At 66.5% G+C, this 57,671-nt stretch carries 50 protein-coding genes and 2 pseudogenes (1 of these 52 running past the window's edge); 33 read left to right on the top strand and 19 right to left on the bottom strand.

The features are described from left to right. Positions 1-2,036: the 5' portion of an excinuclease ABC subunit UvrB gene (gene uvrB, locus ACP5M5_RS06530; protein ID WP_427936290.1), read on the bottom strand. Its footprint begins 154 nt before the window's first position; only the first 2,036 of its 2,190 coding nucleotides appear in the window; the start codon lies at positions 2,034-2,036; its stop codon lies beyond the left edge, outside the window. Positions 2,037-2,147: 111 nt separating this feature from the next. Between uvrB and ACP5M5_RS06525 the strand changes: the two genes are divergently transcribed. Genes ACP5M5_RS06525 through ACP5M5_RS06515 form a run of 3 tightly spaced genes read left to right on the top strand, consistent with a single transcriptional unit; the run spans position 2,148 to position 5,182 of the window. Then, positions 2,148-2,858 (top strand): CoA transferase subunit A, encoded by a 711-nt coding sequence (locus ACP5M5_RS06525; RefSeq protein ID WP_427936288.1) that lies wholly within the window; start codon positions 2,148-2,150, stop codon positions 2,856-2,858. Between the two features lie 21 nt (positions 2,859-2,879). Further along, entirely contained in the window at positions 2,880-3,536 is a 657-nt protein-coding gene (locus tag ACP5M5_RS06520; RefSeq protein ID WP_427936287.1) for a CoA transferase subunit B, read from the top strand. Positions 3,537-3,580: 44 nt separating this feature from the next. After that, complete coding sequence (locus tag ACP5M5_RS06515; protein ID WP_427936285.1) at positions 3,581-5,182, top strand: fatty acid--CoA ligase; 1,602 nt, start codon at positions 3,581-3,583, stop codon at positions 5,180-5,182. Between the two features lie 20 nt (positions 5,183-5,202). Here ACP5M5_RS06515 and ACP5M5_RS06510 read toward each other — a convergent pair whose 3' ends face one another. Next, complete coding sequence (locus ACP5M5_RS06510) at positions 5,203-6,444, bottom strand: class I SAM-dependent methyltransferase (RefSeq protein WP_427936283.1); 1,242 nt, start codon at positions 6,442-6,444, stop codon at positions 5,203-5,205. A gap of 168 nt (positions 6,445-6,612) precedes the next feature. Here ACP5M5_RS06510 and ACP5M5_RS06505 point away from each other — a divergent pair, with 168 nt between their 5' ends. Genes ACP5M5_RS06505 through ACP5M5_RS06495 form a run of 3 tightly spaced genes read left to right on the top strand, consistent with a single transcriptional unit; the run spans position 6,613 to position 9,136 of the window. Then, entirely contained in the window at positions 6,613-7,629 is a 1,017-nt protein-coding gene (locus ACP5M5_RS06505; RefSeq protein WP_427936282.1) for an ABC transporter substrate-binding protein, read from the top strand. Further along, positions 7,626-8,396 (top strand): ABC transporter ATP-binding protein, encoded by a 771-nt coding sequence (locus tag ACP5M5_RS06500; RefSeq protein ID WP_427936281.1) that lies wholly within the window; start codon positions 7,626-7,628, stop codon positions 8,394-8,396. The genes ACP5M5_RS06505 and ACP5M5_RS06500 overlap by 4 nt, the downstream gene beginning before the upstream one ends. Then, on the top strand, positions 8,393-9,136 hold the full coding sequence (locus ACP5M5_RS06495; protein ID WP_427936280.1) for an ABC transporter permease: 744 nt from the start codon (positions 8,393-8,395) through the stop codon (positions 9,134-9,136). The genes ACP5M5_RS06500 and ACP5M5_RS06495 overlap by 4 nt, the downstream gene beginning before the upstream one ends. 289 nt (positions 9,137-9,425) lie before the next feature. Here ACP5M5_RS06495 and ACP5M5_RS06490 read toward each other — a convergent pair whose 3' ends face one another. From ACP5M5_RS06490 to ACP5M5_RS06475, 4 genes are all read right to left on the bottom strand, one after another. Next, the gene (locus ACP5M5_RS06490) at positions 9,426-9,674 is read right to left on the bottom strand and encodes a hypothetical protein (RefSeq protein ID WP_427935118.1); all 249 of its coding nucleotides are present in this window, start codon (positions 9,672-9,674) and stop codon (positions 9,426-9,428) included. Between the two features lie 155 nt (positions 9,675-9,829). Further along, positions 9,830-10,033 carry a Trm112 family protein gene (locus tag ACP5M5_RS06485; RefSeq protein ID WP_114911926.1) on the bottom strand — a complete coding sequence of 68 codons (204 nt, stop codon included), beginning with the start codon at positions 10,031-10,033 and terminating at the stop codon, positions 9,830-9,832. Positions 10,034-10,107: 74 nt separating this feature from the next. Next, a complete protein-coding gene (locus tag ACP5M5_RS06480) occupies positions 10,108-11,058 on the bottom strand; it encodes a tetratricopeptide repeat protein (protein WP_427936279.1) in 951 nt (316 codons plus the stop codon). Positions 11,059-11,142: 84 nt separating this feature from the next. Then, positions 11,143-11,751, bottom strand: a complete 609-nt coding sequence (locus ACP5M5_RS06475) for a YjbE family putative metal transport protein (RefSeq protein WP_427936277.1) — start codon at positions 11,749-11,751, stop codon at positions 11,143-11,145. A gap of 117 nt (positions 11,752-11,868) precedes the next feature. Here ACP5M5_RS06475 and purB point away from each other — a divergent pair, with 117 nt between their 5' ends. The 15 genes and pseudogenes from purB (at position 11,869) to ACP5M5_RS06400 (ending at position 24,491) form a co-directional block, all read left to right on the top strand. Next, on the top strand, positions 11,869-13,221 hold the full coding sequence (purB, locus tag ACP5M5_RS06470; protein ID WP_427936276.1) for an adenylosuccinate lyase: 1,353 nt from the start codon (positions 11,869-11,871) through the stop codon (positions 13,219-13,221). Positions 13,222-13,225: 4 nt separating this feature from the next. Next, complete coding sequence (locus ACP5M5_RS06465) at positions 13,226-13,957, top strand: NRDE family protein (protein ID WP_427936275.1); 732 nt, start codon at positions 13,226-13,228, stop codon at positions 13,955-13,957. Positions 13,958-14,029: 72 nt separating this feature from the next. After that, positions 14,030-14,794, top strand: coding sequence for a phosphoribosylaminoimidazolesuccinocarboxamide synthase (gene purC / locus ACP5M5_RS06460; protein ID WP_114911931.1), 765 nt, complete (start codon positions 14,030-14,032; stop codon positions 14,792-14,794). Positions 14,795-14,822: 28 nt separating this feature from the next. Beyond that, on the top strand, positions 14,823-15,068 hold the full coding sequence (gene purS / locus ACP5M5_RS06455) for a phosphoribosylformylglycinamidine synthase subunit PurS (protein WP_427936274.1): 246 nt from the start codon (positions 14,823-14,825) through the stop codon (positions 15,066-15,068). Continuing rightward, positions 15,065-15,409, top strand: a complete 345-nt coding sequence (locus tag ACP5M5_RS06450) for a Rap1a/Tai family immunity protein (RefSeq protein WP_427936273.1) — start codon at positions 15,065-15,067, stop codon at positions 15,407-15,409. The genes purS and ACP5M5_RS06450 overlap by 4 nt, the downstream gene beginning before the upstream one ends. Then, positions 15,406-16,098, top strand: a complete 693-nt coding sequence (gene purQ / locus ACP5M5_RS06445) for a phosphoribosylformylglycinamidine synthase subunit PurQ (RefSeq protein WP_427936272.1) — start codon at positions 15,406-15,408, stop codon at positions 16,096-16,098. Before ACP5M5_RS06450 ends, purQ begins: the two co-directional genes overlap by 4 nt. Next, positions 16,095-17,348, top strand: coding sequence for an AAA family ATPase (locus tag ACP5M5_RS06440; RefSeq protein WP_427936270.1), 1,254 nt, complete (start codon positions 16,095-16,097; stop codon positions 17,346-17,348). The genes purQ and ACP5M5_RS06440 overlap by 4 nt, the downstream gene beginning before the upstream one ends. Then, positions 17,348-17,944, top strand: a complete 597-nt coding sequence (locus ACP5M5_RS06435; protein WP_427936268.1) for a DUF4276 family protein — start codon at positions 17,348-17,350, stop codon at positions 17,942-17,944. Before ACP5M5_RS06440 ends, ACP5M5_RS06435 begins: the two co-directional genes overlap by 1 nt. A 175-nt stretch (positions 17,945-18,119) precedes the next feature. Then, positions 18,120-20,315 (top strand): annotated as a pseudogene (gene purL, locus ACP5M5_RS06430) (phosphoribosylformylglycinamidine synthase subunit PurL); the annotation flags it as partial. Between the two features lie 40 nt (positions 20,316-20,355). Next, positions 20,356-20,589, top strand: a complete 234-nt coding sequence (locus tag ACP5M5_RS06425) for a BolA family protein (protein ID WP_114913750.1) — start codon at positions 20,356-20,358, stop codon at positions 20,587-20,589. A gap of 26 nt (positions 20,590-20,615) precedes the next feature. Then, positions 20,616-20,969, top strand: a complete 354-nt coding sequence (gene grxD, locus ACP5M5_RS06420; RefSeq protein ID WP_427936267.1) for a Grx4 family monothiol glutaredoxin — start codon at positions 20,616-20,618, stop codon at positions 20,967-20,969. Further along, the gene (locus ACP5M5_RS06415) at positions 20,870-21,889 is read left to right on the top strand and encodes an ADP-ribosylglycohydrolase family protein (protein WP_427936302.1); all 1,020 of its coding nucleotides are present in this window, start codon (positions 20,870-20,872) and stop codon (positions 21,887-21,889) included. Before grxD ends, ACP5M5_RS06415 begins: the two co-directional genes overlap by 100 nt. A gap of 16 nt (positions 21,890-21,905) precedes the next feature. Then, on the top strand, positions 21,906-22,805 hold the full coding sequence (locus ACP5M5_RS06410; protein WP_427936266.1) for an ADP-ribosylglycohydrolase family protein: 900 nt from the start codon (positions 21,906-21,908) through the stop codon (positions 22,803-22,805). Between the two features lie 193 nt (positions 22,806-22,998). Beyond that, positions 22,999-24,306 carry an O-acetylhomoserine aminocarboxypropyltransferase/cysteine synthase family protein gene (locus tag ACP5M5_RS06405; RefSeq protein WP_427936265.1) on the top strand — a complete coding sequence of 436 codons (1,308 nt, stop codon included), beginning with the start codon at positions 22,999-23,001 and terminating at the stop codon, positions 24,304-24,306. Between the two features lie 2 nt (positions 24,307-24,308). Beyond that, entirely contained in the window at positions 24,309-24,491 is a 183-nt protein-coding gene (locus ACP5M5_RS06400) for a hypothetical protein (RefSeq protein ID WP_427936264.1), read from the top strand. 15 nt (positions 24,492-24,506) lie between these two features. Here the strand turns inward: ACP5M5_RS06400 and ispF are convergent. Next, a pseudogene (ispF, locus tag ACP5M5_RS06395) lies at positions 24,507-25,001 on the bottom strand (2-C-methyl-D-erythritol 2,4-cyclodiphosphate synthase); the annotation flags it as partial. Between the two features lie 118 nt (positions 25,002-25,119). Between ispF and dusB the strand changes: the two are divergent. From dusB to ACP5M5_RS06350, 9 genes are all read left to right on the top strand, one after another. After that, positions 25,120-26,181: a tRNA dihydrouridine synthase DusB gene (dusB, locus tag ACP5M5_RS06390; RefSeq protein WP_427936263.1), complete on the top strand. Its 1,062-nt coding sequence runs from the start codon at positions 25,120-25,122 to the stop codon at positions 26,179-26,181. After that, positions 26,181-27,317 (top strand): two-component system sensor histidine kinase NtrB, encoded by a 1,137-nt coding sequence (locus tag ACP5M5_RS06385; protein WP_427936262.1) that lies wholly within the window; start codon positions 26,181-26,183, stop codon positions 27,315-27,317. The genes dusB and ACP5M5_RS06385 overlap by 1 nt, the downstream gene beginning before the upstream one ends. Continuing rightward, a complete protein-coding gene (gene ntrC / locus ACP5M5_RS06380) occupies positions 27,314-28,786 on the top strand; it encodes a nitrogen regulation protein NR(I) (RefSeq protein ID WP_427936260.1) in 1,473 nt (490 codons plus the stop codon). The genes ACP5M5_RS06385 and ntrC overlap by 4 nt, the downstream gene beginning before the upstream one ends. Before the next feature lie 124 nt (positions 28,787-28,910). Then, entirely contained in the window at positions 28,911-31,064 is a 2,154-nt protein-coding gene (locus ACP5M5_RS06375; RefSeq protein ID WP_114913753.1) for a sensor histidine kinase NtrY-like, read from the top strand. A gap of 9 nt (positions 31,065-31,073) precedes the next feature. Then, entirely contained in the window at positions 31,074-32,465 is a 1,392-nt protein-coding gene (locus tag ACP5M5_RS06370; protein WP_427936259.1) for a sigma-54-dependent transcriptional regulator, read from the top strand. Between the two features lie 79 nt (positions 32,466-32,544). After that, on the top strand, positions 32,545-34,119 hold the full coding sequence (locus ACP5M5_RS06365; RefSeq protein ID WP_427936258.1) for a TolC family outer membrane protein: 1,575 nt from the start codon (positions 32,545-32,547) through the stop codon (positions 34,117-34,119). A 113-nt stretch (positions 34,120-34,232) separates the two neighbouring features. Beyond that, a complete protein-coding gene (locus ACP5M5_RS06360; RefSeq protein ID WP_427936257.1) occupies positions 34,233-34,799 on the top strand; it encodes a DUF2497 domain-containing protein in 567 nt (188 codons plus the stop codon). A 162-nt stretch (positions 34,800-34,961) separates the two neighbouring features. Further along, complete coding sequence (locus ACP5M5_RS06355) at positions 34,962-37,637, top strand: valine--tRNA ligase (RefSeq protein ID WP_427936256.1); 2,676 nt, start codon at positions 34,962-34,964, stop codon at positions 37,635-37,637. Between the two features lie 125 nt (positions 37,638-37,762). Beyond that, positions 37,763-38,755: an alpha/beta fold hydrolase gene (locus tag ACP5M5_RS06350; protein WP_427936254.1), complete on the top strand. Its 993-nt coding sequence runs from the start codon at positions 37,763-37,765 to the stop codon at positions 38,753-38,755. 3 nt (positions 38,756-38,758) lie between these two features. Here ACP5M5_RS06350 and ubiA read toward each other — a convergent pair whose 3' ends face one another. Next, positions 38,759-39,664 carry a 4-hydroxybenzoate octaprenyltransferase gene (ubiA, locus tag ACP5M5_RS06345; RefSeq protein WP_427936252.1) on the bottom strand — a complete coding sequence of 302 codons (906 nt, stop codon included), beginning with the start codon at positions 39,662-39,664 and terminating at the stop codon, positions 38,759-38,761. On the opposite strand from ubiA, the gene ACP5M5_RS06340 reads away from it, so the two are divergent. The 3 genes from ACP5M5_RS06340 (at position 39,627) to ACP5M5_RS06330 (ending at position 44,214) form a co-directional block, all read left to right on the top strand. After that, positions 39,627-40,403: a 16S rRNA (uracil(1498)-N(3))-methyltransferase gene (locus tag ACP5M5_RS06340; RefSeq protein WP_427936251.1), complete on the top strand. Its 777-nt coding sequence runs from the start codon at positions 39,627-39,629 to the stop codon at positions 40,401-40,403. The genes ubiA and ACP5M5_RS06340 overlap by 38 nt on opposite strands. Positions 40,404-40,465: 62 nt before the next feature. Beyond that, positions 40,466-41,854, top strand: a complete 1,389-nt coding sequence (locus tag ACP5M5_RS06335; protein WP_427936250.1) for a glutamate--cysteine ligase — start codon at positions 40,466-40,468, stop codon at positions 41,852-41,854. A 296-nt stretch (positions 41,855-42,150) separates the two neighbouring features. Next, complete coding sequence (locus ACP5M5_RS06330; protein ID WP_427936249.1) at positions 42,151-44,214, top strand: BTAD domain-containing putative transcriptional regulator; 2,064 nt, start codon at positions 42,151-42,153, stop codon at positions 44,212-44,214. A gap of 75 nt (positions 44,215-44,289) precedes the next feature. On the opposite strand, the gene ACP5M5_RS06325 is transcribed toward ACP5M5_RS06330, so the two are convergent. The 11 genes from ACP5M5_RS06325 to ACP5M5_RS06275 form a co-directional block, all read right to left on the bottom strand. Continuing rightward, complete coding sequence (locus tag ACP5M5_RS06325) at positions 44,290-44,916, bottom strand: FMN-binding negative transcriptional regulator (protein WP_427936248.1); 627 nt, start codon at positions 44,914-44,916, stop codon at positions 44,290-44,292. A gap of 11 nt (positions 44,917-44,927) precedes the next feature. Next, positions 44,928-46,457, bottom strand: a complete 1,530-nt coding sequence (locus ACP5M5_RS06320) for a S41 family peptidase (RefSeq protein ID WP_427936247.1) — start codon at positions 46,455-46,457, stop codon at positions 44,928-44,930. Continuing rightward, on the bottom strand, positions 46,454-48,667 hold the full coding sequence (locus ACP5M5_RS06315) for a ribonuclease R family protein (RefSeq protein ID WP_427936246.1): 2,214 nt from the start codon (positions 48,665-48,667) through the stop codon (positions 46,454-46,456). Before ACP5M5_RS06315 ends, ACP5M5_RS06320 begins: the two co-directional genes overlap by 4 nt. Positions 48,668-48,669: 2 nt before the next feature. Continuing rightward, a complete protein-coding gene (topA, locus tag ACP5M5_RS06310; RefSeq protein WP_427936245.1) occupies positions 48,670-51,375 on the bottom strand; it encodes a type I DNA topoisomerase in 2,706 nt (901 codons plus the stop codon). Between the two features lie 31 nt (positions 51,376-51,406). Continuing rightward, on the bottom strand, positions 51,407-52,549 hold the full coding sequence (gene dprA, locus ACP5M5_RS06305; RefSeq protein WP_427936243.1) for a DNA-processing protein DprA: 1,143 nt from the start codon (positions 52,547-52,549) through the stop codon (positions 51,407-51,409). A 13-nt stretch (positions 52,550-52,562) separates the two neighbouring features. Beyond that, a complete protein-coding gene (gene plsY / locus ACP5M5_RS06300; protein WP_427936242.1) occupies positions 52,563-53,165 on the bottom strand; it encodes a glycerol-3-phosphate 1-O-acyltransferase PlsY in 603 nt (200 codons plus the stop codon). Continuing rightward, positions 53,162-54,448, bottom strand: a complete 1,287-nt coding sequence (locus tag ACP5M5_RS06295; protein WP_427936241.1) for a dihydroorotase — start codon at positions 54,446-54,448, stop codon at positions 53,162-53,164. Before ACP5M5_RS06295 ends, plsY begins: the two co-directional genes overlap by 4 nt. Continuing rightward, positions 54,441-55,382, bottom strand: a complete 942-nt coding sequence (locus ACP5M5_RS06290; RefSeq protein ID WP_427936240.1) for an aspartate carbamoyltransferase catalytic subunit — start codon at positions 55,380-55,382, stop codon at positions 54,441-54,443. Before ACP5M5_RS06290 ends, ACP5M5_RS06295 begins: the two co-directional genes overlap by 8 nt. A gap of 8 nt (positions 55,383-55,390) precedes the next feature. Next, the gene (locus ACP5M5_RS06285) at positions 55,391-55,927 is read right to left on the bottom strand and encodes a hypothetical protein (protein WP_427936238.1); all 537 of its coding nucleotides are present in this window, start codon (positions 55,925-55,927) and stop codon (positions 55,391-55,393) included. Positions 55,928-56,018: 91 nt separating this feature from the next. After that, positions 56,019-57,419 carry a glutamate--tRNA ligase gene (gltX, locus tag ACP5M5_RS06280; protein WP_427936236.1) on the bottom strand — a complete coding sequence of 467 codons (1,401 nt, stop codon included), beginning with the start codon at positions 57,417-57,419 and terminating at the stop codon, positions 56,019-56,021. A gap of 91 nt (positions 57,420-57,510) precedes the next feature. Further along, positions 57,511-57,671: JAB domain-containing protein (locus tag ACP5M5_RS06275; RefSeq protein ID WP_427936300.1), on the bottom strand; the 161-nt coding region annotated here is incomplete at its 5' end.

Raw genomic sequence — 57,671 nt, 5'->3', positions numbered from 1 at the left:
AAGCGGCGGATTTCATCGCGGAGCCTTGCCGCCACCTCGAATTCGAGGTCGGCGGCGGCGGCGCGCATCTGCTTTTCGAGGCTCGCGATCGCCGCCTCGAGATCCTTCCCGACGAAGTCGCCGACGCTCTCGCCGGCGAGCGGGGCGACCGTCACGTAATCCTGCTCGAACACGCTTTCCAAGGCCTTGCCGATCTCGCGGCGCACGGTTTGCGGCGTGATCCCGTGCGCTTGGTTCCAGGCTTCTTGCTTGGCGCGGCGGCGGGCGGTCTCGTCGAGGGCAGCGCGGAGACTTTCGGTGATAGTGTCGGCGTACAAAATCACTCGGCCGTCGATATTGCGGGCAGCCCGCCCGATGGTCTGGATCAGCGCCGTCCGCGAGCGCAAAAATCCCTCCTTGTCGGCGTCCAGAATGGCAACCAGCGCGCATTCGGGAATGTCCAAACCCTCGCGCAGCAGATTGATGCCGATCAGCACATCGCAGACGCCAAGCCGAAGATCGCGGATGATCTCGACCCGCTCCAGCGTATCGATATCGGAGTGGAGATAGCGCACCTTGACGCCGTGCTCGCCGAGATAGTCGGTCAGATCCTCGGCCATGCGCTTGGTCAACGTCGTCACCAGAACCCGCCCGCCGCGGGCCGCAACCGCCTTGCATTCGCCGAGCAGGTCATCGACCTGGTGCTCGACCGGGCGGATTTCGGTGATGGGATCGATGAGCCCGGTCGGGCGGATCACCTGTTCGGCGAAGACGCCGCCGGTCCGCGCCATTTCCCACGGGCCAGGCGTTGCCGAGACGAAAATCGTTTGCGGACGATAGGCTTCCCACTCCTCGAATGTCAGCGGCCGGTTATCGACGCACGAGGGCAGGCGAAACCCGTATTCGGCGAGCACCGATTTGCGGTTGAAATCGCCGCGCGCCATGCCGCCGATCTGCGGCACCGTGACATGGCTTTCATCGACGATGAGCAGCGCGTTCTCGGGCAGATATTCGAACAAAGTCGGCGGCGGCTCGCCACGATTGCGGCCGGTGAGATAGCGGGAATAATTCTCGATCCCTTTGCAGGCGCCGGTCGTTTCCATCATTTCGATATCGAAGGTCGTGCGTTGCTGCAGCCGCTCGGCCTCCAAGGGTTTGCCTGCGGCGATGAAATGGTCGAGCCTGTCCTGCAATTCGCGCTTGATGTCGCGGATCGCCTGGGTCAGCGTCGGGCGTGGCGTTACGTAATGGCTGTTGGCATAGACGGTGACGGCGGCGAGATCGGCGGTTTTTTCCCCCGTGAGCGGGTCGAACTCGGCGATCGCCTCGATCTCGTCGCCGAACAGCGTGACGCGCCAGGCGCGATCTTCGTAATGGGAGGGGAAGATGTCGACGGTATCGCCGCGCAGGCGAAAGCTGCCGCGCTGAAACGCGACATCGTTGCGGCGATATTGCAGCTCGACCAAAGCGCGCGCCAGCGCGTCGCGCGCGATCGCGCCGCCGACCTCGAGCCGCACCACCATGCGCGCATAGGTCTCGACCGAGCCGATACCATAAATGCAGGAGACCGAAGCGACGATGACGACGTCGTTGCGTTCGAGCAAAGCCTGGGTCGCGGCATGGCGGAGGCGGTCGATGGTCTCATTGATCTGCGCGTCTTTCTCGATATAGGTGTCGGTGCGCGGGACATAGGCTTCGGGTTGATAATAATCATAGTAGCTGACGAAATATTCGACCGCGTTGTCGGGGAAAAACGCCTTCATCTCGCTATAGAGCTGCGCCGCCAGCGTCTTGTTGGGGGCGAGGATCAGGGTCGGGCGCTGCACCGCCTCGATGATCTTGGCCATGGTGAAGGTCTTGCCCGAGCCGGTGACGCCGAGCAGCACCTGATCGCGCGCCTCGGCCGCCAGCCCCTCGACCAATGTTGCGATCGCCGCCGGCTGATCGCCGGCCGGCTCGTAGGGCGAAACCACCCGGAGCTTCTTGCCGGCTGGACGCCGCGGCTGTTTTTCCGGGATAAAGAGCAGCGGCGCGGGCGGGGCGAGGGTCACGGACATCGATCATCGGCCTTCAGTTCAGGGCACGGGCACCGGCGGCGCGGCGGGGCTTTGTCGAGCGGCGCGGCTTTCGCTATGTAGGGCGCCAAGGCAATCGAGGGGAGAGGCACGATGGCGGTCAATAAGGTCTATCCGGATGCGAAGGCGGCGCTCGCCGGGCTTTTGCATGACGACATGACGATCATGGCCGGCGGTTTCGGCCTTTGCGGCATTCCCGCCGCCCTGATCGAGGCGATCCGGGATTCCGGCGTCAAAGGCCTCACGGTGATTTCCAACAATGCCGGCATCGATGGCGCAGGCCTCGGCATTCTTCTCGAAACCCGCCAGATCCGCAAGATGATCAGCTCCTATGTTGGCGAGAACGCGACCTTCGCCCGCCAGTATCTCGCCGGCGAATTGGAGATCGAGTTCAACCCGCAAGGCACGCTCGCCGAGCGCATCCGCGCCGGCGGCGCCGGCATTCCCGCCTTCTTCACCCCGACCGGCGTCGGCACCGAGATCGCCAAGGGCAAGGAAGTGCGCGAATTCGACGGCAAGACCTATCTCATGGAGCGCGGTCTCTTCGCCGATCTCGCCATCATTCATGCCTGGAAGGGCGATAGCGAAGGCAATCTCGTTTATCGCCTGACTGCGCGCAATTTCAACCCGGTGATGGCGACGGCGGCGCGTGTTACGGTCGCCGAGGTCGAGCATCTGGTGGCGCCGGGCGAAATCGCGGCGGACGCTATCGTGACGCCAGGGATTTTCGTCAAACGCATGATCAAGCTCGACAAAGTGCACAAACACATCGAGCAACGCACCACCCGCAAGCGCGCCGCCTGACCCCATTCGAGGAGACGACCCATGCCCTGGACCCGTGACGACATGGCGGCCCGCGCCGCCCGCGAACTCGAGGACGGATTTTACGTCAATCTCGGCATCGGCATCCCGACCCTGGTTGCCAACCACATTCCGGAAGGGCTTTCGATCCATCTCCACAGCGAAAACGGGCTTTTCGGCATCGGGCCGTTCCCTTACGAGGGCGAGGAGGACGCCGATCTCATCAACGCCGGCAAGCAGACCGTGACCCTGCTCCCGACCTCGAGCATTTTCGATAGCGCGACCTCGTTCGCCATGGTGCGCGGTGGCCATATCGACATCTCCATCCTCGGCGCGTTGCAGGTCGCAGAAAATGGCGATCTCGCCAACTGGATGATCCCGGGCAAGATGGTCAAGGGCATGGGCGGCGCGATGGATCTCGTCGCCGGGGTGCCGCGCGTCGTCATCCTGATGGAGCATACCGCCCGCGGCGAGCCGAAAATCTTGAAGGAATGCACGCTGCCGCTCACCGGCAAGGGCGTCGTCGATACCATCATCACCGAACTCGGCGCGTTCAAGGTCGATCGCGAAGCCGGCGGCGGCCTGATCCTCACCGATCTCGCCCCCGGCGTCAGCATGGACGAAATTCGCGCCCAGACTGCCGCCGCTTTCCGGCCAGCGCCCAGCGTGAAAACCTGGTAGCGGCGTGCCTAGACGCGCGGCGTGGTAAAAAACGGGGAGGAAAAATGTCGGCCTATGCCTATCCGCTGCTGATCAAGCAGCTTCTCACCACACCGATCCAGCAGGCGAGCGGCGCCGAGATCGTCTATCGCGATCTCCGTCGGCATTCCTATCCGGAGTTCATCGCCCGTATCGCCCGGCTCGCCAATGTGCTCACGCGCCTCGGCGCCCGGCCGGGGATGCGGGTCGCGGTGCTCGATTGGGACAGCCACCGCTATCTCGAGTGCTATTTCGCGGTGCCGATGCTGGGCGCCGTCTTGATGACCGCCAATCCCCGGCTTGCGCCCGAGCAGCTTGCCTATACGCTCGATCATAGCGGCGCTGAGATTCTGCTCGTCCATCCCGATTTCGTCCCGCTGGTCGCGCAAATCCGTGACCGGTTGACGAAACTGCGCACGCTGATCGCGCTCCCCGACGACGGGGGGATGCCGGCCGGGCTTTCGTTCGCCGGCGAATACGAGGCGCTGCTCGCCGACGCTGATCCTCGCTTTGATTTTCCCGAGTTCGACGAAAACACCATCGCGACCCAGTTTTACACCACCGGCACCACCGGGCTTCCCAAAGGGGTCTCCTTCACGCATCGCCAGATCGTGCTGCACACGCTTTCGCTGATGGCGACCATCATGCTCGCGAGCCAGCAGGGGCGGCTTTCGCGCGAGACCGTCTATCTGCCGCTCACACCGATGTTTCATGTCCATGCCTGGGGCATTCCCTATCTCGCGACGCTCGCCGGGATGAAGCAGGTCTATCCCGGCCGCTATGCGCCGGCGAGCATCGCCGCCCTTTATCAACGGGAAGGCGTGACATTTTCCCATTGCGTGCCGACCATTCTCAACATGCTGCTGGCGGCGCCGGAATTTCGCGACCTCGATCTTGCGCGCTGGCAGGTCATCATCGGTGGCTCGGCGCTGCCGCGTGGTCTCGCCGAGCAGGCGCTCGCGCGCGGCATCGACGTCTATGCCGGCTATGGGATGTCTGAGACCTGCCCGGTGCTCTCTATTGCCCAGGTCAAGTCCGGCCTTGCCGGCGAGGAGGCGGTGCGGGCCCGCACCAGCGCCGGCATGCCGAGCGTGCTGGTCGAATTGCGTATCGTCGACGAAGAAATGAACGATCTCCCGCATGACGGCGCCCATCAAGGCGAGGTGGTGGCGCGGGCGCCGCATCTGACCGCGGGCTATGTTGGCAACACGGCGGCGAGCGAGACGCTCTGGGCCGGCGGTTGGCTTCATACCGGCGATATCGGGGTGATCGACGCGCATGGCTATCTCCGCATCACCGATCGCGCCAAGGACGTGATCAAGACCGGCGGCGAATGGGTCTCCTCGCTCGATCTCGAGGATCTGATTTCGCGCCATCCGGATGTCGGCGAGGTCGCGGTGATCGGTGTCGTCGATGCGAAATGGGGCGAGCGGCCGGTTGCGCTCATCGTCCCCAAGGCCGGGCGGACGCTCGACCCCGAGAGTGTGCGCGCGCATCTGTTCAATGCCGCCGGGCGCGGTGAAATTTCGCGCTTTGCGGTGCCCGAGCGTATCGAAATCGTCGAGGCGCTCGATAAAACCAGTGTCGGCAAGCTCGACAAAAAGCGTCTTCGCGCGCGCTTCGGGTGAATGCCCGGCGCGCCGCCGGTTTACGCCTGCTGCTTGGTTTCGCTCGCCACTCTGCGCTCGTTGTCGACCATGTAATCGCGCGCGATCGGCAAGGCGTAGGGCGAACGGGTCATTTGGATCTGAAAATTCATGTGATCCTGGCGGCGGAAAGCGAGCTCTGAGCCGGCGAGGTAGAATTCGAACATGCGGCAGAAACGCTCGTCATAGAGCGAGGCGATGGCATCGCGATTGGCGGCGAAACGGCGGCGCCAATGGCGCAGCGTCTCGGCGTAATGCAGGCGCAGGATTTCGATATCGGTGATCCAGAGCCCGGCGCGTTCGATATGCGGCACGACTTCGCTCAAAGCCGGCGAATAACCGCCCGGGAAAATATATTTGGCGAGCCAGGGATTGGTGCTGCCCGGGCCCGCCGCGCGGCCGATCGCGTGCAGGAGTGCAACCCCATCCGGCGCCAGACAACGTTTCACCGTCGCAAAAAACTGCCGATAATGATCGACGCCGACATGTTCGAACATGCCGACCGAGACGATGCGGTCGAACGGTTCAGAGAGCGCGCGATAATCCTGCAATTCGAACCGCACCCGATCCGAAAGCCCCTCGGCTTCGGCGCGGGCGCGCGATTCGTGCAATTGTTCGGAAGAGAGCGTGATGCCGGTGACGCGGGCGCCATAGTCGCGCGCCAGCGTGAGGGCGAGCCCGCCCCAGCCGCTGCCGATATCGAGCACCGCAAGCCCCTCGCGATCGAGCTTGAGCTTCGCCGCGATATGGCGCTTCTTCAGGGTCTGCGCCTCTTCCAGGGTTTCGCCGCCGGTGGGAAAATAGGCACAGGAATATTGCCGGTCGCGATCGAGAAAGAGGCTGTAGAGCCGGCCATTGAGGTCGTAATGATGGGCGACGTTGCGCCGGGCGCGCGACGCCGGATTGAACTGGCGCCAACGCCGCAGCAGCCAGCCGCCCACGGTATGAAGATGCATCATGGGATGGGCGGAAAGATTGGTCTCGGAATTGCGCACCAGCACGTCGAGCATGGTGAAAAGCGAGCAATCGAGTGGTTCGACCTGTCGCTCCATATAGGCTTCGCCGAGCGCGAGCGAGGGATTGAGAACCAGGCGCCGGACCGCCGCCGGATAGTTGATCGCAAGACCCGCGGCCGGGCCGTCATGCTTGCCTTGATAGCGGCTCTGGGAGCCATCGGGCCAGCGCACCGTAAGCTGCCCCGCCGTGATCATTCGCCGTAAAAAACCATCCATAACAGCGCGCATGCCATTACCCGTGCTTCTTCCGTCGGTCGATCTTGCCCACGCAAGCCAGCATGGCGCAGAAATGGGGGGCACGTCAAAATTTTTCACCAACGCGCGAGGTGCCTCGCCTTGATTTCTTCCCGCCGGGCAGGAACAGTGGCGGCGGGCACTTCAGGGAGAGACATCGCGATGGCTAGCATCAGACGCTTCGCGCTGGCGGGGTTGGCAATTGCCGTGGCGCTGCTCGCGCCAGGGCTTGCGCGGGCCGAGGATCACGTCACCTTCGGCCTCGATTGGAAGGCGGAAGCCGAATATGGCGGCTATTACCAGGCGCTGGCGAGCGGGATCTATCGCCGCCACGGGCTCGACGTCACCATCCGCCAAGGCGGGCCGCAGGTGAACCAGACCCAGCTTCTGCTCGCCGGGCGGCTCGATTTCACCATCTCCTCGAACAGCTTCCTCGCCCTCAATTTCGTCCAGCAGAAGCTGCCTTTCGTCGCCATCGCCGCGATGTTCCAGAAAGACCCCTCGGTGCTCATCGCCCATCGCGGCCAGGGCCATGACAGTTTCGCAGCACTCCGCGGCCAGCCGATCATGATCGGCGCCGATACCCGCGCCGGCTGGTGGAATTTCCTGCGCGCCAAATTCGGCTATAGCGACAGCCAGATCCGCCCCTACACCTTCAATCTCGCGCCCTTCCTGCATGATAAAGCGGCCGTCCAGGAGGGCTATCTCGGCTCCGAGCCGTTCTCGATCGAGGAAGCGACGGGGGAAAAACCGGTGGTGCTTTTGGTCGCCGATGCCGGGTTCGCAGGCTACGCCAGCCTGATCACGACCAGCCGCAAGCTTACCGAGGATAAGCCCGAGCTCGTCCAGCGCTTTCTCGATGCCTCGATCGAGGGCTGGTATGCCTATCTCTACAATGACCCGACGCCGGGCAATGCCTTGATGAAGAAGGAAAACCCGGAAATGACCCAGCCCCTGCTCGACTATGGACGGAGGGTGCTGAAACAACATGGCATCGTCGATTCAGGCGATACCGAAAAGCTCGGGATCGGCGCCATGACCGCCGCACGCTGGCTCGAATTCTTCCAAAGCATGCAGCAGGCTGGGCTCTATCCGAAGGACATGGACTGGCGCAGCGCCTATACGCTGCGCTTCGTCGACAAGGGGGTTGGCCTGCAGATGCGACCGAAAACGCCTTGAGCTTCTCGCCGGCCTTGCTCTCCCTTGACGCGGTCGGCCGCCGATTTGAGAGCGGCACCGAAGCTTTGCGCGGGGTTTCGCTCACTATCGCGGCGGGTGATTTCGTTACCCTGCTCGGCCCTTCGGGCTGCGGCAAATCGACGCTGCTGCGGCTGTTGGCCGGGCTCGATCGGCCGGATCACGGCCAGCTTTCCTGGCAGGGGGCTGCCCCGGCGCCGGGGGAGATCGGGTTCGTCTTTCAGGATCCGACTCTGCTTCCGTGGGCGAGTGCGGCGGAGAATGTCTATCTGCCGCTCCGCCTGCGCGGGGTCGCGCGGGCGGCGGCGATGCCGCGCGTTGCTGCGGCACTAGCTTCGGTCGGGCTCGCGGGGTTCGCGCAGGCGCGCCCGGCGCAGCTTTCCGGCGGTATGCGGATGCGGGTCTCGATCGCCCGCGCGCTCCTCACCCGGCCGAAATTGCTGCTGATGGACGAGCCTTTCGCCGCCCTCGACGAATTCACCCGCCACAAGCTGCAAGCGGATCTCCTCGCCTGGTGGCAGGAGGCCGGCTGCACCATCGTCTTCGTCACCCACTCGATCTATGAGGCGGCGTTTCTCGCCCGCCGCATCGTCCTGATGAGCCCGCGCCCGGGGCGGATCGCGGACGACATCGCGGTCGATCTCCCGGCAGGGCCTGCGCGCCGGCTCGATCCCGCTTATGCAACCCTGGTCGCTGCCATCACGCGGCGGCTCGAAGAAACGCTCGACCCCGCCGCGGCGCCGGCATGACGCGTCTCGCCCCGCTGCTGTTCGGCCTCGCCGCCCTCGCGCTTTGGGAAGGCTTGGTGCGCGCGCTCGCCGTTCCCGCCTATCTCGTGCCCGGCCCGCTTGCGATCGCTGCCGCCTTTCTCGGGGATCCCGCCGGGCTGATGGCGGCGCTGGCGGCGACGCTGACCGTCACCCTCGCCGCGCTGATCGCGGCGACGGCGCTCGGCGTTGCCCTCGCGCTCCTGGTCGCGGCGAGCCCGCTGCTCCGCGCCGCGATCCAGCCCTGGGCGGTCGCCTTGCAAGTGACGCCGATTGTCGCCATCGCGCCGCTGATCATCGTCTGGGTCGGCGATCCCTTCGCCGCCCTCGTCGTCTGCGCCACCATCATCGCGTTTTTTCCGGTTTTCTCGGCGACCGCCGCCGGGCTCGCCGCCGTCGCGCCGGACTATCTCGATCTCTTCCGCCTCAACGGCGCGAGCGGCTGGCAGACGCTCTGGCTTTTGCGACTCCCCTCGGCGCTGCCCTATTTCCTCGCCGGGCTTCGGATTTCCGGTGGCCTCGCGCTGGTCGGCGCGGTGGTCGCGGAATTCGTCGCCGGCTCCGGCGGCTTCGCGACCGGCCTCGCGTACCGCCTGATCGAAGCCGGCTACCGCCTGCAAATCCCGCGCATGTTCGCCTGCCTCGTCTTGCTCGGCATCACCGGGCTTGCGATCAACGCCACCCTCGGGGCACTCGAACGCTGGTTTCTGGCGCGGCGGTAAGGGAAAAAGGAAAGAGTTCTTTTTTTTGCAAAAAAACCCTGTGGGGACGGCCCGTTGGGTTCAAGGAGGGTGGCGAGATTTGGGCATGGCTTCGCGTGCGGTCATGTGTCCGGCCTGTTGGTGCGGTGTGGTGACCGCGTGGCCCAGATGATTTCCGCGAACGACCTCCTAACAAAAAACTTTTCACCCTAAGAGCGGGCATCGGCGCCGCCGCTTTTTGCGCATCAAATAAAACGAGGGAGCTTTCGCCCCCTCGTTGGATGGTTTCAGACCAGCGGTGATCGTGAGATCAGGCGTTGCCGTTTGGGCTGGCGCGCTGGGTTTCGGGCTTCTGGCCGTCATAGCCCTGGGCGGTCTGGAAGCTGTTGGCATCCATCTGCGGGGCGCGGCCCCAGGCCAGCGTCGCGGCGCGGTCGGTGCTCGTTGCCGGCGGCTTGCCGGCAGCCTGCTGCTGCAGGGAGGCCGGCGCCTGATGGACACCATGGCCAGACGCGGTGAGCGCGATGGCGGCAACGGCTGCGAAAAGAAACTTGCGCATGATCTTCTACCCTCTTTCGTCGTGTGGTGGTCTGCCGCTCTGGCTGTCCACCGGATGGGCGAGAGATAGTAGCATAGGTTATCACACACAAGCTTATAAAAGCATGGCTGTGTTGCGCCGCACACAAAAGCCTTGGGCTTGCCATATCAGACGCATCACGGGGTGAGCGGGCGGGCCTCCTCGGGCAGCATGATCGGGATACCGTCCCGAATCGGGTAGGCGAGGCCGGCGGCATCGCTGATCAGCTCGTTCCGCGCGCGGTCATAGCGAAGGGGCTGCTTGGTGAGCGGGCAGATCAGGATTTCGAGCAGCCGCGGGTCGACCGGACGGTCACCGGTCTCGGGCAGGGAATTGGTCACGGGGCATCTCCCTCGGGGAAAAAATCAGCAGGCAAGGCGGGCGCCGCCGTCGCGGGCGGCGGCGCTCAAGCCGCTCAGCGGAACAGGAGGGCCGAAAGCTTGCGCCGCGCCGCCATCGTCACCGGGTCGTCCATGCCCCAGGCGGCGAAGAATTTCAGCAATTGCAGCCGCGCCGCGTCCTCGTTCCAGCCCGGTTGGCGGCGGATGATGTCGAGGAGTTCGTCCGCCGCCGCTTCCCGCTCGCCGAGCGCCGCTTGTGCGGTCGCGAGTGCGAAGCGGGCTTCGTGGTCGGCGGGGTCGGCCTTGAGCCGCGCCCGGTAGCTCTCGATCGCCGCCGCCGCCTTGCGTCCCTCGCTGGCGAGGGCGAGGGCGCTTTTGGCGCCAATGATCTCGGCATGCTCGGCGAGCGCCGCCGGCACTTGCGTCAGCGTCGCCTCGGCGTCCGCTTCATCCCCGAGCGCGATGAGCGCGCGGATCAGCCCGCCCCAGGCGGCGGCGTTTTCCGGCTCCTCGGCGAGCAGGGCGCTGAACAGGTCGCGTGCGCCGGCGGGATCGTCCGCGTCCAGCGCCGCCCGCGCCTCGGCCAGGAGATCGGCCGCCGGCATTGCCCCGCCAGCCGCCTTGAGGAGGTTTTCGACGAAACGCTTGACCTCCGATTCCGGCAAGGCGCCCTGGAACAGATCGGCGATCTGCCCCTGCCAGAAGGCGGCGACCGTCGGCACCGATTGCAGCGGCAGGCCGAGCTGGGCCAGTTGCTGGACCAAGGCCTGGTTCTTGTCGATGTCGATCTTGACCAGCTTGATCTGCCCGCCGGCGGCGCGGGTGACTTTTTCGAGCGTCGGCGTGAGCTGCCGGCAGGGGCCGCACCAGGTCGCCCAAAAATCGACCAGTACCGGCACCTGCCGCGACGCCTCGACGACATCGCGCATGAAGGTCCGCTGATCACCCTCGATGATCATCGCAGCACTCGCGCCGGGCGGCGCCGCGGTCGCGGCGGCGGGCCGTCCTTGTCCGATCAGTTCCATATCCGCAGCATCCTTGTTCGTAGGTTGTCGCAATTGCTGTCGCCCATCATAGGGCACGAACCCCGGTCCGCACCATCGGCCGGCTTAGAAGATTGTCTCGGGAAGTGCGCGCAGAACATCGTGGGTGCCCGCGACGATCATTTTCAGCGCGATATAAAGCACGATCAGCCAGCCGAGCCAGGCGAGCCGGGGATAGCGCGCGAGCAGGCGCGCGACGAGGTCGGTCGCGAAGGCCATCAGCACGACACCGAGCGCAAGACCGGCGACGAGCACGATGCGGTTATTCTCCGCCGCCCCCGCGACGGCGAGGACGTTATCGAGGCTCATCGAGAGATCGGCGGCGATGATCCGGAGTAAGGCTTGCGAGAGCGTTGTCGCTGCCGCCCCGCCCGTGCCGCTCTCGGCCGGCTTGCGCAGCTCGCGATACATTTTCCAAGTGACCCACAGCAGCAAGAGCCCGCCGGCCAGCGTGAGGCCGATGATCGCAAGCAGCCGCAGCGCGACCAGACCGCCGAGGATGCGCAAACCGGTGGCGGCGGTAATGCCGAGCACCATCGCCCGCCGCCGCGCCGCCGCCGGCAGCCCCCGGACGGCAAGCCCGACGACGATGGCATTGTCGGCGGCGAGGACGAGATCGATCGCCGCGACCTCGATCAGCGCGATCAGCGCGGGGAGGAGGGCGGCGGCGGTCATCGCGGCTCCAGGATCGGGCGTTGCAGGGTTGCGGCAAGCGGGGTTGTCAGGCGCCGCGCGGGAAGCTAGGGCGAGGAAGATTCTGATCTCCGCTCGTCTTAGGGATACCTGGAAAACATGGTTCCACGCTATACCCGCCCGGCGATGGCCGCGATCTGGGCGCCGGAGAACCGCTATCGCATCTGGTTCGAGATCGAGGCGCTCGCCGCCGAGGCGATGGCGGCGATCGGCGATATCCCGGAAGACGCGGCGCGCGCCATCCGCACGCGCGGCGGCCCGCGTGTCGCCGCGATCACGGCGGCCGACCTCGACCGCATCGATGCGATCGAGCAGGAGACGCGTCACGACGTCATCGCCTTCCTCACCTGGCTCGCCGAGGCGGTCGGGCCGGAGGCGCGCTTCGTTCATCTCGGCATGACCTCGTCGGACGTGCTTGATACGTGTCTTGCGGTGCAGCTTGCGCAAGCGAGCGATCTCCTGCTCGCCGATCTCGATCTCGTGCTGGCGGCGCTGAAGCGCCGGGCGTTCGAGCACAAAACGACGCTCACCATCGGCCGCAGCCACGGCATCCACGCCGAGCCGACCAGTTTTGGCCTGAAACTCGCCGGGCATTACGCCGAATTCGCCCGCGCCCGCGCCCGCCTCGTCGCCGCGCGCGCCGAGATCGCGACCTGCGCGATTTCCGGCGCGGTCGGCACTTATGCCCACGTCGATCCCCGGGTCGAGGCGCATGTTGCCGAAAAACTCGGCCTCGCGATCGAGCCGGTCTCGACCCAGATCATCCCGCGCGACCGCCATGCCGCCTATTTCTGCACGCTCGCGGTGATCGCGAGCGGCATCGAGCGACTGGCGACGGAAGTGCGCCATTTGCAGCGAAGCGAGGTGCGCGAGGCCGAGGAGTTTTTCCACCCCGGTCAGAAAGGCTCTTCGGCGATGCCGCATAAGCGCAATCCGGTGCTGAGCGAGAACCTCACCGGCTTGGCCCGCTTGGTGCGCGGCTACGCCATGCCGGCGCTCGAAAATGTCGCGCTTTGGCATGAGCGCGATATCAGCCATTCCTCGGTCGAGCGGGTGATCGCGCCGGACGCGACGATCGCGCTTGATTTCGCGCTCTCGCGGCTGGCCGGCATGATGGAAAAGCTGGTCATCCACCCCGCGCGCATGCAGGCCAATCTCGATTCCCTCGGCGGCGTCGTCCATAGTGGCGAGGTGCTGCTCGCGCTGGCCCGCGCCGGGCTTTCGCGCGAGGCGGCCTATGCCGTGGTGCAGCGCAACGCCATGGCGACCTGGGAGGCGCTCGGGACGAAGGCGGCGAAAAGCTTCCGCGACCATCTCGCGGCCGATCCCGAGGTCGCAGGACGGGTGCCGGCGGCGGTGCTCGATGCGGCGATGGATCCTGGGCTCCATCTCCGCACCCTCGATACCGTGTTTGCCCGCGTTTTCGGGCCTGACGGCGCGAAAGGAGACTAAGCCGGTGTGTACTCTGGTCGTGCTCCATCGCCCTGGTGATCCCTGGCCGCTCCTGCTTGCCGCCAATCGCGACGAAATGGTTGATCGCGGCTGGGATGCGCCGGCGGCACATTGGCCTGCGCATCCGGGCGTGGTCGGCGGGCGCGATCATCTCGCCGGCGGCACCTGGCTTGCCATCAACCGCGCCGGGGTGGTCGCCGCGGTGCTCAATCGCCAGGGCAGTCTCGGCCCCAAGCTCGGCAAACGGAGCCGCGGCGAATTGCCGCTGATCGCGCTCGCCGAAGACAGCGCCGAGGCCGCGGCAGCGGCGATCACCCGGCTCGATGCCGGCGAGTGGCGGCGCTTCAACATGGTGATCGCCGATCGCTCGGGTGCCTATTTCCTCCGTGGCCTCGCCACCGGCACGCCGCATGCCGAGCGGCTCGCGCCGGGTCTTGCGATGGTGACGGCGCGCGATCCCAATGATCTCACCAGCCCGCGCGTCGCCCGCCATTTGCCGCGGCTGATGGCAGCGCCGGCGCCGGTGCCGCCGGACGATTGGGAGAGCTGGCGCAGCATTCTCGCTGACCGCAGCGGCGCCATCGAAAGCCAGTTCACCATTACGCCGCGCGGCGGATTCGGCACCGTCTGTGCCTCACTCCTGGCGTTGCCCGCCAACGGCGTCCCGGTCTGGCTGTTCGCGCCGGGGCCGCCCGATAGCGCCGCCTTCACGCCGGTGAGCCTGGCGGCGGACTGACCGGCCTTTTCGCTTTGGCGGCGGGAGGGTATACCGAGGGCGCCGGATTTCGCGGCAGAAGGAAGGACACTCATGGCGCGACGGCGGCAAATTTACGAAGGCAAGGCGAAAATCCTGTTCGAGGGGCCAGAACCCGGCACCCTGGTGCAATATTTCAAGGACGACGCGACCGCCTTCAACGCCCAGAAAAAAGGCGTCATCACCGGCAAAGGCGTGCTCAATAACCGCATCAGCGAGTATCTGATGCTGCGCCTTGCCGAGGTCGGAATTCCCAATCACTTCATCCGCCGCCTTAACATGCGCGAGCAACTGGTTCGTGAAGTTGAGATTATTCCGCTCGAAGTGGTGGTTCGCAACATCGCCGCGGGCAGCCTCTCGGCGCGGCTTGGCATCCCTGAGGGCACCCGTCTGCCGCGCTCCATCATCGAGTTCTATTATAAAAACGATGCTCTCAACGACCCGATGGTGGCCGAGGAGCACATCACCGCGTTCGGCTGGGCAGCGCCGCAAGATCTCGACGACATCATCGCGCTCACGCTCCGCACCAATGATTTTCTCACCGGCCTATTTCTCGGCGTCGGCATCATGCTCGTCGATTTCAAGCTCGAGTTCGGCCGACTGTGGGAGAACGAGGAGATGCGGATCATCCTCGCCGATGAGATCAGCCCGGATAATTGCCGCCTCTGGGACGCCAAAACCAACGAGAAAATGGACAAGGATCGCTTCCGCCGCGATCTCGGCAAGGTCGAGGAGGCCTATCAGGAGGTGGCGCGTCGGCTCGGCATCATGCCCGAGGCCGGCTCACGCGATCTCAAGGGGCCGGAGACGATGCAATAGGCCGGCGGAACGTTTAAGGAGGCGGGCGATGAAGGCGATCGTCACAGTGATGCTTAAAGAGGGGGTGCTCGACCCGCAGGGCAAGGCGATCGCACAGGCGCTGCACGGCTTGGGCTTCGCCGCGGTCGCGGACGTGCGGGCGGGCAAGGTGATCGAGATCGAACTTAACGAAACCGACCCCGAGGCGGCGCGGGCCATGGCCAGCGAGATGGCGCGCAAACTGCTCGCCAATCTGGTGATCGAACGGTTTTCGGTGCAAGTGGAGGCGAAATGATGCGATCTCTCGTGGTTTTCGCGGCGCTGCTCGGCGGCGTCATGCTGATCGCGGCAAGGCCGGCCGAGGCCGGTTTCATCAAGCGCGATTTTCTCATCAAGTCCTGCGCCTCCTCCGATGAGCGGCGGCTCGCCGACTGCACTGGCTATCTCATCGGCGTCACCGACACCACCCAGAGCGAGGCAGGAAGCAAGGTTTGCGTGCCGGCCGGGCTTGCGATCCGCAATCTCCGCGATGCGGTCGTTTATTATCTCCGCGCGCATGCCAAGGGGGAGCCGGACGGCGATGCCGCGCCCGCCGTGCGCGCGGCGTTGCGGGCACTTTATCCCTGTCCACAATGAACGCCGGCATCGTTCTCTTTCCCGGCATCAACCGCGAGCGTGACATGGCGATTGCGCTCACCCGCGCGAGCGGGCGGGCGCCGCGCATGATCTGGCATCAGGAGACCGACCTCGCCGGCCTCGATCTCGTGGTGCTCCCGGGCGGGTTCAGCTACGGCGATTATCTCCGCTGTGGCGCGATGGCGGCGCGGGCGCCGGTGATGGCGGCGGTGCGCGATTTCGCCGCGCGCGGCGGCCATGTGCTCGGTGTCTGCAACGGGTTTCAGATCCTGATCGAGGCCGGGATGCTGCCCGGAGCACTGCTCCGCAATGCTGGCTTGCGTTTTCTCTCGCGCGACTGCCATTTGCGGGTCGAGCGCGCCGATACCGCCTTCACAAGCGGTTATCGGGCGGGCGATGTGTTCCGCGCGCCGATGGCCCATGGCGATGGCAATTACTTCGCCGATGACGCGACTCTGGACCGGCTGGAGGGTGAGGGGCTGATCGCCTTCCGCTATGTGACGCCGGCGGGTGACGTCACGCCCGGGGCGAACCCGAACGGCAGCGCGCGCGCGATCGCCGGCATTTTCTCGCCCAATTTACGCACCCTCGGCCTGATGCCGCACCCCGAAGACCTCGTCGACCCACTCGTCGGCGGCGAGGACGGTCTGCCCCTGTTCGCCGGGCTCGCTGGGGCGCTCGCAGCATGACCCGGGCGCGGCAGCCGGAGCGGACCGCAATGACGCCGGACGCGGTGCCGCGAATCACCGCGCTCAAGGTGCAGAATTATCGCGCGCTGAAATCGATCGAGATCAAAGACCTCACGCCGATGACCGTGCTGCTCGGCCCGAACGGCAGCGGTAAATCGACGGTTTTCGACGTATTCAATTTTCTTTCGGAATGCTTTCAATCAGGGCTGCGCCACGCCTGGGACCGGCGCGGTCGTGCGCGGGAACTCAAGACTCGGGGTAGCGAGGGGCCTTTGGTGATTGAGTTGAAATACCGGGAACGCCCCAAAACGCCTCTCATCACCTACCATCTCGCGATTGATGAAGAGCGGGGTAGTCCCGTCGTCACGGAGGAATGGCTGCGATGGACGCGCGGTAGAGGCGGTCAGCCTTTCCGGTTCCTGGATTATAGAAGGGGGGTTGGAAGGGTTATCAGGGGTGAGGAGCCTGACGCAGAGGCAACCCGCATTGAGGTTCCCCTGCGTGCGCCCGACCTGATCGCCGTCAACACGCTGGGCCAGCTTGCCGAACATCCTCGTGTCGCGGCGCTGCGCGATTTCATCACCGACTGGTATGTTTCCTATCTCTCCATCGATGATGCGCGCAACCAGCCGGAAGCGGGACCGCAGGAGCGGCTCAGCAAAACTGGGGATAATCTTCCGAACGTTATCCAGTACCTCAACGAGCGCCATTCCGATCGGCTGAATGAAATTTTCCGCGTTCTCGCCGAGCGGGTGCCACGTCTGGAAAGAGTCCTGGCCGAGGCGATGCCGGATGGAAGGTTGCTTTTGCAGATCAAGGACGCGCCGTTCGACCGGCCGGTGCTGTCACGCTTCGCCTCCGACGGCACGCTCAAAATGCTCGCCTATCTGATTTTACTCTACGATCCCGAACCGCCGCGCTTCATCGGCATCGAGGAGCCGGAGAATTTTCTCCACCCGCGCCTGCTCGGGCCTCTCGCGGACGAGTGTCGGCGCGCGAGCGAGCATTCCCAGTTGCTCGTCACCACCCATTCGCCGTTTTTTCTCGACGCGATGCAGCCGAAAGAAGTTCGTGTTCTCTATCGCGACGAGCAAGGCTATACCCAGGTCAAGCGCGCCTCGGATATTGAAGATATCAAAGATTTTATCGATGAGGGCGCGCGTCTCGGGCAGCTTTGGAGCGAGGGGCATTTTGGGCTTGGCGACCCACTGGTCCGTTCCGGGGCGCCGGAGAAGTCGCGGAAATCCTGATGGTGCTGCGGCATTTCGAAATCTTGGTCGAAGAGCCGTCAATGGAAGCTGCGCTAAGAGCCGTCTTGCCCAAGATGATCGGGGAAATGAGTTTCAAAATCACACAATATACTGATAAACGAACATTTCTTGAGAGGTTGCCGAATCGTTTGCGCGGTTATGCGCGATCATTGCCGTCGTCCCATAGAATTATTGTCGTCATCGATCGTGACAACGATGATTGCCACGAGCTAAAATCGTGGATCGAAACCATGGCGCGAAACGCTGGACTTCGGATCAGCGAAGATCAACGTGGGCCAGCCCAAATCATTGTCCGCATCGCTATCGAGGAGTTGGAAGCCTGGTATTTCGGAGATTGGGAGGCGGTGCGGGCGGCCTATCCGAAAGCTAACAAACCCCCACAGCATTGCCGCGCGCCGGATGCGGTCCAAGGGGGAACCTGGGAAGCCTTCGAGCGCAGCATGAGAAAATCTGGCTATTTCTCCTCGGGCCTGAGAAAGATCGAGGCGGCAACGAAGATCGCGCCCCATATCGATCCCGCCCGCAACACGTCGCCGAGCTTTCAGGCCCTTCGCCGGGCAATGACAAGGGTATGAAAATGTTCTTTTTTGAAAAAAAGAACCAAAAAACTCTCATGTGTTGGGCAGCGCCTATGGCACTGCCCGCTCCGAGGAGGCTTGCCACTCCGAGAAAACGGGAAAAAAGTCTTTTTTCTTCTTTTTCTTTAGAAAAAGAAGTTTTTTCTTCCCTTTTATCTTTATACGGCTACCCATGACCGAAATTTCTGCTGACCTCGCCCGTCAATTCGGCCTGAGCGCCGAGGAGTATGGCCGGGTTCTCGCCATTCTTGGGCGCACGCCGAGCCTTACAGAGCTTGGTATTTTCTCGGTCATGTGGTCGGAGCACTGCTCCTATAAATCCTCGCGCGTCTGGCTCCGTGACTTGCCGACGAGCGCGCCCTGGGTAATCCATGGGCCGGGTGAGAATGCCGGGGTGGTCGCGATCGGCGAAGGTTTGGCGGCCGTGTTCAAGATGGAGAGCCACAACCATCCGAGCTTCATCGAGCCCTATCAGGGGGCGGCGACCGGGGTTGGCGGCATTCTGCGCGATGTTTTCACCATGGGCGCGCGCCCGATCGCTAATCTCAATGCGCTCCGCTTCGGCGATCCGGCGCATCCGGCGACACGGCGCATCCTTGATGGCGTGGTGCGCGGCATCGGCGGCTATGGCAATTGCGTCGGCGTCCCCACGGTCGGCGGCGAGGTCAATTTCCATCCCGCCTATAACGGCAACCCGCTGGTCAACGCGATGACGGTCGGGATCGCGCCGGCGGATCGGATTTTCCTCAGCGCCGCTGCCGGTATTGGCAACGCCGTCGTCTATGTCGGCGCCAAGACCGGGCGCGACGGTATTCACGGCGCCACCATGGCGAGTGCCGAATTCGCCGAGGATGCCGAGGAAAAGCGCCCGACGGTGCAGGTCGGCGACCCGTTCACCGAGAAATTGCTGATCGAGGCCTGCCTCGAGCTGATGGCGACCGATGCCGTCATCGCCATCCAAGACATGGGCGCGGCTGGGCTCACCAGTTCCTCGGTCGAGATGGCGGGGAAGGGCGGGGTTGGCATCGAACTCGATCTCGACCAGGTGCCGCAACGCGAGACCGGCATGAGCGCCTATGAGATGATGCTCTCGGAAAGCCAGGAACGCATGCTGTTCGTGCTGCGGCCGGGGCGCGAGGCAATGGCGGCGGCGATTTTTCGCAAATGGGATCTGGATTTCGCGATCATCGGCCATCTCACCGAAAGCGGCCATATCGTCGTGCGCCATCGCGGGCGGATCGAGGCCGATATCCCGCTCGCCCCGCTCGCCGACCAGGCGCCGCTCTACCGCCGCCCGATCACCGAGACGCCGCCACCGCCGGCGCTCGATCCCGCCACCATCGCCGATCCGATCGGCATCAAAGCGGCCTTGCTGCGCCTCGTCGCCTGCCCTGACCTTTGCTCGCGCGCCTGGGTTTGGGATCAATATGACGCGACCGTCGGCGGGCAGACCATCAAGCGGCCCGGTGCGGCGGACGCTGCGGTGGTGCGGATCGAGGGGCATAATCTCGCGCTCGCGCTGACCACCGATTGCACGCCGCGCTACTGCGCCGCCGACCCGCACGTCGGCGGGGCGCAAGCGGTCGCCGAGGCGTGGCGCAACTTGACCGCAACCGGCGCCCGGCCACTTGCGCTGACCGATAATCTCAATTTCGGCAACCCGGAAAAGCCCGAGATCATGGGCCAGTTCGCCGCCGCGATCCGTGGCATGGCGGAAGCCTGCCGGGCGCTCGATTTCCCGGTCGTCAGCGGCAATGTCAGCCTCTATAACGAGACCGAGGGTCGCGCGATTTTGCCGACGCCGGCAATCGGCGGGCTTGGCGTGCTCGATCATGCGGCGGATGCGGTCGGGATCGCTCTGGCGCCGGGGTTGGATTTGGTGCTGATCGGGGCGAGCGTCGGCTGGCTCGGCCAAAGTCTCTGGCTCCGTGAGATTTGTGGCCGCGAAGAGGGCGCGCCGCCGCCGGTCGATCTCGCCGCCGAGCGCCGGGCGGGCGATTTCGTGCGCGCGGAAATTCTCGCCGGGCGCGTCAAAGCGTGCCACGACGTCGCCGATGGCGGGCTTTTGGTCGCGCTCGCCGAGATGGCGCTGGCGGGTGAGACCGGTGTGATCCTCGACCCGCCGCCGCCCGATTTGCCGGCGCATGCCTTTTGGTTCGGCGAGGAGCAAGGGCGTTACGTGCTCGCGCTCGCCGATGGCGCGGCCATGCTCGTCGCCGCCGAGATGGCGGGCGTGCCGGCGCGCTTCCTCGGCAGAAGCGATCGCAGCGAAAGCACCGGGCGGGATTTGACACTGCCGGGTGGCCTCGCCATATCGCTGGCAGAGTTGCAGGCGGCGCACGAGCGGTTTTTCCCCGCTTTCATGGCCGCGCCACACGAAACTAGCGGAATCGGCGAGGGATATGGCGATGGCGATGGCGGTGAGCGAGATCGAGGCCCTGATCAAGGCGGCGCTGCCTGATGCTCGCGTCACGATCGAGGATCTCGCCGGCGACGGCGATCACTACGCGGCAACGGTGGTGAGCGAGCGCTTCCGCGGCCTCTCGCGCGTCGCCCAGCACCAGATCGTCTATGCCGCGTTGCGTGGGCGCATGGGCGGTGAGCTGCATGCCCTCGCGTTGCAGACCATGCCTCCTGAATGACGCATGCGATAAGGAGTTTTTTCGCGATGACCACCGAAGCTTCCGCCAACCCCGTTTTCGCCCGCATCCAGGCCGAGATCGACGCCCATCCCGTTATGCTGTTCATGAAGGGGACGGCGATGTTCCCGCAATGTGGCTTCTCGGCCCGTGTCGTGCAGATTCTCACCCATCTCGAAGTCCCCTTCCACACCGCGAACGTCCTGGAAGACCCGGAGCTGCGCGACGGTATCAAGCAGTTCTCCAACTGGCCGACCATTCCGCAGCTTTATGTCAAAGGCGAATTCGTCGGCGGCAGCGATATCGTCACCGAGATGTTCCAGTCTGGCGAGCTTGCTGCACTGCTCAAGGAAAAGGGCGTGCCGCACCAGGCCGCGGCCTGACGTCGCCGGCGTCTGACCGGCGGCGGGAGCGGGCGCTCGGCGCCCTGCTTGGGCTTGCGGTGGGTGATGCGCTCGGCGCGCCGCGCGAAGGCAGCCCCCGCGATGTCGAGCCGCCGCTGATCGGCATGGTCGGTGGCGGGCCGTTCGCGTTGCCGCCGGGCGCGTGGACGGATGATACCGCTTTGGCCCTCTGTCTTGCCGATTCGCTGCTGGCCGATCCGGCGCTCGACCCTCTGGACCTCCTTTCCCGGTTTCTGGGCTGGTGGGAGCGGGGCGAAAATAGCGCGACCGGCGTTGGCATCGGCATCGGGCGGACGACCTGGGCGGCGCTGGAAGGGTTTCGCACGGAGGGCCGGCTTCTCGCCGAAGCGGGTCGGGCGCCGGCGAGCAATGGCGGAATCATGCGGCTTGCGCCGGTTGCGATTCGCTTTCATGGCGCGCCGGACGAGGCGGCGCGGATCGCCCGCGCACAGAGCCAGACGACCCATGCGGCGGCGGTCGCGGTCGAGGCGGCCGAACTTCTTGCCCGCATTCTGGTTGCAGCGATCGCCGGCGCGGGCAAGGCGGCGCTTGCCGCGCCTGGCGCTGATGTGCGCGAGCCGGCGATCGCGGCCCTGGCATCAGGGGCGTGGCGGGGCAAGCGGCGGGGCGAGATCAGCGCCGATGGCAGCGCGGCGGGCACGCTGGAAGCGGCGCTCTGGTGTGTCGGACGTGCCGGGGATTTCTCTGAGGCGGTGCTGCTGGCCGCCAATCTCGGTGGCGATGCCGATACCGCCGCGGCGATCGCCGGGCAGATCGCGGGCGCCATTTGGGGCGCGGCTGCCATTCCGCAAATCTGGGTGGAAAACCTCGCCAAGGTCGCGCATATCTCTGACCGGGCGCTGCGGCTCTATGAGGCTGGCGCTTTCATGGGGGAATGATTTTGGGAGACGAGATATGGATCCGCGCCGCGATCGAGCCATTGGCAGCCTGCTCGGGCTTGTGGCCGGCGATGCGCTCGGCGTGCCGTTGGAATTTCAAAAGCGTGATTCCCGCCCGCTCGTCACCGATCTCATCGGCGGCGGCCCGTTTGGCTTGAAGCCCGGCGAGTGGACCGATGACACGGCGATGGCGCTTTGCCTCGCCGAATCGCTCCTCGCCCATCCCGATCTCGACCCGCGCGATTTGATGGAGCGCTTCGTGCGCTGGTGGAAAAAGGGCGAAAATAGCGCGACCGGCACCTGTTTTGACATCGGCAACGCGACCCGCGCGGCGCTCGAGCGCTTTCGCAAGAATGGCGATCCGATGGCGGGCTCGGAAGATCCGATGGATGCCGGCAATGGCAGTATCATGCGCCTCGCGCCGGTTGCCATCCGTTGGCATGGTTCGCCCGATCGCGCGGCGGCGATTGCGCGTTTGCAGAGCCAGACCACGCACGCCGCGCCAGCCTGCCTCGATGCGTGTGAGTTGCTCGCGCGCGTGTTGGTCGCGGCGATCGGTGGCGCTGGCAAGGCGGCGCTGTTGCAGCCGGCGCGGCCGGGCTGGCTCGCCGAAATCACCCAGATCGCCGCTGGGCGCTGGCGCGATAAGCAGCGGGCGCAGATCCGCTCCTCCGGCTATGTCGTCGATACGCTGGAGGCGGCGTTCTGGTGCGTCGCGCGCTCGGAGGATGCGCGCGCGGCGCTAATTCTCGCGGCCAATCTCGGCCAGGATGCGGATACCGTCGCGGCGGTGACCGGGCAGATCGCCGGCGCGATTTGGGGCGCTTCGGCCTTGCCGCTCGCCTGGCGGGAGAAGCTGGTCGGCATCGATCGCATCACCCGGCTCGCCGAGCAGCTATTCGATGTCGTGAAATAACTTTCTCCCATGCGGCTGTCGCCATCGGCGAGAGCCGCCCCGGGAAAGTTTTTTTGGTTCTTTTTTTCAAAAAAGAACCAACCCTGTTTACATGAAGAAATCTCTTGCCGGCGCGCCCTCGAAATTATACAAGATTTAGAGCATATAAAAAAATTCCACGATATAAAATCGTGTTTTACAGGAGTTCCCGCCGATGACGAAGTCCAACCCGCCGCATCCCGAGACCCTTGCACTCCATGCCGGCTGGCGCGCCGATCCGGTGACCCATGCGGTTGCGGTGCCGATCTATCAGACCACGTCCTATCAGTTCGACAGCACCGAGCAGGCGGCCAATCTGTTTGCGCTGAAGGAACTCGGCAACATCTATACCCGCATCATGAACCCGACCGTCGATGTCCTGGAAAAGCGACTTGCGGCGCTCGAGGGCGGGGTTGCGGCGCTGGCGGTGGCCTCGGGGCAGGCGGCCTCGGCCTTGGCGGTGCAGAATCTCGCCCGCGCCGGCGACAATATCGTGAGCGCGACCGATCTTTATGGCGGCACCTGGAATCTGTTCGCCAATACGCTCAAGGATCAGGGGATCGAGGTGCGGTTCGTCGATCCCGAAGACCCTGAGGCGTTCGCGCGGGCGACCGATGCCCGCACCCGCGCCTATTACGCCGAAACATTGCCCAATCCTAAGCTCCGCGTCTTTCCGATCGGCGAGGTTGCGGCCATCGGGCGGCGTTTCGGCATCCCTTTGATCATCGACAACACGGCGGCGCCCTTGCTTGTCCGCCCCTTCGCGCATGGCGCCGCGGTGGTGATGTATTCGGCGACGAAATGGCTCGGCGGGCATGGCAATTCGATCGGTGGCGTTTTGATCGATGGCGGCAATTTCGACTGGGGTGCGTTTCCCGAACGCCAGCCGCTGCTCAACCGCCCTGACCCGAGCTATCATGGCGCGGTGTGGAGCGAGGCGGCAAAGCCGCTCGGCCCCATCGCCTATATTTTGAAGGCGCGGGTGACGCTGCTGCGCGATCTCGGCGCGGCACTCAGCCCGTTCAATGCCTTTCTCATACTCCAGGGGCTCGAGACCCTGGCGCTCAGGATGCGCGCCCATAGCGAGAATGCCGCGGCGGTCGCAGCGTTTCTCGCTGGCCACCCAGACGTCACCCGCGTCATCTATCCGGGCCGCGCTGAAGGCTTGGCATTGGCCCGCGCGGCGCAGTACATGCCGGGCGGGAAGGGTGGTCTGGTCGGGTTCGAGCTCGCGGGCGGCGCTGAGGCCGGCCGGCGTTTCATCGACGCGCTCAAACTTTTCTATCATGTCGCCAATATCGGGGATTCCCGCAGTCTCGCGATCCATCCGGCGACCACGACGCATTCCCAGCTTTTGCCGGCCGAGCAAGCGGCGAGCGGGGTTTCGCCCGGTTATGTGCGGCTTTCCATTGGCATCGAGCATATCGACGACATTCTCGCCGACCTCGATCAGGCGCTGGCGGCGGCGAGAATGGTTGGCTGAGCATGGCTGACGATCGCGACGATGATCCGCCGCCGCGCGGCGCCTTGATTGCGCTGGTCGTGGTGGCCGTTCTCGTCGCGGGCGGGTTGTGGCTCGTGCATGTTCTCGGTGAGGCCGGGCGGGTGCAGGATTGCGTCGCCGCCGGGCGCAGCAATTGCGCGCCGGTCGCAGCCCCCGGCCACTGAGGCGGCGGCTGACGTTCAGCCGCCCGCCGGCAGCAGCACCAGCGCGCTCGCGAGCGCGGCGATGCCTTCGCCGCGGCCGGTAAAGCCGAGTTTTTCCGAGGTCGTCGCCTTGATTGCAACCTGGCCCGCGGCGACGCCGAGGAGTTCGGCGAGCCGTGCCGCCATCGCCGGCACGTGCGGCGCGATTTTCGGCCGCTCGCAGATCAGGGTGACGTCGGCATTGCCGAAGACGCCGCCGCGCGCAATGATGCGGCCAGCCGCGTGGCGGAGGAAGCGGGCGCTGTCGGCGTCTTTCCATTCGGCGTCGGATGGCGGGAAATGGCGCCCGATATCGCCCTCGGCGAGGGCGCCGTAAATTGCGTCACAAAGCGCGTGGATGCCGACATCGGCGTCCGAATGGCCGGCGAGCCCTTGCTCATGCGGCACGACGACGCCGCAAAGAACGAGCGTGCGGCCCGGCGCGAAGGCGTGGACATCAAAACCGGTGCCGATGCGGGGCAGCCAGCTTGGCAACGGCGCATGATTTTCGTGCAACACTCCCGCGCCCCCTGCGCCCATCTGCTCTCTCTCTCGGCATGATCGCCGGACACTGGTTGCGCGTCAACCTTCGAGCGGCTAATTTGATTAAATGCTGAGCACCCGTTCTTCGCCGTCTCCCGCTCTCGCCGGTTTTTCCAAGCTCGCCGCGATCGACCTCGGCGGTGGCGTGCGGCTTCCCGAGCCGGTCATTCTCGCGCCGATGTCGGGGGTGACCGATCTGCCGTTCCGTCGCCTCGTGCGCGCGCTCGGCGCCGGCCTCGTGGTTTCGGAGATGATCGCCTCCTGGGCGATGATTCGCGAAAACCAGACGACATTGCGGATGGCGGAAGTGGTCTCCGGCACCGGGCCGAACGCCGTCCAGCTCGCCGGCTGCGAGCCGCAGGCGATGGCGGAGGCGGCGCGGCTTGCCGTTGCACGCGGCGCCGATCTGATCGACATCAATTTCGGCTGCCCGGTGAAGAAAGTGGCGCTCGGCCAGCAGGCGGGCTCGGCCCTGATGCGCGACGAGGGGCAGGCGGCGCGCATTCTCGAAGCCACGGTGCGCGCCGTCCCGGTTCCGGTGACGCTGAAAATGCGCCTCGGCTGGGACCATGCCAACCGCAACGCGCCGCGCCTTGCGCGCATCGCCGAATCCTGCGGCATCCGCATGGTGAGCGTGCACGGCCGCACCCGCCAGCAATTCTATACCGGCAACGCCGATTGGGATTTCATCGCTGAGGTCAAGCAGGCGGTTTCGATTCCGGTGATCGTCAACGGCGATATCAAGACGCCGCTTGATGCCGCCCGCGCGCTTGCCCGCTCAGGCGCCGACGGGGTCATGGTCGGGCGCGGCTGCTATGGCCGGCCCTGGCTGCTCGCCGAAATCAGCCATTTCCTCGCGACCGGCGAGACGCTCGCGCCGCCGCCGCTCGCGCGCCAGAAGGAAATCCTGCTCAGCCATCTCGACGCCATGCTCAGCCATTACGGTGCGGAGGCTGGGCTTCGCATCGCGCGCAAGCATATCGGTTGGTACACGACCGGCCTCCGTGGCTCGGCGATGTTTCGCGCCGACATCAACCGGCTCGATGAGGTTGCCGCAGTGCTCGCGCTGATCAATCGCTTTTATGACCCGCTGATCGACGCCTCATCCCCGGTCGCCGAGGCGGCCTGATGCGTGCTGCGCGCGGGATCAGCAGCGCAGATCAGGCAGGGGCGGAACTGGCGGCTATGGAGCCGGCCCTGCTGCTCGGCGCCTTGCCGGCGCCGGTCGTGTTGCTCGATCCCGAAAACCGTTTTCAGTATGCCAATCACGCCGCCGAGCAGTTCTTCGGCCTCTCGCGAACCCAGCTCATGCAGCTTCGCCTGCTCGATCTGGTGCCGCCGGATAATCCGATTTTCATGCTGCTCTCGCAGGTTCGCCGCGGCGAGGTCACGGTCGCGGATCATGATCTGACCCTCGAAAGCCCGCGCCTTTCGAAGCCGGGGATCACCGTCCAGGGCACCCCGATTGCCGAAAAGCCGGGCTTTGTTTTATTGATTTTGCAAGATTTCTCGGCCGCTCGTGCGCTCGACCGGCAATTGAGCTTCCGTGGTGCGGCGCGCAGCGTCGCCGGGATGGCGGCGGTGCTCGCGCATGAGGTGAAAAACCCGCTTTCCGGCATTCGGGGGGCGGCGCAACTGCTCGAGAACTCGGTCGCCGAGGCCGATCGCGAACTCGCCGTTCTGATCCGCGACGAGGCCGACCGCATTCGCACCCTCGTCGACCGCATGGAGGTGTTTGGCGAAAAGCCGCTCCGGCGCGAGGCGGTCAACATCCATCGCGTGCTCGAGCATGTCCGCCGCCTCGCGCAGTCGGGCTTTGCCGCTGGGATCCGCTTCAACGAGCTTTACGACCCCTCCCTGCCGCCGGTCTCCGGCCATCGCGACCAGTTGCTGCAAGTGATCCTCAATCTGGTCAAGAACGCTGCCGAGGCGATCACCGAAGCCGGCGTCACGCCTGGCGAGATCACGCTTTCGACGGCGTTTCAGCACGGTTTCCGCCTCGCCGTGCCGGGGGCGGAGGAGTCGCTCCACCTGCCCTTGGTGGTCGCGGTGCGCGATAACGGGCCGGGCATCGCCGACGACATCCGCCCGCATCTCTTCGACCCCTTCGTTACCTCGCGGGTTGCTGGCAGCGGGCTCGGGCTTGCGCTGGTCGCCAAGATCATCGGCGATCATGGCGGCCTGATCGAGGTCGAAAGCCGGCCCGGACGCACGGAATTCCGGCTCCATCTTCCCATGCTGACTGAAAAAGGCGACACCGTATGAGCCTGCCGGGGGCTGTTCCGACGATCCTGATCGCCGATGACGACCGCTCGATCCGCACCGTGCTCACCCAGGCGCTCGGGCGCGCCGGCTACCAGGTGCGAAGCACGCAGACGGCGGCGACCCTCTGGCGCTGGGTCGAGGAGGGGGAGGGCGATCTCGTCATCACCGACGTCGTCATGCCGGATGAGAACGGGCTCGATCTGGTGCCGCGCATCCGCCGCCTGCGCCCGGACTTGCGCGTCATCGTCATGAGCGCGCAATCGACGCTGCTGACGGCGGTCAAGGCGGCGCAGCGCGGCGCCTTCGAATATTTGCCCAAGCCCTTCGATCTCAAGGAATTGCTCGCCGCGGTGGGCCGCGCGCTGACGGCGCCGTCGCCGATGGCCGAACGGCCGCCGGCGATCGGCAGCGAGGGCGAGGAGCGCCTGCCGCTGATCGGGCGCAGCCCGGCGATGCAGGAGATCTACCGCACCATCGCTCGCCTCACCACCACCGACCTCACCACCATGATCATCGGTGAATCCGGCACCGGCAAGGAACTGGTCGCGCGTGCGCTGCATGATTACGGGCGCCGGCGTGGCGGCCCGTTCGTTGCCATCAACATGGCGGCGATTCCGCGCGAACTGATCGAGAGCGAATTATTCGGCCACGAGCGCGGCGCCTTTACCGGCGCGACCAGCCGCAGCCCCGGGCGTTTCGAGCAGGCGGCGGGGGGGACGCTGTTTCTCGACGAAATCGGCGACATGCCGCCCGAGGCGCAAACCCGGCTTCTCCGCGTGCTGCAGGAGGGGGAATTCACCTCGGTCGGCGGGCGTCAGTCTATCCGCGCCAATGTCCGCATCATCGCCGCGACCCACCGCGATCTCCGCCAGGCGATCCGCCAGGGCCTGTTCCGCGAGGATCTCTTCTACCGCCTCAACGTGGTGCCGATCCGCCTGCCGCCGCTCCGCGAACGCGCCGAGGACATCCCCGAACTCGCCCGCCATTTCCTTGACCGCGCGAGCGAACAGGGGATGGCGGCGAAGGCCCTCGACGAGGAAGCGCAGCGCGCGCTGATGGCCTATCGCTGGCCGGGCAATGTCCGCGAACTCGAAAATCTGATGCGTCGCCTCGCCGCCCTCTACCCGCAGGAGGTCATCGGGCGCGAGGTGATCGAGAGCGAGTTGCTCGATACCGGCGCATCCCCCGCCGCCGAGCCGCCGCCGCCGGCGGCATCGGCATCGGAAAGCTTGGCGCAGGCGGTCGAGCGGCATATCATGCATGTTCTTGCCGCCCATCGTGACGGGCTTGCGCCCTCCGATATCTATGACCAGGTGCTGGCAGAGGTCGAGCGGCCGCTGATCGAGCTGACGCTGGCGGCGACCCGGGGCAACCAGATCAAGGCCGCTGCCATGCTCGGACTGAATCGCAACACGCTGCGCAAGAAGATCCGCGATCTCGACATCCAGGTGCTGCGCGGCGTGTCATGAGGCGGGCAGGGCGGGTGCCGTGACGCTCATCCTCTCCGAGCATGAAGAGGCCGCCGCACCGCTCGACGGCGCGCCGCCGGCGTCATCTGACGTCAACGCAGGCGCCGGGCGCGGCTCATGGCGATTGGCGCGGCTCGGCGATCTCCTGCTCGGCAAGGCGGCGACGCTTTTGCTTGCCGCCGGCGCGCTTTTGCTCGGCATCGGCACGTTTTCGGTGCTCGCCAACGGCGTGCCGCTCGGCTTGCGGCCAAACCTGGTGTTTGGTCTGGTGCTCGCCAATGTCGTGGTGCTGCTGTTGCTCGGCGCGCTGCTCGCCGGGCGGGTCACGCGGGTTTGGGTCGAGCGGCGGCGGGGATCGGCGGGCTCGAAGCTCCATGTCCGGCTGGTGCTGTTGTTCAGTGGCGTTGCCGTCGTCCCGGCGATCGTCGTCGCCGGCTTCGCCGCCGCGATTTTCAATGTCGGCATCGAGGCTTGGTTCAATGAGCGGGTGCAGACCGCGCTCGAAGAAAGCCTGCAAGCGGCCCAAGGCTATCTCGACGAGCATCGCAACAACATTCGCGCCGATGCCCTCGGCATGGCCAACGACCTCGCCCAGGCCGGCCGCTTCCTCGCCGACGATCCGGAAACTTTTGCCCGCATCCTCGGCTCTCAAGCGGCGTTGCGCGGCTTGACCGAGGCGGTGGTGTTCGAGCCCGAAACCGGACAGGTGCTGGCGTCGGCCGGGCTGATGTCGGGGCTTGGCGCGGAATTGCCGCCGGCCTGGGCGATCGAGGCGGCGCGCGGCGGCGATGCCGTGGTCATGGATGGCGGCGATGGCACGCGAGTGCGCGCCGTCGTGCTCATCAATGCGACGCCGTCCTTGATGCTGATGATCGATCGTCCGGTCGATCCCGCCATCCTCGACCACATGGCGCGCGTGCAAAAAGCGGTCGCGGAATATGACCGGCTCGATCAGAATCGCTCGGGTCTGCAGATCACCTTCGTCGTCGTCTTCGCGCTCGTCGCCCTCCTCGTCCTCGCCGCGGCGGTCTTGATCGGCCTCGTCATCGCCAATCAAATCGCGCGCCCGATCGGGCGGCTGATCCAGGCCGCCGAGCGGGTGCGGGCCGGCGATCTCGCGGTCAGGGTGCCTGAGACCGCGACCGGGGACGAAATCGCCGGGCTTTCCCGCGCCTTCAACCGCATGACCGGCCAGCTCGGCGCGCAGCGTAGCGAGCTGATGGACGCCTATAGCCAGATCGACGAGCGCCGGCGCTTCACCGAGGCGGTCTTGTCCGGGGTTTCGGCCGGGGTCATCGGCCTCGATGACGAAGGCCGCATCGAACTGCCCAACCGCGCCGCCGGCGATCTCCTCGACCGCGAGTTGATGACCGCGATCGGGCGCGATCTCGGGGCTGAGGTGCCGGAATTCGCACCCCTGATCGAAGCCGCGCGCGCCGCCCCGGAGCGGGCGCAAACCGCCGAAATCGCGATCGGCCCGGCCCATCGCCGCCGCACCCTTTTGGTGCGCATCGGCGTCGAGCAGGCGGCGGGCCGGGCGCGCGGCTTCGTCGTCACCTTCGATGACATCACCGAGCTGCAATCCGCCCAGCGCAAGGCGGCCTGGGCCGATGTCGCGCGGCGCATCGCGCATGAGATCAAGAACCCGCTGACCCCGATCCAGCTCGCCGCCGAGCGGTTGAAGCGCCGCTTCACCAAGGAAATCCACTCCGACCCCGAGACCTTCAGCCAGTGCGCCGACACCATCGTCCGCCATGTCGGCGATATCGGCCGCATGGTCGATGAATTCTCGGCCTTTGCGCGCATGCCCCAGCCGGTGATCCGCCCCGAGGATATCGGCCGCATCCTGCGCGAGGTGCTGATCCTCCAGCGCCATGCCCATCCCGAGATCGCCTGGACGACGCGGATCCCGCCCGCCGGGCCGATCGCGCCCTGTGACCACCGATTGCTCGGCCAGGCGCTCACCAATCTCCTGCAAAACGCCGCCGATGCGATCAGCATGCGCCCGGGCGCAGGCGCGATCACGCTCGCGGTCATCGACGGCGAGCAGGCGGTGCGAATCGAAATCCAAGATGACGGCGTCGGCCTTCCCGCCGAGGACCGCGCCCGCCTGACCGAACCCTATGTCACGCACAAGCCGAAGGGCACCGGGCTTGGTCTTGCCATCGTCAAGAAGATCATGGAGGACCATGGCGGCAGCCTGGTTCTCGATGACCGGCAGGATGGGCCGGGTGCGGTCGCGATCCTCGTCTTGCCTCGCGCCCCCGCTTCTTCCTAAGGTTGCCCCATGGCGCATGACATTCTGATCGTCGATGACGAGCCCGATATTCGGCTGCTCATCGAGGGCCTGCTCTCCGACGAAGGCTATGAGACGCGGACGGCGAGCACCGCCGAGGAGGCGATCGCCGCCTTCCGTCAACGCCGGCCCTCGCTCGTCATCCTCGATGTCTGGCTCCAAGACAGCACGATGGATGGGCTCGGCATTCTCGAAATCCTCCATCGCGAGGAGCCGCAAGTGCCGGCGATCATGATCTCGGGGCACGGCACGATCGAGATGGCGGTCGCGGCGATCCAGCAGGGCGCCTATGATTTCATCGAAAAGCCGTTCAAGGTCGATCGCCTGCTCCTCGTCGTGCGGCGCGCTTTGGAGGCGGCGCTGTTGGCGCGCGAGAACGCCGAATTGCGGCTTCGCGCTGGCCCCGAGAACGAGCTGATCGGCCACTCGCCGGCGATCGTGGCGCTGCGGGCGGCGATCGAGCGGGTGGCGCCGACCGGCTCGCGGGTTCTGATCAGCGGCGCTGCCGGCGTGGGGAAAGAGGTCGCGGCGCGCCTAATCCATCGTCTGTCGCGCCGTGCGGAGGGGCCGTTCGTCGTGCTCAATGGCGCAACCCTCAGCCCCGGGCGCTTCGAGGAGGAATTGTTCGGGATCGAGGCCGGGCCGGACCCGACGCTGCGCCCGCGCCGCGCCGGTGTTCTCGAGCGCGCCCATGGCGGCACCCTGCTGCTCGACGAGGTGTCTGACATGCCGCTCGAAACCCAGGGCAAGATCGTCCGCGCCCTCCAGGATCAGACCTTCGAGCGGATCGGCGGCGCGGCACGGGTTCGCGTCGATGTCCGTGTCATCGCGACGACCAATCGCGACCTCCAGGCCGAGATCGCCGCCGGCCGCTTTCGCGAGGATCTCTATTACCGGCTCAACGTGGTGCCGCTGCGTGTCCCCCCCTTGCGCGAGCGGCGGGAGGATATTCCCGAACTCGCGCGGCATTTTCTGCAACGCTCGGCGGAAAGCGCCGGCATGCCGCGGCGCGCGCTTTCGACCGACGCGCTGACCGCGCTGCAGGCCTATGAGTGGCCGGGCAATGTCCGCCAATTGCGTAACCTGATGGATTGGCTGATGATCATGGCGCCGGTGGCGCCAGGGGATCTGATCCGTGCCGATTCCCTGCCGCCCGAGATCACCTCCGGCGCGCCCACCGTGCTGGCGCTCGATCCGCATGCCGACATCATGGCGCTGCCGCTGCGCGAGGCGCGCGATATGTTCGAGAGCCAGTATTTGCAAGCGCAATTGCTCCGCTTCTCCGGCCATATCAGCCGCACCGCGCAGTTCGTCGGGCTTGACCGCAGCGCGCTGCATCGCAAATTGAAGCAGCTTGGTCTTCAGAGCGAGGAACGCGGCTGACTTTTCGCGCGCCGGATGATTGGCGCGAGGGCCGAGAGTATGGCAGAAAGCGGCACGCCGGGATTGAAGGGGTGAGGGCATGAACAGGCTTTCGCGGATGGAGAGACGGATCGCCGGCCTGATGATGGGGCTTGGCCTCGGCGCTGGCCTTGCCGGCGTCGCTTGGGCCGACACTCTCGCGCAGCCGCCGGATCTTGTCGGCCCGTCGCTGCCGGGGGCGCAAAAGCCGGGGGCGCAAAAGAGCGCGCAGCAGGCCGCGCCGCCGGTGATGGGGCCGCCTATGCCGCACGCCGCATCACCCGCGGCCTCACCCCCAAGGGGCGAGCCGCCGCATACCCTGGTTGCGGCGCTGGTTGCCGCCTACTCGACCAACCCAACCCTGCTCAGCGAGCGCGCGCATCTGCGCTCGGTCGATGAAAATGTGCCGACTGCGCTCGCCGGTTGGCGCCCGCAGGTTACGTTTCAGGGCGAAGCGGGCTATGGCTACGGCACCCAGTCGCTCTATTTCCCGCCCGGCCCCCTCCAGGTGTTCGCCAATGCCCGTGACCTTGGCATCGCCCAGGCGAACATCACCCAGCCGCTCTACACCGGCGGGCGCGTGCATGCCCAAACGGAGGAGGCAGAAAATAATGTCATGGCCGAGCGCGCCAAGCTGATCGCGACCGAGCAGCAGGTGTTTTCCCAGGCGGTCAACGCCTATGTCACGGTGATCGAGGATCAGCAATTGCTCGCTCTCAACATCAACAACGAGCAGGTGTTGACCAAGCAGCTACAAGCCACCAACGATCGTTTCCGGGTTGGCGAGATCACCCGCACTGATGTCGCGCAGGCGGAGGCGGCGCTGGCGCAAGCGCGTTCACAGCGCGAGACCGCCGAAGGCACGCTGCAAACCGCGCGCTCGACCTATCTCAGCATCATCGGCGAGCAGGCCGAGCATCTTAACGAGCCGCAGCCGCTCAAATTGCCGGTCAAGGACGAGGTCAACGTCAACAAGCTGGCGGCGGCCAATAATCCGAACGTGATCAACGCCCAGTTTCAGCTTGCCGCGGCGCAGGACGCGATCGACAGCGCCTTTGCCAACCTGATGCCAACGGTCAGCATACAGAACCAGAACTTCACCCAGCAGAACGTCGCTTTCCCCTACAGCGCGGTCAATGGCGGCCAGGTGACGCTGAATTTGAATATGCCGATCTATCAAGGCGGCTCGGAATATGCCGCCATTCGCCAGGCGCGCCAGAATGAGCAGGCGGCGCGCAAGAACCTCGACGAGGCGCGCCGCACCGCGATCCAGCAGGCGACGCAGTCGTGGGAGACGCTGATCGCCGCGCGGGCGGCGATCGCGAGCGATCGTGCCGCCGTGCGCTCCAACCAGATTGCCCTCGAAGGCGTCGAGCGTGAGGCGATTGTCGGGAGCCGCACCACGCTCGACGTCTTGAACGCGCAGCAGGCGCTGCTCACCTCGCAAGTGACGCTGGTGCAGGACCTGGCGAACCTGGTAAATGCCTCTTACAATGTCGCCGCGGCCGTCGGGCGGCTCACGGCGCGCGATCTCAACCTGCCAGTCGCGGTCTATGATGAGACGGCGTATTACCGGGCGGTGCGCAACCGGTGGTTCGGCAGCGGCGATTACGCGACCGGCCAGCCCGGGCGCTGAGGGCGTGCTGGCTGGTCGCGTGAACCCGGTCTTAAGCAAACGCGGCTAGAACCGGGCAGAGACGCGGGCCGGCTGAGTGCCGCGATGAGGCGCGAACAGGGTTTGAGGTGGGCATGAATAGCGAGACGCCGAAGGAAGGGGCCGCGGGCGACCCCTCCATGGAGGAAATCCTCTCCTCGATCCGTCGGATTTTGAGCGAGGACGAGAAAGAGGCCAGCGCCGCACCGCCCGAGGACGACGTGCTGGTTCTCGACCAGACGATGTTGGTCAAGGACGAGGCGGCGACGCCAGCGGAAGCGCCCGCCGCCATGGCGCCGCAACCCGAACCTGAGCCCGAGCCAGAGCCCGAGCCGTTGGCACCCGCGCCGGCGGTCATGGCGGCGATGCCGGAGGAAGACGTGCCGGCAACGCTTGCGCCCGCCATGGACGCGGAGCGGGATTCGCCGCTGCTTGCGAACGATACCGCGGAAAGCGCCGCTGCCTCGATCGTTGGCCTGGTGCGCACGCTGGCTGCCGATCGTCTGACGCCGGTGCATCGCGGCGGGCCGACGATCGAGGATCTGGTGCGCGAAGAAATCCGCCCGCTGCTCAAAGCCTGGCTCGACGCCCATTTGCCCGCCCTCGTCGAACGCCTAGTGCAGAACGAGATCGAACGCGTGGTCAACCGCGCCGTTCCCTGATCCAAGGCTGCGCAAAAAGCCTCTTCTTTTTCTGAAGAAAAAGAAGCAAAAAGACTTTTCTTCCGTTCCCCCGGCGCGGGTGTCGCGGTGCCTTTCGGGGGAAAAGTTTTTTGGTTCTTTTTTTCAAAAAAGAACGGATTTCCCGTTTATTCCGGATGTGAGATGCCCGAACACGACAGGCTGGACAAAAGTTTTTCGCCCAACGCGGCAGAAGCTCGGCTCTATGACCTCTGGGAGACCTCCGGCGCTTTCGCCGCCGTGCCGGAGAGCGACAAGCGCCCTTTCACCATCATGATCCCGCCGCCCAACGTCACGGGCAGCCTGCATATGGGTCATGCGCTTACCTTCACCCTGCAAGACGTGTTGATCCGCTGGAAGCGCATGGCCGGGTTTGATGCGCTGTGGCAGCCGGGCACCGATCACGCCGGGATTGCGACGCAAATGGTGGTCGAGCGCCTGCTCGCGGCCGAGGGCACCTCGCGCAAGGAACTCGGGCGCGAAAAGTTTCTGGAGCGCGTCTGGCAGTGGAAAGCCGAGTCCGGTGGCCAGATCACGCAGCAGCTGCGCCGCCTCGGCGCTTCGCTGGATTGGCAGCGCGAGCGGTTTACGCTGGACGAAGGGCTTTCGGCGGCGGTGCGGAAGGTTTTTGTCAAGCTTTACCGCGAAAAGCTGATCTATCGCGCGCACCGGCTGGTGAACTGGGATCCGAAGCTGCAAACGGCGATCTCCGATCTCGAAGTGGAGAACCGCGAGATCAAAGGCCATCTCTGGTACATTCGCTATCCCATCGCGGGTGAGAACGGCCGGTTCATTACCGTCGCGACGACCCGGCCAGAGACCATACTCGGCGACGTCGCGGTTGCGGTGCATCCCGAGGATGCGCGCTATCGCGATCTGATTGGCCGGAGCGCCCATTTGCCGCTGGTTGATCGTGAAATCCCGATCATCGCTGACGAATACGTTGATCGCGAGAAGGGAACCGGTGCCGTCAAGATTACGCCTGCCCACGATTTCAACGATTTCAAGCTGGGGGAGCGGCACCGTTTGCCGATGCCGTCGGTGCTGGATCGACTGGCGCGGGTTTCGCTTGCGGGATTGCGTCAGCTTCATCGTGACCTGCCAGGATTCGTTGGCGAGCTTGACGGCAAGGATCGCTTCGAAGCACGGGCGCTCATCGTCGAGCGGTTGAAAGTCATTGATCTTCTCGAAAAAACCGAGCCGCACACCCATCAAGTGCCGCATGGCGACCGCTCCGGCGTGGTGATCGAGCCGCTCTTGACCTGGCAATGGTTCGCGGATGCGAAGGTGCTCGCGAAAGCCGCGATCGAAGCGGTGGAGCAGGGAGAAACCCGCTTCGTGCCTGAACAATGGCAAAACACGTTTTTTGCCTGGATGCGCGAGATCGAGCCCTGGTGCATCTCGCGTCAGCTCTGGTGGGGCCATCGTATTCCGGCCTGGTACGGGCCGAAGGGTGAGATTTTCGTCGCCGAAACCGAGGAGGAAGCTCGCGAGCACTTCGGCATAGACGCTAAAATCTACCAGGATGAGGACGTGCTCGACACCTGGTTCAGCTCGGCGCTGTGGCCATTTTCCACCCTCGGCTGGCCGGAGGAAACGAAGGAACTCAAGCGCTATTACCCGACCGATGTTTTGGTGACGGGGTTTGACATCATCTTCTTCTGGGTCGCGCGGATGATGATGATGGGCCATCATTTCATGGGCGATGTGCCGTTCCGTGATGTCTATATCCACGGCCTCGTGCGTGATGAGCGCGGCCAGAAAATGTCGAAATCGAAGGGCAATGTCATCGATCCGCTGGCGCTGATCGATGAATTCGGCGCTGACGCCTTGCGTTTTACGATTTGCGCCGCCGCCGGGCCAGGGCGTGATATCAAGCTTGGGCGAAGCCGCGTCGAAAGCCAGCGGAGTTTTGTCACAAAGCTCTGGAACGCGGCGCGGTTTTGCGAAATGAACGGCATCGCGCCGGTCGCGGATTTCGATCCCGCGCAGGCGCAACACAGGCTCTCGCGCTGGATTTTGGATGCCGCCGATAGCGCGATCGCCGAGGCGACGAAGGCGCTGGAGGCCTATCGCTTCGATGACTACGCTCAGGTCTGCTATCGCTTTCTGTGGAACACCTATTGCGATTGGTTTCTGGAATTCATCAAGCCATCGCTTGCGGAAAATGCGGACGAAACCAGGGAGTTTCGCGCCGTCGCGGCGTATGTGCTGGGGGTGATCCTGCGCCTTTTGCATCCGGTGATGCCCTTCGTCACCGAAACCCTCTGGCATCATTTCGGCTTCGGCGCCGAAGGCAGCCTGATCCGCGCGGCATGGCCCACCGGTTCCGGGCGGGAGCGTTCGGAAAGCCATCGCGACGTCGAACGCGCGATCGCCTTGATCTCGGAAATCCGCGCGACCCGTGCTGCGCTCAACGTCCCGCCTTCGCGCCAAATCCCACTTTTCTATCCGCAGATCAGCTTTTCAATCTTTATGGGATGGGAAAGTGAAATCCGCCGGCTTGGGCGAATTTCGGACATCACTCTGATTGAAGGGGATCCCCCCGCCGGCTGCGTCCAAATCGCGATCGACAACGGCGCGACCAAAGCTTTCCTCCAGCTCACCGACGTGATCGATCTCGACGCTGAACGCGCGCGCCTGCGCAAGAAACGCGACGAAGCCAAGGCCGAATGGGAGCGCCACTTCCGCAAACTCTCGAACGCCGATTTCACCAAGCGCGCGCCGCCGGAAATCATCGAGGAGACCCAGGCGAAAATGTCAGCCGCCGGCGCCGAGGGGAGAGCCATCGAAGAAGCGCTGGCGCGCATCGGCGGATAATGCCCACCCACGGCATTTTGGAAGACGCGACCGGGCCGCGGAAAGGCTGATTTCGGGTTGATCGCTGATATCCCAATTGACCCGCGCGCCGGTCGATCGTGTTGAAGGATAGGCAAGCGGCAAACATGAGACGGCGAGCGGTGATGCTGGGATTGGTAACGACGCTCGCGGCTTGTGCCATCGCGACCGAGCGCCATGCGCCGATCGTGACACCGCCGCCGACTGAGGAGGATGGCGCGTTCGTCATGGCGGACGGGGCGCGTCTGCCCTATCGCCGCTGGCTGCCCTCTGGCGCGCCGCCGCAAGCCGTCATGCTCGCGTTGCACGGGTTCAATGACAGCCGCGATGCTTTCGAAATTCCGGCCCCCGCTTTCGCCGCCGCCGGCATCGCCCTCTACGCCCCCGACCAGCGCGGCTTTGGCACCGCGCCCGAGCGCGGCGGCTGGCCGGGCAGCGCCCGCTTGGTGCATGACGCGGCGCACATGGCCCGCTTGCTCCACGCCGAATACCCGCACATCCCGCTTTATCTGATGGGCGAGAGCATGGGGGGGGCGGTGCTGCTCTGCCTCGCCGCAAGCGCCGAGGCGCCGCCGGTTGCCGGCTATGTGCTGGTCGCGCCGGCGGTCTGGGGGTGGTCGGAGATGAATATTTTCCTCCGCGCCGCCCTCTGGCTCAGCGCCAGCGCCGCCCCCAATTGGCGTCTCACCGGCGCCGCCGCGCACGTGACGGCGAGCGACAATCGCGCCGCCTTGATCCGTCTCTCCACCGATCCGCTGACCATTCACAAGACCCGGATCGGCACCGTGCGCGGCCTTGTCGATCTCATGGACGAGGCGCAAGCGGCAGGCCGGCACGTCGCGGCGCCGACCCTGGTGCTCTATGGCGGGCATGATGCATTGGTGCCGAAACCGGCGATGGCGGCCGCGTGGCGCAAATTGCTGGTCGCGGCGCCGGCGGATTTGCGGCTGGCCTATTATCCCGAAGGCTATCACTTGCTGCTCCGCGATCACGATCGCGCCATCGTGATCGGCGACATTCTCCATTGGCTGCACGCGCCGGCGGCGCCGCTTCCCTCCGGCGCTGATCGCGCGGCACAAACATGGATCGAACGGCCCTGACCCTCACGCGAGCCACCCCCCGAGCGCGATCGCGAGCGCGATCGCGAGCCCAGCCTCGCGATTGGCCTTGAAAAGACGAAGGCAGAGTGCCGGGTCGTCGATGTCGAGGGCGATCACTTGCCAGGTGAGCAGCACCGCGGGCACGGCGAGGGCGGCGAAAAACCCGCCTCCGAGGCCGGCGAACCTGCCCGCGGCGAGCAGCGCGAGCAGCGCCAGCGCATAACAGACGGCGAGAAACCTCCGCGTGTGGCGGCCAAACAGGCGCGCCGTCGATTTCACGCCGATGAGGGCGTCGTCCTCGCGGTCCTGATGCGCGTAGATGGTGTCATAGCCGAGGATCCACAGGATTGCTGCGAGATAGAGCGCGGCGGCGGCGGCGTCGAGCCGGCCGGCGGCGGCGGCGTAGCCGAGCGGCGCGCCCCAGCCAAAGGTAACACCGAGCATGATCTGCGGCCACCAGGTCACGCGCTTGGCGAGCGGGTAGGTTGCAACCAGCGCGAGCGAGGCGACCCCGAGGATTTGCGCCAGCGTCGGCAACTGCAGAAGAATGACGAGCGAAAGCGCAAGCAGGGCGAGGAGAAAAACCGCTGCCTGCCGCATCCCGAGCACGCCCGCGGCCAGCGGACGGCCGGCGGTACGCGCGACGCGGCGGTCGAGATCGCGGTCCCACATGTCGTTGACGATGCAGCCGGCGGCACGCATCAGAACGCTGCCGATGGCGAAAAGGATGATGAGCCACAGCATCCGCCCCAATCGGGGCCGCGCGAGCAGGATGCTCCAGAGGCCGGGGAGAAACAAAAGCCAGGCGCCGATCGGCCGATCGAGGCGGGCGAGCAGGAAAAAGGGCTGCCAGCGCTTCGGCAGGCGGGCGATGAAACCGTCGCGAACGATATCGGTATGGGCGCTCATGGGTGCTACTCTCACCGCTATCATGCCAAGGTCAATCCGCCTTTACGCACCCGCTTCGCTCGCCGCCGGCGCTATCGTGCCCCTCTCGCCGGAGCAGGCACATTATCTCGGGAGTGTCATGCGGCTTGCCACGGGCGCCGAAATCGCCGTTTTCAACGCGCGCGACGGAGAATGGCGGGCGCGGATCACCAGTCTTCGTCGCGGCGCCGCAGCGCTTGCGATCGAAACCGCGCTGCGCGCGCCGACCATGGAGCAGCTCCCCGATCTCTGGCTGGTCTTCGCCCTTCTCAAGCGCCAGGCGACCGACCTCGTCATCCAGAAGGCGACCGAACTCGGGGTTGCCGCGATTTTTCCGGTGATCACGATGCATAGCCTCGGCGAGCGGATCAATCTCGCGCGGCTGGAAGCGATCGCGCGGGAGGCAGCGGAGCAGAGCGAACGGCTGTCGCTGCCGGAGATCAGGGCGCCGCAACCGCTTTCCGACCTCCTCGCCGGCTGGCCGCGCACGCGCCGCTTGGTTGCCGCGATCGAGCGCGCCGCAGCGCCGCCGCCGGCCGCCGGCGAGGGGCCCACTGCGCTTATCGTCGGGCCAGAGGGAGGATTCGCGCCGGCGGAGCTTGACTATCTGCGCGCGCGTCCCTTTGTAGAGCCGGCGACGCTCGGACCACGCATCCTCCGCGCCGAAACCGCCGCGATCGTCGGGTTGGCCCTGCTTCAGGCCGCGCCCCGACCGCCTTGATCGCGCCCGCCCATCTCCCGCGCTGCTGTTCCGGTGGCGCACCAAAAGGTCACGAACGCCGCATGTCCAATCCTGGTGAGATCGACGCCACCCCTATCACCGACCGGCGCCAGCTCGCCGCGTGGCTCGAAGCCGGTGCCAAGCCGCGCGAGGCTTGGCGGATCGGCACCGAGCACGAAAAATTCGGCTTCCGCCTCGCCGATTTGTCTCCCCCACCCTATGAGCCAGACGGCATCGGCGCCGTTCTCGGCGGCTTCGAGCGCGCCGGCTGGGCGCCGATCCTCGATCGCGGCCGGATGATCGGGCTCAAGGGCGGGGATCGGCGCAACCAGGCTTCGATCTCGCTCGAGCCGGGGGGACAATTGGAACTTTCGGGTGGTCTGCTGCCCGATCTCCACGCGACGGCGCGCGAAATGGCGACGCATTTTGCCGAGATGCATGACGCCGCCGACCCGCTCGGCCTCGGCTTCGCCGCGCTCGGCTTTCATCCGCTGGCCCGGCGCGAGGCGATGCCGTGGATGCCGAAAAGCCGTTACGCCATCATGCGCCGCTATATGCCGATGCGGGGTGCGCTCGGCCTCGACATGATGCTCCGCACCTGCACGGTGCAAGTCAATCTCGATTATGCCTCGGAAGCCGATATGGTGCGGAAGCTCCGCGTTGCGCTGGCGTTGCAGCCGCTGGCAACCGCCCTCTTCGCCAATTCCCCTTTCACCGAGGGTCGGCCGAACGGGTTTCTTTCTTACCGGGCTCAGGTCTGGACCGACACCGATCCCGATCGCACCGGCATGCCGGCGGTGTTTTTCGAAGACGGCTTCGGTTTCGAACGCTATGTTGAGTGGGTGCTCGACGTGCCGATGTATTTCATTCAACGCGCGGATGGCTTCATCGACCTCGCCGGCCAATCCTTCCGCCGCTTTCTCGACCACGGCCTCGATGCGGTGCCCGGCGAACATGCGGTGATGGGGGATTTCGCGGATCATCTGACCACCGTTTTCACCGATGTCCGACTCAAGCGATTCCTCGAGATGCGCGGGGCGGATGCCGGCTCGCCGGCGATGATGCTGGCGCAGAGCGCGCTCTGGACCGGGATCCTTTATGACGATGCCGCCCTGGCGGCCGCCGCGGCGCTGGTGCGGGCGCGGCCCTGGCAGGATTTCGCGGCGTTGCGCGCCGTGGTGCCGCGCATTGGGCTCCATGCCCCATGGCCGACGCCGGCGCGGCCGGATGGGACGTTGCGCGATCTCGCGCGCGACGTGGTGATGATCGCGAGCGACGGGTTGCGCGCCCGCGCCCGGCGCGACGAGGATGGCAGCGATGAGCGCCGCTTCCTCGCCCCGCTGGCGGAGATCGTTGCAGGCGGGCCGACCCAGGCCGAGCATTGGCTCGCCCGCAACGAGACCGCCTGGGCCGGCGACACGCGGCAGATTTTCCACGAATCGCGGCTTTGACCGGCAAGCGCGGACGATGCGCAACGAGTCGCGCTCGCGGCGCGGCGTGATCACAAAAATGTGCCTTCGTAGTCTTTGGGCCCGTATCGGCACGCACCCGTCTTTTTCCCGTCTCGCCGGATTATTAAATATTCCGATGCGCTAAAAAACGCATGGCGTCGTTGATATCGGGATTTCGACTGCCGATTCTTTTCGGAAATGACATTTTAGCGCGGCCGCCATGTCGGCGCGATGGAGCGCGGCAAACAGAAATGCTTGCAGTCCACACGGGACTCTGTAACTATAAAAAAATGCTGATGTCACGCACCGCCGAACTCACCTCTCTCGGGCGCCCCGCCGCCCGTGCCGGCGAAGAGCGGCTGCGCCTCAGGCTGTTCGGCGCGATGGAAGCGGCCGCGGCCAATGGCGACAGCGCGCTCCCCAACGGGCGCAAAACCCGCGCCTTGCTGGCCATGCTGGCGCTGGCGGCGCCGCGCCCGGTCAGTCGCGCCTGGATCGCCGAGACGCTGTGGAGCGGCCGCCCCGAGGAGCAGGCGCGCGGCTCGCTGCGCCAGGAAATTCATCGCCTGCTCGATTGCCTCGGCCCGCTTGGCCCTGAGGTGCTGGCGATCGGGCGCGAACAGATCGCGCTCCGCCCCGGCACCACCTGGATCGACGTCGCCGAGGTGCTGCGCGCAACGCCCGCCATGCCCGAGGCTTTGCGCCTGATCGGCGGCGAATTGCTCGCCGATCTCAGTGGCCTCGATCCCGCCGCCGATCTCTGGCTAGCCGGCGAACGCAATCGGGTGCGCAGTCATGCCCGCGCCGTCGCCGAAGCGCTGCTCGCCGAACAAACGACGCCGGACGGCATGATCACCGCCGCCCAGCAGCTCCTCGCCATCGACCAAACCCACGAAGGCGCATGGCGGGCGCTCATTCACGCCTATGCGGTGCGCGGTGAGCGGGGGCTCGCGATCGAGGCCTTCGGGCGCTGCCGCGCCGCCTTGGCGCAAGCGCTGGACGCCCTGCCATCGGATGAGACCCGCGAATTGCTTGCCGAAATTCGCTCCGGGAACGCGCCGCCGCTCAAAAACCGCAGCCCGATTGCGGCGCCACCGCAGGTCCGCAGCGGCAGACGGCTGGGCGTGCTGCCGCTTCAGAATTTCGGCGAGGACTCGCATGGGCGTGGCGGCGCCGGTGAACTCGCGATCGTCATCGCCGAGGAAATCACCAGCGCGCTCACCCCGTTCCGATGGCTTGACCTCGTTTCCTGCTCGGCGCTGGCCCGCTTCGCCACCGAGACCCGCGATGAAACCGCGCTCCGCCGCGCCTTCGGCCTCGATTTCCTGGTCGATGGCACGCTTCAGCGCCAGCGCACGACAGCGGGTGACATGCATCGCGTCACGCTCCGCCTCATCGATCTCCATGCCGGCAACCACATCGCCTGGGTGCAGCGTTTCGACCATCGCGCCGATGACCCGCTCGGTCTTCAGGACCGCGTCGCCGCGCTTGCCGCGGCGCGAATCGACCTCGAGGCACAGCATCTCGAAATTCGCCGCGCAGCCCAGCCGCAGGCCAGCGCTGCCGGACGTGTCGAGCGCGACATTTCCGCCTATGAGGCGATGCTGCGCGCGCGCGGGCTCATGTTCCGTCTCGATCGCACGCAATTCCTCGCGGCCGGCTCGCTCCTCGATCTCGCCGCCGAACTCGACCCCGATTACGCGGCGCCGCGGGCAGAGATCGCCATCTGGAACGCCCTCCTGATCGCTCAGGGGTGGGCTACCAACCCCGAGGAGGCCCGCGCCCGCGCCGCCGCCGCGGCGCAGCAGGCGATTGCGATCGACCCACAGGATGCCCGCGCCTTCGCCATTGCCGGCTACATCAAATCGGCGCTCGCGCGGCGCCATGACGAGGCGCTGGCGTTCAGCCGTCGGGCGGTGACCCTCAACCCGAACCTCCCGCTCGCTTGGGGCTTGGCCGGTATCACCGAACTCGGCCGCGGCGATCTCACCGCCGCCGAGCAACGCTTCGCCCGCTATAAGGAGCTGGTGCCGCTCGATCCGCAGGCTTTCGTGATCGATCTCGGCCTGGCGCTGCTCGCGTTCCTCCGCGGCGACTTTGAAACCACCGCCGTCCTCGCCCGCGAAATCAGCGAGATCCGGCCCTCCTTCCGCGCGGTCTATCCGATGCATCTCGCAGCCCTCGGCCATCTCGGCCGCAACGCCGATGCCGCGCAAGTGCGGGCGCGGTTCGGGCATCTCGATCCCGGCCACAGCGTTGTCAGCATTCTCGACCAGTGCCTGCTTTCCCGCGCCGCCGATCGCGACCTTCTCGCCGAAGGCCTGCGTCTCGCCGGCGTCCCCGAACTTCCCGCGCGCTAAACGCGCCAGATGCTGGCGGCTTGGTGCGCCGAACCGCTCGCCAAAGCGATCGCCGACGCTGATGCAGGATTGGCGTTAGCGTTCGGCCGGCGCGCCATCGATCAGCGCCGCGACATCCGTGCGGCCCGAGTCCCTGAGACCGGCGACGACCCCGGCGCGATCGGCTTGTGTGCGGTTCTGGCTCATTTTCCATTTGCCTTCGAGCCGCGTCAGGGTCAGCGTGAAGCCAACGATGCCCTTGAGCTGGGCGGCAATGAAATCCGCCGGCGCGTCCTCGACTGCCCAGGGCGTGGCCCGCCCGCTCTCGTGGCGTTCGGTCAATCGCTTGACCAGGGTGAGGAGCCGGGCCGGCTCGTCAAAAAAGTAAAGCCGTCCCTCAGCATGGATGGTAACGTAGTTCCAGGTCGGCACCACCCGCCCGGTTTCGCGCTTGCTCGGATAAAACGAGGGCGAGATATAGGCATCCGTTCCCATGAAAATGGCGAGCGCCATCGCCCCGTCGCCGCGTGCCAGGGGATTGCCGCGGGCGATATGGCCCGAAAGCGTGCCGAGCGGCGCCGGCTCCGGGTCGAGCAGCAAGGGGAGGGGGCTCGCCTCGAACCCATCGCCGGCGGCGATGATCAGATTGGCGAGCGGCGCCGCCCGCATCATAGCCTGCAAGACCTCCAGACGATCTTCGCGAAATGCCGGCGGATTATACATGCGTCCCTCCCTCAGGGCGTCGCGGGCAGGAATTGCGGTGGCAGCAAGGCGTTGGCGTAGGCTACCGGATGGGTCAGCAGATAATGCGCCGCCTCGAGATCGGCATCGGTGCCGAGCGCTGCCGGGCAGGCGCCGCGAATCTCGAGAACGATGTCCGGCGGCACCGGCGCCCGCGCGGTGCGATGGGCGGCGAGCGCTGTCGCCAGAGGCCGCTTGCCGGCATCGAGATCCTCCCATTCCTGCGCCAGCAGCGTGGCGCCGAGGCTGGTGCAGATCTGCGGCAACAGGCCGAGATCCTGGATCGGCCAGCCGAGCGGCGCCAGAACACGGCTCCAGGTTACGTATAATTCGCCACCATCGGGCAGCGTCGTCACCGTCTGAATCAGGCCTTTGCCAAGCGTCGCGCTGCCGAGCACGACGGCACGGCGATTATCGGCCAAGGCCGCGGCGGTGATCTCTGCGGCGCTGGCGGTGCGGCCATCGACCAGCACGGCTACCGGAACGTCATCGGCGTGCGGCTCGGCATCGGCGGCGAGCACCCGGTTCGCCATCGGATCGCGCCCGGCGGTGGTGGCGATCAGTCCGGCGCCCAGCAGGGAGCCGACGACGCTCACCGATTGCTGCAACAGGCCGCCGCGATTGCCGCGCAAATCGAGGACGATGCCACGCGGCCGCACGCGCCCTGAAAAAACACCGTTCAGCGCCGCGTCCACCTGTTGGTCGGTGCCACGCTGAAATCCGGTCAGGCGAAGCATGGCGATGTCATCGGCCAAGGCGCTGACGAAGACGGTCTGCGCCGTGACCGGGGCGCGCACGAGATCGAAAGTCTCGCGCCGCCCCTCCCGCGTGCGTAACGTTACCCGGACATGGCTGGCGCTCGGCCCGGTCAGCATCGCGGCGACGGCGATGGCGTCGGCATGCCCGACCGGCTCGTGATCGAGCGCGAGAACAACCGCGCCGGGTTGGATGCCGGCGCGCGCGGCCGGGGTTCCTGCGAGCACCGCGGCAACGGTGATGCCGCCGTCGCGCTGATCGAGGATCAGCCCGACGCCGCCGTCACTACGCCGGCCTTGGCGGTCGATTTCGATCTCGCCGGGCGGCGAATAGCGCGAATAGGGATCGAGATGGGTGAACAACTCATCGAACAGGCCGCGGATGAGCCCTTGCATGCCGCCGCGGCGGACCAGTGCCGAGGCCTCCCAGCCACTTGCGGCGACCGCGGCGGTGATCTCTCCCCACCCTGCGGCGTCCTCGGCGGCCGGGGCGGCGCGCGCAAGCCGCACCTCCCCGCCGACCCGGAGTTCCACTTGTCCGTCCTGCAGTGTGACCGAAAGCGAGGGATCCATCACCGCGAGCCCACGCAACAGCCAGAGCGCAAGGCGCGGGATCGGCACTGGCTCGAGCGTGCGCGGCGCCATGAAGGCATAGGCGGCGGCGAAGACCTGTCCCGCGAGCGGCGTCGGGAACGCCGCCCCGGCGACATTTTGCGCCTGGGCCGGCCAGGCAAACAGCAGCAGGAGCAAAAAACGCGCCGTTTTCACGTTCGCCGCGACGACGACAGCCGCTTCGTCTTCGCCGCCCGCTTGCCGGCCGGCCTCTGGCGCGTGGCGGGTGTGCCGGACGTCTCATCGAGGATGTGGAATATCATGCCGCCGGTGAGCGGATTGGCTTCGATAAGCCGCACCGTGACCGCCTGGGCGAGCCGATAGCTGATCCGGCGCCGACGCCCTGACAGCATTTGCGATCCGAAGTCGAACATCCATTCATCATCAGGCAGAGACGAGAGCGGAACGATTCCGCTGGCACCCGTTTCCAACAATGTGACGAATAAAACCGCGCGCGTCACGCCGGAAATGCGGGCGGCGAAATTTTCGCCGATGCGATCGGCGAGGAAGGCCGCGAGATAGCGCTCGATCGCCGCCCGCTCGGCGGCGGCGGCGCGGCGCTCGGTTGCGGTGATGTGCGATGCGACATCCTCGAGGCTGGCGACCTCATCGGGTTGCAGCCCATCCGGGCCGAGGTGAAGGGCGTGGATCAAAGCGCGATGGACGAGAAGATCGGCATAGCGGCGAATCGGGCTGGTGAAATGCGCGTAGCGGGCCAGCGCGAGGCCGAAATGGCCGATATTTTCCGGGCTGTAGGCGGCCTGCGAGAGGCTGCGGAGCATGGTCTCGTTGACCAGCGGCGCCTCCGGCCGGCCCGTGATGCGATCGAGCACGGCGCCGAGATCGCGCGGATGCAGCCGGTCGCCGGGCGCGAGGCTGATCCCGAAACCCGCCAGCATGTCACGTAAGGCCACGAGTTTCTCTGGCGCCGGCGGCGCGTGGACGCGAAAGAGGCAGGGCACGCGCCGCGCCTCCAGCGTCTCGGCGGCGGCGACATTGGCGAGCACCATGAATTCCTCGATCAGGCGATGGCTGTCGCGGCGCAGGCGCGGCCGAATGGACGCGATCCGCCCGGCCGCGTCCAGCGTCACCACTTGCTCGGGGAGATCGAGATCGAGAGCGCCGCGCGCCATCCGCTGCGCCTGCAATGCCCGAAAGGCGCCATAGAGCGGGTCGAGAAGGCTCGCCATCTGGCCGGATTCATGCGCATCCTCGACCTCGTCATAGGTCAGTCGCGCATGGCTTTGCATCAGACCGCGGCCGAAGCGATGGCTCAGCCTCTCGCCATTGGCGGCAATCCGCATCTCGACGAAAAGACAACCGCGCGGCTCACCCGGGCGCAGGCTGCACCAGCCGGCAGACAGCGCCTCGGGCAGCATCGGCACCACGCGATCGGGAAAATAGACGCTGTTGCCGCGTAGCCGCGCCGCCTGATCGAGCGCCGAGCCGGGGCGCACATAATGCGCGACATCGGCGATCGCGACGATCAGGCGAAAACCGCCGCCGACCATCGGCTCGGCGAACACTGCATCGTCGAAATCGCGGGCGTCCGCGCCATCGATGGTGATCAAGGGGATCGCGCGCAGATCTTCGCGCGCGCCGAGCGGAACGGCGCCGGCGCGCGCCGCCTCGGCGAGCGCCGCCTCTGAAAAATCGACTGGAATGTCGTGCGCGGCAATCGCAAGCAAGCTCACCGCGCGTGCTTCGCCCTCGCGGCCGAGCCGGGCGATGACGCGCGCCGGCTTCAGCCCATAACCGAGTGTTGGCAGCGGGATCGCCTCGACGATTTCGCCCGGCTCGGCGCCGCCAGTCTCGCCCGGCGGCACGCGCCATTCCGCCCGCGCGCGGCGATCCGCGGGCACGATCCGCCCGGCATCGGGATGCGGCGAGGCCGCCACGCTTGCGCGAAACACGCCGAGGATACGACCCTGGCGGTCGCTGAGCCGCTTGATCGTGCGCCCCTCGTAGCGGCCATGGGCGATCGGGCGGAGCCGCGCCAGCACCCGCGCGCCAAGCGCCAGCGCCGGCCGTCCGCGCGGCTCGGGCGCCATCAGGATCGCCGGCGCCGGCCCGTCTGCGGTCCAGTCGAGCGGCCGCGCCACTGCTTCGCCGTCGCGATCGAGGCTAATGACCTCGACCGGCAGAATCTCGGGCAGACGCCCCGGCGCGCGATCGCGGCGGGCGCCGGCGGGGGCGATTTGGCCCCCCTCGGCGAGCGCGCGCAGGAGATCGCGCAACCCGGCGCGATGTTCGGGGCCGAGGCCGAAGGCGCGGCTGATCTCGCGCTTGCCGAGGCGACCGGGCTGATCGGCGAGAAAGCGGCGGAGTTCCGCCAAGTCGGGCAGAAAGCCGCCGCGCCGTGCCACGGTCAGGGCGCAGCCTTGCGTGGTTTCGCGGCCGGCACGGCTTTGGCTTTCGCCGGCCGTGTCCCTGGCTTTGCCTTGGCTGCGGCGGGTTTGCGCGCCGGCACCTTCGCCGATTTTGCCGCCGCCTTCGGCGCCGCGGGCTTGGCCGCCTTCGCCCGCGCCGAGGACGCGCCTTTGCCGTTCGCTTTCGCCGCCGCCTTGCCGCGCGGGCGCAAAACCTTGCCCTTCTCGGCGAGCAAAGCGACCGCCTGTTCCGCCGTCACCTCCTCCAATGCCATGCCGCGCGGCAGATTGGCGACCATCTGACCATGCTGGACATAGGGCCCGAACCGGCCCTTACGCACCGTGATCGGCGCCGAATCCTTGGGATGCGGGCCGAGATTGCGCACGCTCGCGAGTTTCCGCGCCAGAAGATCGACGGCACGGTTGAGCCCGACCGAAAGCACGTCGTCATCGCGGTCGAGCGAGGCATAGACGCCGCCCATGCGGATGTAGGGGCCGAAACGGCCGAGCCCGGCCGCGATCGGTTCGCCGGTTTCGGGGTGCAGCCCGATCTGGCGCGGCAGCGAAAGCAGGCCGAGCGCCTGCGCCAGCGTAATCTCCTCGCCATTCATGCCGCGCGGCAGCGAGGCGCGCTTCGGCCGCGCCTTCGACTTTGGATCATCGGGCGCCTCGCCCTGCTGGACGTAAAGCCCATAAGGGCCGCGGCGGACGGTGATGTCTTCTCCGGTCTCGGGATGCTGGCCGAGAAGACGCATGCCTTCACGCAGCGTCTCCGCATCGCCTTCGCCGCCTTCGATCGCGAGTTTGCGGGTATAGCGGCATTCGGGATAGTTCGAGCAGCCGATGAAGCTGCCATGCCGGCCGAGGCGCAGGCCCAGCCGGCCGCTGCCGCACGCGGGACAGAGCCGCGGATCGCTGCCATCGGCGCGTGGCGGAAAAAAATGCGGCCCGAGATCACGATCCAGCGCCTCGATGACGTCCGAGACCTTGAGATCCCGCGTCTCCTCGACGGCAGCGGAAAACGCGTCCCAGAAGGCGCGCATGACTTCCCGCCAGCCCACCCTGCCGCCAGAGACGTCGTCGAGCTGCTCCTCGAGGGCGGCGGTGAAGCCGGTATCGACATAGCGGTTGAAAAAGCTGACCAGAAACGCGGTCACCAGCCGGCCACGATCCTCGGGAATGAAGCGACGCTTTTCGAGCCGCACATAGGCGCGCTCCTGCAACACCGAAAGGATGGAGGCGTAGGTGGAGGGGCGGCCGATGCCGAGTTCCTCCATCTTCTTGACCAACGACGCCTCGGAATAACGCGGCGGCGGCTGGGTGAAATGCTGATCGGCGCGGACCTCGCCGAGCGCCGGCCGCTCACCCTCCGCCATTGCCGGCAGAAGGCGGCCTTCCTCCTCGCCCTCGGCCTCGTCCTGATCCTCGCGATAGAGTTTCAGGAAGCCATCGAAGGCGAGGGTCGAGCCGGTGGCGCGGAGCCGCGTCCCGCCGGCGGCGATCTCGACGCTGACCTGATCGAGTTCGGCCGATTGCATCTGGGCCGCCGCCGCACGCTTCCAAATCAGCTCGTAGAGCCGGCGCTGCTCGGGCGAGAGATGGGGGGCTGCGCGCTCGGGGGTGAGCGTGATGTCGGTCGGGCGGATCGCCTCATGCGCTTCCTGGGCGTTCTTGGCCTTGGTCTGGTATTCGCGCGGCCGCGCCGGCACGTAATCGGCACCGAAAGCGGCGCGGACATGGTCGCGGATCGCGGCGATCGCCTCGGCCGCCATTTGCACGCCGTCGGTGCGCATATAGGTGATCAGGCCGACCGCCTCGCCGCCAATGTCCACCCCCTCATAGAGCTGTTGCGCGAGACGCATGGTCTGCTGCGCGCCGAAGCCGAGCTTGCGGCTCGCTTCCTGCTGGAGTGTCGAGGTGGTGAAGGGCGGCGGCGGATGGCGCTTGACGCGCTTTTTCTCGACCGCGGTGATGCTGAACCCGCCTTTGGCGACCGCCGCTTTCGCCGCCAGCGCCGCGCGCTCGTCGGCGAGATCGAACGGATCGAGCCGCTTGCCATCGAGATGGGTGAGGCGGGCGGTGAAGGGATCGTCACGCGGCGTCGTGAAATCTGCCTCCACCGTCCAATATTCGCGGGCCCGGAAGGTCTCGATCTCGGCCTCGCGCTCGCAGATCAGGCGGAGTGCGACCGACTGCACGCGCCCGGCGCTCCGGCTTCCCGGCAATTTCCGCCACAAGACCGGCGACAGGGTGAAGCCGACCAGGTAATCGAGCGCCCGGCGCGCGAGATAGGCCTCGATCAGCGATTGGTCGAGATCGCGCGGATGCGCCATCGCGGTGCGGATGGCATTTTTGGTGATTTCATTGAAACTGATGCGATAGACTTCGACGCCCTTGAGCGCCCGCCGCGCCTCCAGCATGGCGCGGACATGCCAAGAAATCGCCTCCCCCTCGCGATCCGGGTCGGTTGCGAGATAGAGCCGGCGCGCCCCTTTCAGCGCCGCGGCGATGGCGGCGATCTGCTTCTCGCCCCGTCCGTCGGCCTCCCAATCCATGGCGAAATCCTGCTCGGGCCGCACACTGCCGTCTTTGGGCGGGAGATCGCGGACATGGCCGAGGCTCGCGAGGACGGTGTAACCGCCGCCGAGATATTTGTTGATAGTCTTGGCTTTGGCCGGGGATTCGACAACGACGACGTCGGACATGGATTTCCAGCTCAGTAAGGCAGGCGTGGGATCAAGACACCGCGGATCCTGCGATCAATGCGACACGGTTGCCAGGGAGGGTTTCCACCCGCCCGGCGATTTCCAACTCCAAAAGCGCCGCCATCACGGCGGCGGGGGACAAGTGACAATAGCGCAGAAGCTCGTCAACCGCGACCGGCGCAGGGCCGAGTAGCGAAAGCAGCGCGGCGCGGCCATCGTCATCGACCGCCATCGGCTCAGGATCGGGCGCCGCGGCCGCGGCGGCGGGCGCGATCGGCGTCAGCGTCTCGCGAAAACGGCGGCCCTCGCCCGCCTCGCCGCGAGCGGGAAGATTGTCGAGGATGTCGGCGAGCGTTTCGGTCAAATGCGCGCCTTGGCGAAGCAGGTGATTGCTCCCGAGACAGCGCGGATCGCGCGGCGAGCCGGGGACGGCGAAAACCTCGCGCCCGGCCTCGGCGGCGAGGCGGGCGGTGATCAGGCTGCCCGAACGCAGCGCCGCCTCCACAACCACGCAGCCGAGCGCGAGGCCGGCGATGATGCGGTTGCGGCGCGGGAAATGCCGTGCCTGCGGCGCGGTGCCGAGCGGCGCTTCGGCAAAGACACCGCCAGCAGCAGCGAGGCGTGCCTGGAGCGCCGCGTTCTCCGGCGGATAGGGGCGATCGAGGCCGCCGGCGATCGCGGCGAAGCTGGTGCCGGCGCGGAGCGCCCCCTCATGCGCCGCCGCATCGATCCCGCGCGCAAGGCCCGAGACCACGACATAGCCGGCCCCGGCCAGCGCCTCGGCAAGCTCGGCGGCGATCCGGCGGCCGTTGAGCGAGGCATTGCGGGCGCCGACGATGGCGATCGCGGGGCGCGCCAAGAGATCGATGTCGCCTTCGAAGGCGAGCACGGGCGGTGCGTCCTCGAGGGCTGCGAGGAGCGGCGGATAGGCGTCGGTGTCGAGAAACAGATGCCGCCCGCCGCGCGCCGCGACCGCCTCGATCTCGCGCGCGGCGGCGCGGGCTGAGGGAATGCGTGGCGGCACGGCGCGCCCGCCCGCGCGGGCCAAGGCCGGCAGGGCCGCAAGCGCCGCGCCAGCATCCCCATAGCGGCGAATCAGCCGGCGATAGGCGATCGGCCCGACCCCTTCGCTGCGGGCAAGGCGCAGCCGCTCCAGCGCGTCCGCCGGCATCATGGGCGAACAACACTCATGACTTGGCGCCGATCCGCGGCTCGGTGCCGGCGCGCAGGCGGGCGATATTGGCGCGATGGCGCCAGACGATCAGGGCGGCGATGGCGAGGGTCGGCGCCAGCGCGACGGGGCCGGCGAAGATGAAGACGAGAAGCGGACTCGCGGCCACGGCGATCAGGGCGGCGAGCGAGGAGCGGCGGCCGATCACGGCGACGAGCAGCCAGATCAGGCATGCGAGCACGCCCGCCGGCCAACACGCGGCGAGCAACACGCCGAGGGCGGTTGCCACCCCCTTGCCGCCGCGAAACCGGAGCCATAGCGGGAAGACATGGCCGATCACCGCGGCAAGTGCCGCGAGCCACATCACCGTCGGAACGCCCGGCGCGAGCCACCCGCACACCAGCAGCACCGCAGCCGCACCCTTGGCGGCATCGAGCAGCAGCGTCGCCGCGGCAAGGCCGCGCCGGCCGGTGCGCAGCACGTTGGTCGCACCGATATTGCCCGAACCGATGGCACGGATGTCGCCGAGGCCGGCGAGCCGGGTGAGCAGCAATCCGAACGGGATCGCACCGAGGAGATAGCCGAGGGCGATCGCGCCCCAAACCGCGAAAAAGCTCATCCGAACACGCGCCGCCCGGCTTTCCAGGTGCCGAGCACTCTTCCTTCCAGCGCGCGGCCGTCAAACGGCGTATTCTGCGCCTTGCCGGGCAGGGCGCCGGCGGTGACGCGAAAGGCGCGCTCGGGGGCAAAGAGACAGAGATCGGCGGCCAGCCCCTTTTCGAGCCGCCCGGCCGCAACCCCCAGCAGCCGCGCAGGCGCGATGGTGAGCAATTCGATGACCCGCGACAGGGTGAGGCGCCCGCCATGATATTCCGCGAGCGTCACCGCAAGCAGCGTCGCAAGCCCGGCGCCGCCCGGCGCCGCTTCGGCGAAGGGCAGGCGCTTGTCATCGGCATCACGCGGCTGATGGTCGGAAACCACGGCGTCGATGGTGCCGTCAGCCAATGCCGCGGCGACGGCTTGCCGGTCGGCCTCGGCGCGGAGCGGCGGCGAGAGCTTGGCGTAAGTGCGAAAATCACCGATCGCAAGCTCATTCAAGGCGAAATAGGGCGGCGCGGTATCGCAGGTGACGGCAATCCCGCGCGCTTTCGCCGCGCGCACCAGCGCCAGCGCCTCGGCGGTCGAAAGCCGCGAGAAATGCACCATCCCGCCGGTGAGTTCGGCAAGGCGGAGATCGCGCGCGACCTGGATCGCCTCGGCGCAGGCGGGAATCGCGGGTAGGCCGAGCCGGGTTGCGAGTTCGCCCTCGGTTGCGGCACCGCCAGCGGCGAGCGATGGCTCCTCGGGATGCTGGACGATGCGCGCGCCGAAGCCACGGGCATAAGCGAGCGCAAGCCGCATCAGCCGCGCCGGGTGGATCGTGCGCGCGCCGTCACTGAACGCGACCGCCCCGGCCTCACGCAAAAGACCGAGTTCGGCCAGCTCCTCGCCCCGGCAGCCGCGCGTCACCGCGCCATAGGGGAGGATGGTGAGGCGCCCGGTCGCTTCGCCGCGCGCTCTCAGAAAATGGACCAGGGCCGGATCGTCGATCGCCGGGTCGCTATCGGGAAGAACGGCAAGCGTGGTGATGCCGCCGGCCGAGGCGGCGGCGGCGGCGGAGGCGATGGTTTCGCGATATTCAAAGCCAGGCTCGCCAAGGGCGGCGCGCATATCGACGAGACCGGGGCAGAGCACCGCGCCGCCGCCATCGATGATCTCCGCCCCGCCGCTCGTCGCGAGAGTCTCGGCGATATCGGCGATGACGCCGCCCCGCACCAGAAGCGCGCCGGCGCCATCGCGCCCGCTCGCGGGATCGACCAGGCGGACATTACGAAACAAGAGATCGGGGTGCGTTTCAGACATTGCGCGACAAGGCCCGGCTGCGCGCAAGCGTGTCGAGCACCGCCATGCGCACCGCGACCCCCATCTCGACCTGCTCGCGAATGACGCTATGAGCGGGATCGTCGGCGAGGGCGCTGTCGATCTCGACGCCGCGATTCATCGGCCCGGGATGCATGACCAAGGCATCGGGCTTGGCATGGGCGAACTTCTCGGCATCGAGCCCCCAGAAGCGGAAATATTCGCGCGCGCTCGGCACCAGGCCGCGCGCCATGCGCTCTTTCTGGAGCCGCAGCATCATCACCACATCCGCCCCGGCGAGCCCGGCCTTCATGTCATGGAAGACGGTGACCCCGAGCCCCGCGATCGCCGCCGGGATCAGCGTCGGCGGGCCGACCACCCGCACCGTCGCGCCGACGGTGACCAGGAGATGGATATTCGAGCGCGCGACCCGGGAATGCGCGACGTCACCGCAAATGGCGACGACGAGCCCGGCAAAATCCCCCTTATGGCGGCGGATGGTGAGGGCATCGAGCAGCGCCTGGGTCGGGTGCTCATGGGTGCCGTCGCCGGCATTGATCACCGCTGCGTCCACTTTCTGGGCGAGAAGGCTCGGCGCGCCCGACTGCGCATGGCGGACCACCAGGAGGTCGCACTGCATGGCATTCAGCGTCGCCGCGGTGTCGAGCAGCGTCTCGCCTTTGTTCACCGAAGACGCCGCGACCGACATATTGATGACATCGGCGCCGAGGCGCTTGCCGGCAAGTTCGAAACTGGTGCGCGTGCGGGTGCTGTCCTCGAAAAAGAGATTGATCAAGGTCCGCCCGCGCAGCATGTCGCGCTCGGTGCGGCCGGAGCGGTTGAGCAGCACATAGCTCTCGGCGAGATCGAGGAGATGCGCGATCGCCGGCGGCGCCAGCCCCTCGATCGTCAGCAGATGGCGCGGCGGCTCGCCCAAGGAGGCGATCAGGTTCTGGCCGCCGAGACCGCGACGACCGCGGTATCGTGCTCCTCGGTGCACCCGCGCACGCCAAGCCCGGCGCAGACCAGGGCGTGCACCACGACTTCCGCCTGAACGGCGTTGGGATCAGCCTCGACATCGATCGGGATCAGCCAGCGCGGCGGCCCAGCGGCTTTGGCCGGGGCGGCGGCATAGGCCGGGAGATCGACGCTGTCGCGGGTCAGCGAACTCAAAAGATGGCCTTCGCTGTCGAAAAAGCTGATCTCGACAATGATGGCGCGATAATCGAGCGGTCCCGGGTTCAGGATACAGCCGGTGAGCTTGGCGGTGCCATTGGTCGCCGCGAGCTTGGCGTCACGCAGGATCGGCGCGTTGCTGATGCTATGCAGAGCACCGAGACAGGGGGCTGGATCGAGGGGCATGAGACCGAGATGAACGATCGGCGTCCCTGGCTGCCGCGGCGGCGGCATTTGGCAGCCCGTAAGGACGAGCGCGGCGGCGAGCGCGCTGAGCGCGGAAAATTTGCGAAGACGCGTCACCATGGCTTCCTCTCTTAAACATGCCATCCTCTCTCACATCGGTGCGTCGATCATAACCGCAACGGGAAGGCGAGGGAAATCATCGCGCGCGCTTTCATCCGAGGGCGGCCGTGAGGCGAGCCAGCGTCTCCTCGCGCCCCAGCGCCGCAAGCGTCGCGTCGATCGGCGGGCTAGTGGTCGCGCCGGTGAGGGCGGCGCGGAGCGGCTGCGCCACCTCGCCGAGCTTTTTTCCGTGCGCTTCGGCGAAACCGCGAAGGGCGTCATGCAGCGCCGCCGGCGTGAAGGCGGCGGCGGCGAGCGTTTGCGCCACCTCGCCGAGCATCGCCCGCGCGCCGGGGGCGTCAAGCAACGCCTGCGCCTTCTCGTTCATCGGCAGCGGCGGCGGGCGCGCGAGAAACGCCGCGCTCTCGGCGAGTTCGACGAGGGTGCGGGCGCGTTCCTTGAGTGCCGGCATCAAAGCCAGGATGCGCGCCCGCGCCGCCGCGTCGAGAACGAGGCCGGATTGGCCGGCAAGCCGCGCCATCACGTCCTCGGCGAGCCGCGCGTCATCGCCGGCACGCAGCCAGACGGCGTTGAGATGGGTGAGCTTGGCATAATCCATGCGCGCCGCGCCGCGCCCGACGCCGTCGAGATCAAATAGCCGGATCGCCTCTTCCCGCGAGAGGATTTCGGCGTCGCCATGCCCCCAGCCGAGCCGCAACAGATAATTGCACACGGCCTCCGGGAGGAACCCTTGTTCGCGGAATTCCAGCACGCTGACCGCGCCGTGGCGCTTGGAAAGCTTCGCCCCATCCGCTCCGTGGATCAGCGGGATATGGGCAAAGCGCGGCATCTCCCAGCCCATCGCCTGATAGATCTGGACTTGCCGAAAAGTGTTGGTGAGATGGTCATCGCCACGGATGACATGAGTGATCGCCATGTCGTGATCATCGACGACGACGGCGTGGAGATAGGTTGGCGTGCCATCGCTGCGCAGGATGATCATGTCGTCGAGTTCGGCATTGGCGACCCGCACGGAGCCCTGCACGAGATCCTCGACCACGGTCTCGCCGTCGCGCGGGGCTTTGAGGCGGATGGCGGGCGCGACATCCGCCGGCGCCTCGGCCGGGTCGCGGTCGCGCCAGCGCCCGTCATAACGCGGCGGGCGGCCTTCTTTCAGCGCCTGCTCGCGCATCACGCGCAGTTCCTCGGCGCTGGCATAGCAGCGATAGGCGCGCCCGGCCGCGAGCAGGGCGTGCGCGACCTCGGCATGGCGCGCGGCGCGCGTCGATTGGAACAGCGGCGGCTCATCGGGGGTTAGTCCAAGCCAGGCAAGCCCATCGAGAATGACCTGGACCGCCTGATCGGTGCTGCGGGCGCGATCGGTATCCTCGATGCGCAGCAGGAATTGCCCGCCATGGTGGCGGCTGAAGAGATAATTGAACAGCGCGGTGCGGGCGCCGCCGATATGCAAAAGCCCGGTGGGACTGGGCGCGAAGCGGGTGCGGACGGTCATGGCGCGCTTCTAGACCAGGATCGCCGCGGGTTAAAGCGACCTCGCCCGAGAAAACGCGGCGCGCGGGCGCGCGGGGATCGGCAAGGGCCGATTAGAGCAGCCCTTCGCGCCGCAAACTGATCCATCGACCATTGCCGACGATGACGTGGTCGTGCAGCGTGAGCGAGAGAACCCGCGCCGCCTCGCGCACGTCGTTGGTCATCTCCACATCCTCGGGCGAGGGCGTTGGGTCGCCGCTCGGATGGTTATGGA

It is taken from the genome of Acidibrevibacterium sp. (genome assembly GCF_049965395.1).
Taxonomy (GTDB): domain Bacteria; phylum Pseudomonadota; class Alphaproteobacteria; order Acetobacterales; family Acetobacteraceae; genus Acidibrevibacterium; species Acidibrevibacterium fodinaquatile.
This window is presented reverse-complemented; position numbering and strand designations above follow the sequence as displayed.

Coding starts and splice junctions, on each gene's coding strand:
- ACP5M5_RS06525 (WP_427936288.1), top strand. CDS start 2,148: ATGGCGGTCAATAAGGTCTATCCGGATGCGAAGGCGGCGCTCGCCGGG.
- ACP5M5_RS06520 (WP_427936287.1), top strand. CDS start 2,880: ATGCCCTGGACCCGTGACGACATGGCGGCCCGCGCCGCCCGCGAACTC.
- ACP5M5_RS06515 (WP_427936285.1), top strand. CDS start 3,581: ATGTCGGCCTATGCCTATCCGCTGCTGATCAAGCAGCTTCTCACCACA.
- ACP5M5_RS06510 (WP_427936283.1), bottom strand. CDS start 6,444: ATGCGCGCTGTTATGGATGGTTTTTTACGGCGAATGATCACGGCGGGG.
- ACP5M5_RS06505 (WP_427936282.1), top strand. CDS start 6,613: ATGGCTAGCATCAGACGCTTCGCGCTGGCGGGGTTGGCAATTGCCGTG.
- ACP5M5_RS06495 (WP_427936280.1), top strand. CDS start 8,393: ATGACGCGTCTCGCCCCGCTGCTGTTCGGCCTCGCCGCCCTCGCGCTT.
- ACP5M5_RS06490 (WP_427935118.1), bottom strand. CDS start 9,674: ATGCGCAAGTTTCTTTTCGCAGCCGTTGCCGCCATCGCGCTCACCGCG.
- ACP5M5_RS06480 (WP_427936279.1), bottom strand. CDS start 11,058: ATGGAACTGATCGGACAAGGACGGCCCGCCGCCGCGACCGCGGCGCCG.
- ACP5M5_RS06475 (WP_427936277.1), bottom strand. CDS start 11,751: ATGACCGCCGCCGCCCTCCTCCCCGCGCTGATCGCGCTGATCGAGGTC.
- purB (WP_427936276.1), top strand. CDS start 11,869: ATGGTTCCACGCTATACCCGCCCGGCGATGGCCGCGATCTGGGCGCCG.
- purC (WP_114911931.1), top strand. CDS start 14,030: ATGGCGCGACGGCGGCAAATTTACGAAGGCAAGGCGAAAATCCTGTTC.
- purS (WP_427936274.1), top strand. CDS start 14,823: ATGAAGGCGATCGTCACAGTGATGCTTAAAGAGGGGGTGCTCGACCCG.
- ACP5M5_RS06450 (WP_427936273.1), top strand. CDS start 15,065: ATGATGCGATCTCTCGTGGTTTTCGCGGCGCTGCTCGGCGGCGTCATG.
- purQ (WP_427936272.1), top strand. CDS start 15,406: ATGAACGCCGGCATCGTTCTCTTTCCCGGCATCAACCGCGAGCGTGAC.
- ACP5M5_RS06440 (WP_427936270.1), top strand. CDS start 16,095: ATGACCCGGGCGCGGCAGCCGGAGCGGACCGCAATGACGCCGGACGCG.
- ACP5M5_RS06435 (WP_427936268.1), top strand. CDS start 17,348: ATGGTGCTGCGGCATTTCGAAATCTTGGTCGAAGAGCCGTCAATGGAA.
- ACP5M5_RS06425 (WP_114913750.1), top strand. CDS start 20,356: ATGGCGATGGCGGTGAGCGAGATCGAGGCCCTGATCAAGGCGGCGCTG.
- grxD (WP_427936267.1), top strand. CDS start 20,616: ATGACCACCGAAGCTTCCGCCAACCCCGTTTTCGCCCGCATCCAGGCC.
- ACP5M5_RS06410 (WP_427936266.1), top strand. CDS start 21,906: ATGGATCCGCGCCGCGATCGAGCCATTGGCAGCCTGCTCGGGCTTGTG.
- ACP5M5_RS06405 (WP_427936265.1), top strand. CDS start 22,999: ATGACGAAGTCCAACCCGCCGCATCCCGAGACCCTTGCACTCCATGCC.
- ACP5M5_RS06400 (WP_427936264.1), top strand. CDS start 24,309: ATGGCTGACGATCGCGACGATGATCCGCCGCCGCGCGGCGCCTTGATT.
- dusB (WP_427936263.1), top strand. CDS start 25,120: ATGCTGAGCACCCGTTCTTCGCCGTCTCCCGCTCTCGCCGGTTTTTCC.
- ACP5M5_RS06385 (WP_427936262.1), top strand. CDS start 26,181: ATGCGTGCTGCGCGCGGGATCAGCAGCGCAGATCAGGCAGGGGCGGAA.
- ntrC (WP_427936260.1), top strand. CDS start 27,314: ATGAGCCTGCCGGGGGCTGTTCCGACGATCCTGATCGCCGATGACGAC.
- ACP5M5_RS06370 (WP_427936259.1), top strand. CDS start 31,074: ATGGCGCATGACATTCTGATCGTCGATGACGAGCCCGATATTCGGCTG.
- ACP5M5_RS06365 (WP_427936258.1), top strand. CDS start 32,545: ATGAACAGGCTTTCGCGGATGGAGAGACGGATCGCCGGCCTGATGATG.
- ACP5M5_RS06360 (WP_427936257.1), top strand. CDS start 34,233: ATGAATAGCGAGACGCCGAAGGAAGGGGCCGCGGGCGACCCCTCCATG.
- ACP5M5_RS06355 (WP_427936256.1), top strand. CDS start 34,962: ATGCCCGAACACGACAGGCTGGACAAAAGTTTTTCGCCCAACGCGGCA.
- ACP5M5_RS06350 (WP_427936254.1), top strand. CDS start 37,763: ATGAGACGGCGAGCGGTGATGCTGGGATTGGTAACGACGCTCGCGGCT.
- ACP5M5_RS06340 (WP_427936251.1), top strand. CDS start 39,627: ATGAAACCGTCGCGAACGATATCGGTATGGGCGCTCATGGGTGCTACT.
- ubiA (WP_427936252.1), bottom strand. CDS start 39,664: ATGAGCGCCCATACCGATATCGTTCGCGACGGTTTCATCGCCCGCCTG.
- ACP5M5_RS06335 (WP_427936250.1), top strand. CDS start 40,466: ATGTCCAATCCTGGTGAGATCGACGCCACCCCTATCACCGACCGGCGC.
- ACP5M5_RS06330 (WP_427936249.1), top strand. CDS start 42,151: ATGTCACGCACCGCCGAACTCACCTCTCTCGGGCGCCCCGCCGCCCGT.
- ACP5M5_RS06325 (WP_427936248.1), bottom strand. CDS start 44,916: ATGTATAATCCGCCGGCATTTCGCGAAGATCGTCTGGAGGTCTTGCAG.
- topA (WP_427936245.1), bottom strand. CDS start 51,375: ATGTCCGACGTCGTCGTTGTCGAATCCCCGGCCAAAGCCAAGACTATC.
- dprA (WP_427936243.1), bottom strand. CDS start 52,549: ATGATGCCGGCGGACGCGCTGGAGCGGCTGCGCCTTGCCCGCAGCGAA.
- plsY (WP_427936242.1), bottom strand. CDS start 53,165: ATGAGCTTTTTCGCGGTTTGGGGCGCGATCGCCCTCGGCTATCTCCTC.
- ACP5M5_RS06295 (WP_427936241.1), bottom strand. CDS start 54,448: ATGTCTGAAACGCACCCCGATCTCTTGTTTCGTAATGTCCGCCTGGTC.
- ACP5M5_RS06285 (WP_427936238.1), bottom strand. CDS start 55,927: ATGGTGACGCGTCTTCGCAAATTTTCCGCGCTCAGCGCGCTCGCCGCC.
- gltX (WP_427936236.1), bottom strand. CDS start 57,419: ATGACCGTCCGCACCCGCTTCGCGCCCAGTCCCACCGGGCTTTTGCAT.